Source organism: Ruegeria sp. HKCCD6647-2 (assembly GCF_057221075.1).
Map to the genome: position 1 here is coordinate 395883 of NZ_JBWVBD010000005.1, position 53491 is coordinate 449373.

The 53491-nt window shown below is 55.4% G+C and carries 50 protein-coding genes and 1 tRNA gene (1 of these 51 running past the window's edge); 18 read left to right on the forward strand and 33 right to left on the reverse strand.

Going from position 1 to position 53491, the window contains the following annotated elements:
• Positions 1-360, forward strand: the final stretch of a protein-coding gene (locus tag AC2TDJ_RS15815) for a phosphatase PAP2 family protein (protein WP_480843568.1). The gene continues 426 nt to the left of window position 1, outside the view; only the last 360 of its 786 coding nucleotides appear in the window; its start codon lies off the left edge, out of view; the stop codon is at positions 358-360.
• Positions 361-365: 5 nt separating this feature from the next.
• Here the strand turns inward: AC2TDJ_RS15815 and AC2TDJ_RS15820 are convergent, their stop codons facing one another.
• Positions 366-791: a GlcG/HbpS family heme-binding protein gene (locus tag AC2TDJ_RS15820; protein WP_480843570.1), complete on the reverse strand. Its 426-nt coding sequence runs from the start codon at positions 789-791 to the stop codon at positions 366-368.
• Positions 792-858: 67 nt separating this feature from the next.
• Entirely contained in the window at positions 859-2994 is a 2136-nt protein-coding gene (locus tag AC2TDJ_RS15825) for a malate synthase G (protein WP_480843571.1), read from the reverse strand.
• Between the two features lie 221 nt (positions 2995-3215).
• On the opposite strand from AC2TDJ_RS15825, the gene pepN reads away from it, so the two are divergent.
• The 7 genes from pepN (at position 3216) to AC2TDJ_RS15860 (ending at position 12580) form a co-directional block, all read left to right on the forward strand.
• Positions 3216-5768: an aminopeptidase N gene (gene pepN, locus AC2TDJ_RS15830; protein ID WP_480843573.1), complete on the forward strand. Its 2553-nt coding sequence runs from the start codon at positions 3216-3218 to the stop codon at positions 5766-5768.
• Positions 5765-6205 (forward strand): hypothetical protein, encoded by a 441-nt coding sequence (locus AC2TDJ_RS15835; RefSeq protein ID WP_480843575.1) that lies wholly within the window; start codon positions 5765-5767, stop codon positions 6203-6205. The genes pepN and AC2TDJ_RS15835 overlap by 4 nt, the downstream gene beginning before the upstream one ends.
• A 121-nt stretch (positions 6206-6326) precedes the next feature.
• The gene (locus tag AC2TDJ_RS15840) at positions 6327-7574 is read left to right on the forward strand and encodes a hypothetical protein (RefSeq protein WP_480843576.1); all 1248 of its coding nucleotides are present in this window, start codon (positions 6327-6329) and stop codon (positions 7572-7574) included.
• A gap of 113 nt (positions 7575-7687) precedes the next feature.
• Positions 7688-9199 carry an Asp-tRNA(Asn)/Glu-tRNA(Gln) amidotransferase subunit GatB gene (gatB, locus tag AC2TDJ_RS15845; protein ID WP_480843578.1) on the forward strand — a complete coding sequence of 504 codons (1512 nt, stop codon included), beginning with the start codon at positions 7688-7690 and terminating at the stop codon, positions 9197-9199.
• 95 nt (positions 9200-9294) lie between these two features.
• Positions 9295-10551 (forward strand): peptidase T, encoded by a 1257-nt coding sequence (gene pepT, locus AC2TDJ_RS15850; RefSeq protein WP_480843580.1) that lies wholly within the window; start codon positions 9295-9297, stop codon positions 10549-10551.
• Between the two features lie 80 nt (positions 10552-10631).
• Positions 10632-11087 (forward strand): DUF4177 domain-containing protein, encoded by a 456-nt coding sequence (locus AC2TDJ_RS15855; protein ID WP_480843582.1) that lies wholly within the window; start codon positions 10632-10634, stop codon positions 11085-11087.
• 125 nt (positions 11088-11212) lie between these two features.
• Positions 11213-12580 (forward strand): DUF3179 domain-containing protein, encoded by a 1368-nt coding sequence (locus AC2TDJ_RS15860; RefSeq protein WP_480843584.1) that lies wholly within the window; start codon positions 11213-11215, stop codon positions 12578-12580.
• Here AC2TDJ_RS15860 and AC2TDJ_RS15865 read toward each other — a convergent pair whose 3' ends face one another.
• The 25 genes from AC2TDJ_RS15865 to AC2TDJ_RS15985 all read right to left on the reverse strand — a co-directional run bounded on the left by AC2TDJ_RS15865 (position 12581) and on the right by AC2TDJ_RS15985 (position 38682).
• Positions 12581-14266 (reverse strand): chloride channel protein, encoded by a 1686-nt coding sequence (locus tag AC2TDJ_RS15865; protein WP_480843585.1) that lies wholly within the window; start codon positions 14264-14266, stop codon positions 12581-12583. It lies immediately after the preceding gene.
• A gap of 89 nt (positions 14267-14355) precedes the next feature.
• Entirely contained in the window at positions 14356-16005 is a 1650-nt protein-coding gene (recN, locus tag AC2TDJ_RS15870) for a DNA repair protein RecN (protein ID WP_480843587.1), read from the reverse strand.
• Between the two features lie 36 nt (positions 16006-16041).
• A complete protein-coding gene (locus AC2TDJ_RS15875) occupies positions 16042-16905 on the reverse strand; it encodes an outer membrane protein assembly factor BamD (protein WP_480843589.1) in 864 nt (287 codons plus the stop codon).
• Between the two features lie 126 nt (positions 16906-17031).
• A complete protein-coding gene (lpxC, locus tag AC2TDJ_RS15880; protein ID WP_480843591.1) occupies positions 17032-17952 on the reverse strand; it encodes a UDP-3-O-acyl-N-acetylglucosamine deacetylase in 921 nt (306 codons plus the stop codon).
• Positions 17953-18165: 213 nt separating this feature from the next.
• Positions 18166-19782, reverse strand: coding sequence for a cell division protein FtsZ (gene ftsZ, locus AC2TDJ_RS15885; protein WP_480843593.1), 1617 nt, complete (start codon positions 19780-19782; stop codon positions 18166-18168).
• 347 nt (positions 19783-20129) lie between these two features.
• Positions 20130-20549: a hypothetical protein gene (locus tag AC2TDJ_RS15890; RefSeq protein ID WP_480843594.1), complete on the reverse strand. Its 420-nt coding sequence runs from the start codon at positions 20547-20549 to the stop codon at positions 20130-20132.
• The gene (gene ftsA / locus AC2TDJ_RS15895) at positions 20536-21870 is read right to left on the reverse strand and encodes a cell division protein FtsA (RefSeq protein ID WP_480843596.1); all 1335 of its coding nucleotides are present in this window, start codon (positions 21868-21870) and stop codon (positions 20536-20538) included. The genes AC2TDJ_RS15890 and ftsA overlap by 14 nt, the downstream gene beginning before the upstream one ends.
• 8 nt (positions 21871-21878) lie before the next feature.
• Positions 21879-22886 (reverse strand): cell division protein FtsQ/DivIB, encoded by a 1008-nt coding sequence (locus AC2TDJ_RS15900; RefSeq protein ID WP_480843597.1) that lies wholly within the window; start codon positions 22884-22886, stop codon positions 21879-21881.
• A complete protein-coding gene (locus tag AC2TDJ_RS15905; protein WP_480843599.1) occupies positions 22874-23797 on the reverse strand; it encodes a D-alanine--D-alanine ligase in 924 nt (307 codons plus the stop codon). Before AC2TDJ_RS15905 ends, AC2TDJ_RS15900 begins: the two co-directional genes overlap by 13 nt.
• 104 nt (positions 23798-23901) lie before the next feature.
• Positions 23902-24828: a UDP-N-acetylmuramate dehydrogenase gene (gene murB, locus AC2TDJ_RS15910; RefSeq protein ID WP_480843601.1), complete on the reverse strand. Its 927-nt coding sequence runs from the start codon at positions 24826-24828 to the stop codon at positions 23902-23904.
• The gene (locus AC2TDJ_RS15915; protein WP_480843602.1) at positions 24825-25118 is read right to left on the reverse strand and encodes a hypothetical protein; all 294 of its coding nucleotides are present in this window, start codon (positions 25116-25118) and stop codon (positions 24825-24827) included. The genes murB and AC2TDJ_RS15915 overlap by 4 nt, the downstream gene beginning before the upstream one ends.
• Positions 25119-25142: 24 nt before the next feature.
• On the reverse strand, positions 25143-25409 hold the full coding sequence (locus AC2TDJ_RS15920) for a DUF2484 family protein (protein WP_480843604.1): 267 nt from the start codon (positions 25407-25409) through the stop codon (positions 25143-25145).
• Complete coding sequence (locus tag AC2TDJ_RS15925; protein WP_480843606.1) at positions 25406-25654, reverse strand: DUF2484 family protein; 249 nt, start codon at positions 25652-25654, stop codon at positions 25406-25408. Before AC2TDJ_RS15925 ends, AC2TDJ_RS15920 begins: the two co-directional genes overlap by 4 nt.
• Positions 25655-25995: 341 nt before the next feature.
• Entirely contained in the window at positions 25996-27393 is a 1398-nt protein-coding gene (gene murC, locus AC2TDJ_RS15930; protein ID WP_480843608.1) for a UDP-N-acetylmuramate--L-alanine ligase, read from the reverse strand.
• Complete coding sequence (locus AC2TDJ_RS15935) at positions 27390-28487, reverse strand: UDP-N-acetylglucosamine--N-acetylmuramyl-(pentapeptide) pyrophosphoryl-undecaprenol N-acetylglucosamine transferase (RefSeq protein ID WP_480843610.1); 1098 nt, start codon at positions 28485-28487, stop codon at positions 27390-27392. The genes murC and AC2TDJ_RS15935 overlap by 4 nt, the downstream gene beginning before the upstream one ends.
• Positions 28487-29650: a putative lipid II flippase FtsW gene (ftsW, locus tag AC2TDJ_RS15940; protein ID WP_480843612.1), complete on the reverse strand. Its 1164-nt coding sequence runs from the start codon at positions 29648-29650 to the stop codon at positions 28487-28489. Before ftsW ends, AC2TDJ_RS15935 begins: the two co-directional genes overlap by 1 nt.
• A gap of 216 nt (positions 29651-29866) precedes the next feature.
• Entirely contained in the window at positions 29867-30964 is a 1098-nt protein-coding gene (locus AC2TDJ_RS15945) for a M56 family metallopeptidase (protein WP_480843614.1), read from the reverse strand.
• Positions 30951-31346, reverse strand: coding sequence for a BlaI/MecI/CopY family transcriptional regulator (locus tag AC2TDJ_RS15950; protein ID WP_480843616.1), 396 nt, complete (start codon positions 31344-31346; stop codon positions 30951-30953). The genes AC2TDJ_RS15945 and AC2TDJ_RS15950 overlap by 14 nt, the downstream gene beginning before the upstream one ends.
• Before the next feature lie 65 nt (positions 31347-31411).
• On the reverse strand, positions 31412-31681 hold the full coding sequence (locus AC2TDJ_RS15955) for a DUF2160 domain-containing protein (protein ID WP_480843674.1): 270 nt from the start codon (positions 31679-31681) through the stop codon (positions 31412-31414).
• A 143-nt stretch (positions 31682-31824) separates the two neighbouring features.
• Entirely contained in the window at positions 31825-32622 is a 798-nt protein-coding gene (locus tag AC2TDJ_RS15960) for a carbohydrate ABC transporter permease (protein WP_480843618.1), read from the reverse strand.
• A complete protein-coding gene (locus AC2TDJ_RS15965; protein WP_480843620.1) occupies positions 32619-33482 on the reverse strand; it encodes a carbohydrate ABC transporter permease in 864 nt (287 codons plus the stop codon). Before AC2TDJ_RS15965 ends, AC2TDJ_RS15960 begins: the two co-directional genes overlap by 4 nt.
• Positions 33479-34555, reverse strand: coding sequence for an ABC transporter ATP-binding protein (locus AC2TDJ_RS15970; protein WP_480843621.1), 1077 nt, complete (start codon positions 34553-34555; stop codon positions 33479-33481). The genes AC2TDJ_RS15965 and AC2TDJ_RS15970 overlap by 4 nt, the downstream gene beginning before the upstream one ends.
• Position 34556: 1 nt before the next feature.
• Positions 34557-35606 carry an ABC transporter ATP-binding protein gene (locus AC2TDJ_RS15975; protein WP_480843623.1) on the reverse strand — a complete coding sequence of 350 codons (1050 nt, stop codon included), beginning with the start codon at positions 35604-35606 and terminating at the stop codon, positions 34557-34559.
• Between the two features lie 83 nt (positions 35607-35689).
• Complete coding sequence (locus tag AC2TDJ_RS15980; protein ID WP_480843625.1) at positions 35690-37429, reverse strand: ABC transporter substrate-binding protein; 1740 nt, start codon at positions 37427-37429, stop codon at positions 35690-35692.
• 377 nt (positions 37430-37806) lie between these two features.
• Positions 37807-38682 carry a hypothetical protein gene (locus AC2TDJ_RS15985; protein WP_480843627.1) on the reverse strand — a complete coding sequence of 292 codons (876 nt, stop codon included), beginning with the start codon at positions 38680-38682 and terminating at the stop codon, positions 37807-37809.
• 178 nt (positions 38683-38860) lie between these two features.
• Here AC2TDJ_RS15985 and AC2TDJ_RS15990 point away from each other — a divergent pair.
• Positions 38861-38936 (forward strand) — tRNA-Thr (locus AC2TDJ_RS15990).
• A gap of 595 nt (positions 38937-39531) precedes the next feature.
• On the opposite strand, the gene AC2TDJ_RS15995 is transcribed toward AC2TDJ_RS15990, so the two are convergent.
• The gene (locus tag AC2TDJ_RS15995; protein WP_480843629.1) at positions 39532-39690 is read right to left on the reverse strand and encodes a hypothetical protein; all 159 of its coding nucleotides are present in this window, start codon (positions 39688-39690) and stop codon (positions 39532-39534) included.
• A gap of 654 nt (positions 39691-40344) precedes the next feature.
• On the opposite strand from AC2TDJ_RS15995, the gene AC2TDJ_RS16000 reads away from it, so the two are divergent.
• The 7 genes from AC2TDJ_RS16000 to AC2TDJ_RS16030 all read left to right on the forward strand — a co-directional run bounded on the left by AC2TDJ_RS16000 (position 40345) and on the right by AC2TDJ_RS16030 (position 45426).
• The gene (locus AC2TDJ_RS16000) at positions 40345-40938 is read left to right on the forward strand and encodes a hypothetical protein (RefSeq protein WP_480843631.1); all 594 of its coding nucleotides are present in this window, start codon (positions 40345-40347) and stop codon (positions 40936-40938) included.
• 145 nt (positions 40939-41083) lie between these two features.
• A complete protein-coding gene (locus tag AC2TDJ_RS16005; protein ID WP_480843633.1) occupies positions 41084-41896 on the forward strand; it encodes a ParA family protein in 813 nt (270 codons plus the stop codon).
• Positions 41893-42276: a hypothetical protein gene (locus tag AC2TDJ_RS16010; protein WP_480843635.1), complete on the forward strand. Its 384-nt coding sequence runs from the start codon at positions 41893-41895 to the stop codon at positions 42274-42276. Before AC2TDJ_RS16005 ends, AC2TDJ_RS16010 begins: the two co-directional genes overlap by 4 nt.
• A gap of 2 nt (positions 42277-42278) precedes the next feature.
• Positions 42279-43010 (forward strand): hypothetical protein, encoded by a 732-nt coding sequence (locus AC2TDJ_RS16015; protein WP_480843636.1) that lies wholly within the window; start codon positions 42279-42281, stop codon positions 43008-43010.
• 166 nt (positions 43011-43176) lie between these two features.
• Positions 43177-44085 carry an Abi-alpha family protein gene (locus AC2TDJ_RS16020; RefSeq protein ID WP_480843638.1) on the forward strand — a complete coding sequence of 303 codons (909 nt, stop codon included), beginning with the start codon at positions 43177-43179 and terminating at the stop codon, positions 44083-44085.
• Positions 44086-44113: 28 nt separating this feature from the next.
• Positions 44114-44263, forward strand: a complete 150-nt coding sequence (locus tag AC2TDJ_RS16025; RefSeq protein WP_480843640.1) for a hypothetical protein — start codon at positions 44114-44116, stop codon at positions 44261-44263.
• A 143-nt stretch (positions 44264-44406) separates the two neighbouring features.
• A complete protein-coding gene (locus AC2TDJ_RS16030) occupies positions 44407-45426 on the forward strand; it encodes a hypothetical protein (protein ID WP_480843642.1) in 1020 nt (339 codons plus the stop codon).
• 66 nt (positions 45427-45492) lie between these two features.
• On the opposite strand, the gene AC2TDJ_RS16035 is transcribed toward AC2TDJ_RS16030, so the two are convergent.
• Positions 45493-46089, reverse strand: a complete 597-nt coding sequence (locus AC2TDJ_RS16035; protein WP_480843644.1) for a tyrosine-type recombinase/integrase — start codon at positions 46087-46089, stop codon at positions 45493-45495.
• A gap of 207 nt (positions 46090-46296) precedes the next feature.
• Between AC2TDJ_RS16035 and AC2TDJ_RS16040 the strand changes: the two genes are divergently transcribed.
• The gene (locus AC2TDJ_RS16040; RefSeq protein WP_480843646.1) at positions 46297-46845 is read left to right on the forward strand and encodes a hypothetical protein; all 549 of its coding nucleotides are present in this window, start codon (positions 46297-46299) and stop codon (positions 46843-46845) included.
• A gap of 70 nt (positions 46846-46915) precedes the next feature.
• Here AC2TDJ_RS16040 and AC2TDJ_RS16045 read toward each other — a convergent pair whose 3' ends face one another.
• Together AC2TDJ_RS16045 and AC2TDJ_RS16050 are read right to left on the reverse strand one after the other, a co-directional pair.
• Positions 46916-48034, reverse strand: a complete 1119-nt coding sequence (locus AC2TDJ_RS16045; RefSeq protein WP_480843648.1) for an SH3 domain-containing protein — start codon at positions 48032-48034, stop codon at positions 46916-46918.
• A 299-nt stretch (positions 48035-48333) separates the two neighbouring features.
• A complete protein-coding gene (locus tag AC2TDJ_RS16050) occupies positions 48334-49017 on the reverse strand; it encodes a DUF7424 family protein (RefSeq protein ID WP_480843650.1) in 684 nt (227 codons plus the stop codon).
• A gap of 273 nt (positions 49018-49290) precedes the next feature.
• Here AC2TDJ_RS16050 and AC2TDJ_RS16055 point away from each other — a divergent pair, with 273 nt between their 5' ends.
• On the forward strand, positions 49291-49638 hold the full coding sequence (locus AC2TDJ_RS16055; RefSeq protein ID WP_480843652.1) for a helix-turn-helix domain-containing protein: 348 nt from the start codon (positions 49291-49293) through the stop codon (positions 49636-49638).
• A gap of 173 nt (positions 49639-49811) precedes the next feature.
• On the opposite strand, the gene AC2TDJ_RS16060 is transcribed toward AC2TDJ_RS16055, so the two are convergent.
• Positions 49812-51557, reverse strand: a complete 1746-nt coding sequence (locus AC2TDJ_RS16060) for an AAA family ATPase (protein ID WP_480843654.1) — start codon at positions 51555-51557, stop codon at positions 49812-49814.
• A 444-nt stretch (positions 51558-52001) separates the two neighbouring features.
• A complete protein-coding gene (locus AC2TDJ_RS16065; protein WP_480843656.1) occupies positions 52002-53210 on the reverse strand; it encodes an integrase in 1209 nt (402 codons plus the stop codon).
• Positions 53211-53491: the final 281 nt, after the last annotated feature.

Genomic DNA, 53491 nt, shown 5'->3' on the forward strand with positions numbered 1-53491 from the left:
TTCTACTCCCTGCCGGCGGGGCTTGAGGATTCCATTCGCCTGGTTACCAACAGCGCTTATGCCTCAACTTTGCGTATGCTGGCCGATCAGGGGCTTACTGTGATTTCGCCTTCGGATATCGTCGGTACCATTGCCTTCCCGTCCTATCATACGGTGATGGCGTTGTTGGTCGTCTGGTATCTGCGCGGCACGGTATTGTTCTTGCCGGCACTCGCCCTGAATGTCGTCATGATCCCGGCAATTCTGTCGCATGGCGGCCATCACCTGACGGACATGGCTGGCGGTGTTGCGGTGTTCGCTGTTTCGTCATGGATTGCGGCGCGCCCGTGGTTTGACCGCCCCGCAGATAAGCACCAATAAGACCCTCAGACCTCGCCTGTCAGCCCTGCGGCCTCGATCCCTGCCATAGCTGCGGCGGCATCATTGTCCGAAGTGTCTCCGGTCACACCTACGGCTCCGATTACGGCGCCTTTGCGGTCATGCAGCAACACTCCACCCGGAACCGGGATGACCTGCCCGCCGTAAACGCCATTCAACGCCGCCATGAAATAGGCCTGACCCTCTGCCCGCTGCATTTGCGCCGTACCGGCCATACCCAGCATGACCGAACCATAGGCTTTGCCGTGCGCAATCGAGAACCGGCCAGGTGCGGCACCGTCTTCACGCTCGAAAGCGATGACATGACCACCTGCATCCAGCACGACGACCGACAGGGGTTTCAGTTCCATCTCACGCCCCTTTTCAAGGGTTTTGCGGATGATCGTCCGGGCCTTGCGCAGTGAAACCGCCATGTCGTGTCCTTTTGCGTTTGCATTATCGAATTGGGGCGGAGGGCATGCACCCTCCGCCTTTGGTGTTCTACGTCCGACTTGCCTTGAATTCCAACCGTCGCTCATGCAGGATCGGTTCGGTGTAACCCGAAGGCTGCACCCGCCCCTTGAAGACCAGATCGCATGCCGCCTGAAAGGCAACTCCATTGAAATCAGGCGACATCGGAACATAAGCCGGATCGCTTGCATTCTGATGGTCGACGACAGCAGCCATCTTCCTTAACGCTGCCATTACCTGTGCTTCATCGACCACATCGTGGTGCAGCCAGTTGGCCAGTGCCTGTGACGAAATCCGGCAGGTCGCGCGATCCTCCATCAGGCCGATATCATTGATGTCGGGCACTTTCGAGCATCCGACGCCCTGATCGACCCAGCGTACCACGTAACCCAAAATGCCCTGTGCGTTGTTTTCAACCTCGCGTGTGATTTCCTCGGCACGAAGATTGCGACCGCCCAGCAGCGGGATGGTCAGCAGATCATCCAGCGTGCCGCGTGCACCACCAGCAGCGATTTCGTCCTGCCGCGCTAGGACGTCAACCTTGTGGTAATGCGTCGCGTGCAGTGTCGCGGCTGTTGGCGACGGCACCCAAGCGCAGGTTGCGCCCGACAATGGGTGGCCAATTTTGACCTCCAGCATTTCACCCATCCGGTCCGGCATCGCCCACATGCCCTTGCCGATCTGCGCCTTGCCTTTCAGACCGCAGGCCAGACCGATATCGACGTTGCGATCCTCGTAGGATGTAATCCAGGGCGTGTCCTTGATGTCGCCCTTGGGCAGCATTGGCCCGGCTTCCATCGAGGTATGGATTTCATCCCCCGTCCGGTCAAGGAACCCGGTGTTGATGAAGGCCACGCGCGACTTTGCGGCACGAATGCATTCCTTGAGGTTCACCGAGGTCCGGCGCTCCTCATCCATGATGCCCAGCTTCACGGTATTGCGCGGCAGGCCAAGAATGTCTTCGACCATGTCGAATACCTCGACCGAGAACGCGACTTCCTCGGGCCCATGCATCTTGGGTTTCACGACATAGACCGATCCTGCGACCGAGTTGCCGCCGTCCCGCTTCAGGTCATGCATGGCGATCAGGGTGGTGCACAGCGCATCCATCAGCCCCTCGCCGATCTCATTGCCCTTGGCATCCAGAACCGCGGGATTGGTCATCAGATGGCCCACATTCCGCACCAGCATCAGCGACCGGCCTTTGAGCGTGGCGGTTTCTCCCTCGGCGGATGTGTAGCTCAGATCATCCGACAGTCTGCGGGTGAAGGTCGTTCCATTCTTGGTCACTTCCTCGGTCAGATCGCCCTTCATCAACCCCAGCCAATTGGCATAGGCCACGACTTTGTCGGCGGCATCGACACAGGCGACGGAGTCTTCGCAATCCATGATCGTGGACAACGCCGCCTCCAGTCGTACATCCGCAATGCCCGCCGGGTCGGACGCCCCGATTCTGCTGGACGGATCCAGTATGATCTGAATGTGCAGGCCGTTATTCCGGAGCAGCACGAAGTCCGGCGTTTCGGCTTTGCCACCGAATCCAACGAACTTGCCGGTATCTGCCAAGGCGGGTGTTAAGACACCATCCCTGACAGTCAAACCTGTTACGTCAGCCCACGAGCCTTCAGCCAATGGAACCGCTTCATCGAGAAAGGACTTGGCCCATGCAACAACGCGGGCACCGCGTATCTCATCGTAGCCCTCGCCAGAAGGCAGATCGCCCATCGCATCCGTGCCATAAAGCGCATCGTACAGGCTGCCCCAACGGGCATTGGCTGCATTCAGGGCAAAGCGCGCGTTGGTGATCGGCACGACCAGTTGCGGACCGGGGGTCAGGGCAATCTCGGGATCGACATTAGCGGTTTCAATTTGAAAGTCCGCTCCTTCCTCGACCAGATACCCAATGTCGCGCAAAAAAGCCTCGTAAGCGGACGCATCGTGCGCTTGTCCTTTGCGCGCGAGGTGCCAGCCGTCGATACGGCCCTGAATATCGGCCCGCTTCGCCAGCAATTCCCGGTTCTTCGGCCCAAGCTCTTCAACCATGCGGGCCAGACCGCTCCAGAATGCTTCGGTCGGTATACCCGTACCCGGCAAGGCCCGGCTTTCGATGAAATCCGCCAGTTCCCAGGCAATCTGCAGCCCGTTCCGGGTTTCTCTGCCGCTCATGTTCGCCCTCTCCCGCGATTGTGTGCCACTGTATGCTGACCTGAATTAGGATGAAAGTTTCCAATAGACAACTCGGCATGCGCCGGTTCGCAGGAAATCCGTTAGGTCAATCCGCGATACGAACGTCCCCAAAACAAAACATCGCACCTCTGATGCACGGCTTGCAGCCCCGGATCAGAGCCCATAACGTCGCGCCAGCAACAACCGATGCGAGGCCCCTGATGCGCGACGCTGCCCCCACCACCATTTACCTCAAGGACTACACGCCTTTCGGCTATGTGGTCGACAGCGTGCATCTGACGTTTGACCTTGCACCAAACGCGACTCGGGTAACGTCGCGCATCGCATTCCGCCCAAATCCCGAAGCCACGGACAAGACGTTTTTCCTGCACGGCGAAGACCTGAAACTGATCCGGGCATCAATCAACGGGATCGAGGTTGCCCCCGAGGTCACCGACAAGGGGTTGACGGTCGCAGCGCCGGATGGCCCGTTTGTCTGGGAGGCCGAGGTCGAGATTGACCCCGGGAACAATACCGCGCTCGAAGGTCTATACATGTCGAACGGTATGTATTGCACGCAGTGCGAAGCGGAAGGCTTCCGCAAGATCACATACTATCCCGACCGGCCCGATGTTATGTCCACCTTTGCAGTTCGCATCAACGGGGATCTGCCGGTTCTGCTCTCGAACGGCAACCCGACCGGCAGCGGCGACGGCTGGGCCGAATGGAGCGATCCATGGCCAAAGCCCGCCTATCTGTTTGCGCTGGTCGCCGGTGAGCTTGTCGCACACTCGGACCGGTTCACGACACGATCGGGTCGTGAAATCGAACTGAATCTCTGGGTTCGCCCCGGTGACGAAGGCAAATGCGCCTTCGGTATGGAGGCGCTGAAGAAGTCGATGAAATGGGACGAGGACGTCTATGGCCGCGAGTATGATCTGGACGTTTTCAATATTGTCGCCGTGGATGACTTCAACATGGGGGCCATGGAGAACAAGGGTTTGAATATCTTCAACTCTTCCGCGGTTCTGGCCAGCCCTGAAACCTCGACCGATGCGAATTTCGAAAGGATCGAGGCGATCATCGCGCATGAATATTTCCACAACTGGACCGGCAACCGCATCACTTGCCGCGACTGGTTCCAGCTGTGCCTGAAAGAAGGGCTGACAGTGTACCGCGACGCCCAGTTCACCTCGGACATGCGCTCGGCACCGGTCAAACGCATTCACGACGTGATCGACCTGCGGGCGCGCCAGTTCCCCGAGGATAACGGCCCCTTGTCGCACCCGGTCCGGCCCGAGAGCTTTCAGGAAATCAACAACTTCTACACTTCGACCGTTTATGAAAAAGGTGCCGAAGTTATCGGCATGCTCAAGCGGTTGGTAGGCGATGACGCGTATGCGCGCGCGCTGGATCTCTATTTCGACCGGCATGACGGGCAGGCTTGTACCATCGAAGACTGGCTGAAGGTGTTCGAGGACACGACTGGGCGTGACCTGAGCCAGTTCAAACGCTGGTACAGCCAGTCCGGAACACCGCGGATCTCCGTGGCCGACAACTGGGACGACGGGACGTATACGCTGACCCTAAGCCAGAAAACGCTGCCGACACCGGGACAGCCGAACAAGCTGCCTCAGGTCATTCCCGTGGCGGTTGGATTGCTGGGCGCAAACGGCAATGAAGTGCGCGAGACCGAGATTCTGGAACTGACGGAGGACAAACAGAGTTTCACCTTCACCGGCCTCGCAGCCAAACCTGTGCCGTCGATCCTGCGGGAATTCTCGGCGCCTGTGATAGTTGAACAGGATCAGTCCAGCGCAGAGCGCGCGTTTCTGCTGGCACATGACACCGATCCGTTTAATCGCTGGCAGGCGGGGCGCTCGCTGGCTCAGGATGCGTTGATTGGCATGATTCTGAACGACACCGCGCCAAATGCTGATTATCTGGACGGGCTTCTGGCCGTGCTGCGCGATGACAGCCACGACCCGGCTTATCGCGCATTGATGCTGGGCCTTCCGACGCAATCTGAGCTGGCCGCCGAGTTGCATCAGCAAGGCAAAATACCAGACCCGATGGCAATCTGGACCGCGGTCGAGACATTACGGCAGGCCACGGCGCAGCATATTCAGGACCTGTTGCCGCGACTGCACGGAGAGACAGTCGTGGATGCCCCATACAGCCCCGACGCCGAACAGTCGGGCAAGCGTGCTCTGGGCAGCGCCGCATTAGCGCTGACGACGCGGCTGGATGGCGGTGTAAAGGCGGCCGAGGGCTTTGCCACAGCGGACAACATGACCTTGCAGCTGACCTCCCTGTCCTGCCTGTTGCGCGCGGGCAAGGGCGAAACGGAACTGGCCGCGTTCTATGACCAATGGCAGCATGACCGGCTGGTGGTGGACAAGTGGTTTGCCCTGCAGGTGTCTATGGCTCAACCTGACGCCGCAGTTGAAATTGCACGCGAGCTGACCACTCATGCGGACTTCAATTGGAAGAACCCAAATCGTTTTCGGGCGCTGATGGGATCGCTGGCGATGAACCACGCCGGATTCCACCGCAGCGACGGTGCCGGTTATACGCTGCTGACGGATTGGCTGATCCGACTGGACCCGGTGAACCCGCAGACCACCGCCCGGATGTGCAGCGCGTTCCAGACGTGGAAACGATATGACGCAGACAGGCAGGCGCTGATGCGCGAACACCTGACCCGCATTGCGGAAACACCAAATTTGTCGCGGGATACAACCGAAATGGTATCGCGCATTCTGGACGCATGACCGACGATTTGACCACTTTCACCTATATCCGCCGGAACCGCTCATCACAAACGGTTGTAATCCTGATCTGCGTATACGCGGTGTTGATTGGCATGGTGATCCTGCTGGATGCCGCCTGGTGGCTGATGGCGCTGCTTGCACTGCCGACTCTTCCCGCCGTTTTGGACGTTATGCGAGACACCAGCGCCGGCCTTTCAATGGGCCCCAAGACCATTCACTGGTACACGGGCAGTCGGCAGGGGGAGCTCGAATTCGAGGAGATCGAGCGGTTCAGGTTCGATACCCGCTGGGATTTTTCGGTCCGTGTCTCGGCCATCCTTCGGTCCGGCAAACGTGTGAGATTGCCGGACGAGTCGCTGCCACCACACAGACAGTTTGAGGACATCCTGCAGCAAGCAGGTTTCGCTGTGGAGCGTCACCATTTCCGGGTTTTTTGAAACGATCAGCCATAAATGCACCAGTTTGTTCTCAAGTCAGAAGGAATTCGCAGCATTTCTTGAATTTTCCACGAATTCTTACCAAGCTCGACCCGTTGTAATTTTTTGTTCGAGTATCGCCATGTTCAGGTCATTCAAGGCATTGTCCGCCCGCATTTCAGGTTCAGTTTCTTCCGAAACGCCTCAGACGATGATGCCGGATGAAACCACCCCTCTTTATGAAAAGCTGAACATTCCGGTTGCGAAACCGGGAACTGACGAAGTGGTCGGCCGTCAGGCGATTGAACGTGGTCGCCACCTGGCCCGCCAGGACATGTGGACCGAGTTGTCACAGGAAATGCGCGCCGCAGATCAGATGCGCAAAGTCGCGCCCTGCGGACAACCTATCGCCGACCTGCTGGCTTATGGTGCCCGCGCTGACGTCGTGACGGCGGTTGAACATGCGTTATCCCAAGGTACGGCCATCGCCGATTATGATCTGCTGTGCGGAATCTCGGAGCTTGAGACCGAATTGAAGGATCACGCAGGTGATCCGATGATTGGTGTTGTCGTCGCCCTGGCGCATATCGATTTGGCCTGGGCATGGCGCGGGACAACGCGAGACACGTCGTTGCACCCGCAGCACTGGTCGCGCTGCGCCGCTCATTTTGACCGGGCTGCTGCCCTTTTGCCCGCTTGCCGTGCGTCAGCACCGGACAGCCCGTTGGTTGCAGCAGCAGAATGTGCCTTGCTTGCGGGCCAGAGCCGGGCTCAGACCCGTGTGGCCGACAAGTTCGAGGAACTGATCGCACTGGATCCGAACAATTACCGACACATGCGCGCCATGGGCAGCCATCTTCTGCCCAGCCTGTTCGGCACCTATCAGGAACTGGAGGTTCAGGCCCTGCGGAACGCTGCACGCACGCAGGATGTCTGGGGCGCCGGTGGTTACACCTGGGTTCAGTTCGACGCGATTGCATTGGATCCGGTGGCCTGCGCGCGCGTAGATGTCGAGTATTTCATTGAGGGTCTGCACGACATCGTCGCGCGGCGATCGGATCAGCAGATGATCAATCTGCTGGCTGCCTATTGTGCAATCACCCTGCAAAAAGGTAAGGGCCTGAACGATCAGGCTGACCTTGCCCGGTCGCAGATCCGTGAAGCTGCCGACTGGCTGATCCGGGATCATATGACCGAGCTGCACCCGCTGATCTGGGCCCACGCGGCGGATGGGTTCAACAACAGCATCCGCATCCAATCGCCCGAGCGTTTCGCGGCGCGTGGACACCGTGACGCCCTGCAGGCAATTGCAGATCTGTTCCGCGATGAGCTGCGCAGCGGCAAAAGCGTTACCTTCACGCCCTCTGGGCTGCATTTTTCCAGCAATTAAGCGCACCCGCCCTCGGCACCCGGATTTCCATTATTTGCGCCCATTCCCCCTTGCCCCTTTGGGCAGGCGGGCCTAATACGCAGGCTTAGACTTCTGCGGATAAGAGGCGCGCCATGCTCGACCTGACCTACGAAATGCCCAAACCGAAAACCATCGCCGGGGCCAAGCACGATTGGGAACTGGTGATCGGGATGGAAGTACATGCGCAGGTCTCATCCAATGCCAAGCTGTTCTCGGGCGCGTCGACCCAATTCGGGGCCGAGCCGAACGCGAACGTGGCCTTCGTGGATGCCGCAATGCCGGGTATGTTGCCGGTGATCAACGAATTTTGTGTCGAACAGGCTGTGCGCACAGGGCTGGGCCTGAAAGCGGATATCAACCTGAAATCGGCCTTCGACCGCAAGAACTACTTCTACCCTGACCTGCCGCAGGGTTACCAGATCTCGCAGCTCTACCACCCGATTGTGGGTGAAGGAGAAGTATTGGTTGAATTGGGCGACGGCACCGCGCGTATGGTGCGGATCGAACGCATCCACATGGAGCAGGACGCGGGTAAATCGATCCACGACATGGACCCGCATATGTCCTTCGTCGATTTGAACCGGACCGGTGTCTGCCTGATGGAGATCGTCTCGCGCCCCGACATCCGCGGCCCCGAAGAGGCCGCCGCCTATATCGCCAAGCTGCGCCAGATCATGCGCTATCTGGGCACCTGCGACGGCAACATGCAAAATGGTAACCTGCGGGCGGACGTGAACGTCTCGATCTGTCTGCCGGGTGCGTATGAGAAGTATCAGGAAACGCAGGACTTCTCGCATCTGGGCACCCGCTGCGAGATCAAGAACATGAACTCGATGCGGTTCATCCAGCAAGCAATCGAGGTCGAAGCCCGCCGCCAGATCGCCATCGTTGAAGCCGGTGGCGAGGTCGAGCAGGAAACCCGCCTGTACGACCCGGACAAGGGCGAGACCCGCTCGATGCGATCCAAGGAAGAGGCGCATGATTACCGCTATTTCCCCGACCCCGACCTGCTGCCACTGGAGATCGAGCAGGCATGGGTCGACGACATCGCTGCACGGTTGCCCGAACTACCGGACGAAAAAAAAGCGCGTTTCATCACCGAGTTTGGCCTGACCGACTATGACGCTTCGGTTCTGACCGCCGAAGTGGAATCGGCTGCCTATTTCGAAGAAGTCGCCAAGAACCGTAACGGTAAGCTGGCTGCGAACTGGGTGATCAACGAACTGTTTGGGCGTCTGAAAAAAGAAGACCACGACATCACCGAGTCCCCCGTGTCTCCGGCACAGTTGGGTGGGATCATCGACTTGATCGCCTCGGACGCAATTTCGGGAAAAATCGCCAAGGACCTGTTCGAGATCGTCTATACCGAAGGCGGCGACCCGGCGCAGATCGTTGAAGAACGCGGCATGAAACAGGTGACCGACACCGGTGCCATCGAGGCTGCACTGGACGAGATCATCGCGGCAAATCCGGCGCAGGTCGAAAAGGCCAAGGTGAACCCGAAGCTGGCAGGCTGGTTCGTGGGTCAGGTGATGAAAGCAACCGGCGGCAAGGCCAACCCCAAGGCCGTGAACGAGTTGGTGAGCAAAAAACTGGGATCGTAATACCTGCGCTCTTGCAGAATTTGACGGAGTCAGGCCATCGGCTTGACTCCGTTTCTGTTTGCGCTCTTTCTTCGGCACCAGAGAGGTAAGGTATCATGCAGAACAGATTTGATCGGGAACTCGAAGATCGGCTTGTCCGTTACGCAGCCATCGACAGTCAAAGCGCGGAGACGTCCCCAACGACACCCAGCACCGAGATCCAGTTCGACATGTTGAATCTGTTGAAACAGGAACTGACCGAGATCGGCGCGCAGGATGTGGAACTGACAGGGGATAGCGTCGTTGTGGCCACGATTCCCGGCACGGCCTCCGGCCCGACCATCGGGTTTCTGGCGCATGTGGATACTGCGCCCCAGTTCAACGCGACGGGCGTCAAGCCGCGCGTCATCAAAGGCTACAACGGCGGTGACATCACCTTTCCCGACGACCCGGAACTGGTTCTGTCACCCGACGAACACCCCTATCTGGCGCAGAAGATCGGGCACAACCTGATCACCGCTTCGGGCACGACCCTTTTGGGTGCTGATGACAAAGCGGGCGTGTCGATCCTGATGACCATGGCACGGCACCTGATCGAGAACAAGGACGTCGCACACGGCCCAATCCGCATCGCTTTCACACCCGACGAAGAAATCGGGCGCGGCGTGACCAAGCAACTGCCCAAGGATTTGAAGGCCGATTTTGCTTATACGCTGGACGGCCAGGAAGTCGGCGAAATCGAGTACGAAAGCTTCTCGGCCGACCGGGCGGTGATCAGAATCCAAGGTGTCTCGATCCACCCCGGACTGGCCAATGGAAAGATGGTCAATGCTGCTCATCTGGCCGCCAAGATCGTGCAAACCCTGCCGCAGGCGACGATGACGCCCGAAACCACCGACGGGCGCGAAGGCTTCATCCACATCACCGACATGAACGGCGGGTCTTCCGAGATGGAGATCAAGCTGATCTTGCGCGATTTCGAGCTGGACGCGCTAAAGGCGCAGGGCGATCTGGTGCGGCAAGTCTGCGCCGCTGTACAGGCCACGGAACCGCGCGCCGTGATCACCTGCGAGATTAACCACCAGTACCGCAACATGCGCTATTGGTTGGAGAAGGACATGACACCTGTCGATCTGGCCCGCGAGGCCTGCCGCGACTTGGGGGTCGAGCCTATCTCGGTTCCGATCCGGGGCGGCACGGATGGGTCTCGCCTGACCGAGTTTGGCACGCCCTGCCCCAATATCTTCACGGGCATGCAATGCATTCACGGGCCGATGGAATGGATTTCCGTGCAGGACATGGCGCTGGCCACCGAGCTTTGTCTGTCTCTGGTCGGCAAGGCAGCGCAGGGTTCCGGCAACAGTGCGGGCTGAATTTCGCCGGTGCGCGAAGTTCGCTTTTACCTGCGCGCCAAAATGTTAACGTGCCGGGACATGGCAATCAGGACCGATTGATGCAGCGTTACGAATACAAAGTTGTTCCTGCCCCTCAAAAGGGCACCAAAGCCAAGGGCGTAAAGACACCTGAAGGGCGCTTTGCCACCTCGATCGAGCAATTGCTGAACCAGTTGGGCAAGGACGGTTGGGAGTATCAGCGGGCCGAGTTGCTGCCCAGCGAAGAACGCACTGGGCTGACCGGATCAACAGTGAACTGGCGCAACGTGCTGGTGTTCCGCCGGGCTTTGGAACCCGTTCTTGCCGAACCGATGCCTGCGGACGATCAGGCCGACGAAGAGGAAACACCGCAAGTCCGCCCTGTTCCCGGGCCGGAGGAAACCTTGGGCGTCAAAGACGCATCAGTGTCCGCCCCTGCCCCTATTGCTGCCGAGGTTAAAGACCCGCCGCTGACGCTGAAATCATCCGACGAAGACCACGCGAAGGATGATGAGGACACTGTTCTGAAAACCTGACGGCTCTGTTCCGCAGAATATTTTTCGATCTGACGCAGAGTTTGCGTCGCCTCGGTCACGCGGGTGTGGAGTGAACGTGATCTCAAAAAGGTCCAAGCTGAACATGGACTCTTTGGGAGGTTGCAATGTCTGTCACACGTCGCGGTTTCGCCGGTCTATTGGGAGCCAGCCTCGTCGCCCCCGACATCCTCTGGGCACAGGAAGACCCGGTGCTCATGGCGGTTCGGTCTACTTTGTTCGGAGGCCGGACTGATTTCGAAGCGGGAATGGTATTTCTGACCCAACGTGGCAACCCGGACGTGGTGCCCGCCCTGCTGACCGCGATGCGTTATGGCAGGCGGCGCGAACGCGACATTGCCGAAGTGATGGAGGCGCTGACCGGCCAGAAACTGGGGACCGACTGGTTCGAATGGATGCTTTGGCAGGAAAGAAACCCGCAGATCGCCCCTCACCCGTCGCTGATCCCGTTCAAACGAGAGGTTCTGTTGGGCATAGATCAGAATTTCGACCTGTTTCTGCGGCCGGAGTATCTTCAACGCGACAAGATGAAAATCCGCCTGGAAGAGGTAACATGGGGCGGGGTCACCAAGGATGGAATTCCGTCGCTGGACAATCCGAAGCTGATCTCTGCCCAATCCGCCGATTACCTGAGGGGCGATGATCTGGTTTTTGGTGTGGCAATCAACGGAGACGTACGGGCCTATCCGCTGCGGATCATGGGTTGGCACGAGATGTTCAATGAGGTGATCGGAGGTGTTCCCGTTGCGCTGGCTTATTGCACACTGTGCGGATCGGGCATTCTGTTCGAAACAAAAGTGGCCGGACAGAGACGGCCTTTTGTCTTCGGCTCATCAGGGTTCCTTTATCGATCCAACAAGCTGATGTTCGACCGCCAGACGCATTCCCTGTGGAATCAATATACAGGCAAGCCTGTGGTTGGCCCACTTGCCGACAGCAGCATCGAGCTGAAACAGCGCCCGGTGGTTATTGCCGACTGGGACAGTTGGAAAACGTCTCACCCCGACTCGAAAGTCCTGTCACTAAAGACGGGGCATCGTCGCAATTATGGATCTGGCGTCGTCTACCGGGACTATTTCGCCTCAAGCGAGCTGATGTTCCCGGCGCTGGTCGATCAGTCACAGCACAGGCAGAAGGATTATGTGTTCACCGTTCGACAATTCGGAGCCGCGCGCGCCTGGCCGTTGGACGCATTCAAGGGAAAGCCAGTGATTAACGACGCGACAGGAAACCGGCCACTGGTGTTGATCGGCGATCCATCCAGGCGCAGTGTCCGGGCATATGAACGCGTTTCGCATCAGTTCACCGCCACGGCTGGTGGATTGCAGGACAAGTCTGACCAGATCTGGACCATCACCGAAGAAGCCTTGATTAGCCCGGATGGCACACGTCTGCCTCGGGTGGCGGGTCATATCTCGTACTGGTTTGCCTGGGACAATTACCTGGAAGACGCCGCAAGCGTTTATGGCGGGTGATTACGAGTGCTCTTCGGCCGCTGTGGCCGCAAGCGCCCGGTTATAGGCCTTGAGCGCGTCAACGTGATAAAGCGCGCCCACGGGCTCTTCGGCATCTTCCGCGTCTCTGACAACAACTGGGATGCATGGAATGTCAGCGCGATCGAAATAGGGCATGGCGGCCTCCAACGTGGCACTGGCTTGGACACATAAGCCTTGTTCCATCAGCGCCAGCGCCTCCTCCCTTGTGATCGAACGCGGATCGCCTATTGGCCGCATCACGGCCCCCGCGCGTAACATCGCCAGCAGATAGGCCTGCGGTCCTGCCGCAAGGTGCACGTTGCGGCGCTCCAGTTGGGTCAGGAAGAAGGAACGGTCCACAAGACGCGAGGCCAGCGCGGTGGACATCGAGACCGAAACCATCACGGCCAGACCGATCTGCCAGTCTCCGGTCAGTTCGAACACGATCAGCGTGGTCGAGATCGGCGCCCCGAGCACCGCCGCCGCAACGGCACCCATTCCGGCGAAGGCATAGAGCGTGTGCGTACCCGATACGTCAGGCAGCAGACCGGTTGCAATCAAACCAAAGGCCAACCCGGTCAGAGCACCGATCATCAGCGACGGCGAAAATACCCCGCCGCCCATACGCCCGCCCATGGTTATGGCTACAGCCACAGTTTTGATCACTGCAAACAGAATGGCAGTTGTCAGCACCAGATCTCCGGCCAGCGCGCGGATCGTGGTTTCGTAACCGACACCAATGATATGCGGAAACCAGATCGCCAGAAGGCCCAGCATCGCCCCCGACACCGCCGGACGCAGCCAACGCGGCAAAGACAGACGGTTCTGGACATGGGTGCCGAAATCCTCGGCAAAAAAGATCGACCGCATCAGCAGCAGCGACACCAGCCCGCAGATCAGGCCAAGGATCAGAAAGGCCGGTAGTTCCACGTAGAATTGCAGCGATCCCGGCGTTTCCAGTCGGAATTCAGTTACGTCGCCATATTCCAACCGGTTGATCACTGTCCCTGCAACCGACGCAATGACGATCGGCGCAAAGGCGTGCACCGCGAAATGGCGCAGAACCACCTCCAGCGCAAAAAGCGCTCCGGCAATGGGCGCGTTAAAGCTGGCCGAGACGGCCGCAGCGACGGCACACCCCAACAGATCGCGCCCAGTAATACCATCGGCGTGGATGCGATTGCTGACCCAGGTCGAGATCACACCTGCAGCATGCACGACCGGTCCTTCCCGTCCCGTGGAGCCACCGGAACTGAGGGTTATGAGCGAGGCAAGAAACGAGGCGACACCTGCCTTGGTTTCGACACGGCCATCGGTGAGGGCTGAACCTTCGATCACATCCGCAACGGATCGCACACGGCCGTCATCGGTGAACTTATGCAGGATGATGCCTACGATCAGGCCACCGACGATGGGTGTGATCAGGATCAGAATCCAGGGTAGTTTCTCGGCGTGACTGTGCAGCAGAAGGATATCTTCTGTGTCGTAGATATAAGCCTGCAGCGCCCGGATGCCCTTTCGGAACCCCAGTGCCATGAAGCCTGCCGCAATTCCGATGGCCAGCGCGATGAACCAGAATTGAACCTGACTGGGACCACGGTGGCGCAATACCCGCCACGCGTCTTTGAGCGCCGCAATGGCCTGGTTCAACTGGTTACGCAAAACAGTGCGGGTGGACTGGGTCATCTGCGCCCTTTGGACATCTCGTACTCCTTACTAAGCCACGCGAGGGGCGTAGAAAAGTCGGATCACACGCTTTTGCAACAGGTGTGGTTTCAGGCGTCCAGAAGCGCCCGCGCGGCCGCGCGGGCCTGATCGGTAATCGTGTCGCCCGCCACCATTCTGGCGATTTCGTCCACGCGATCTGAGTCGGATAGAGGCAGAACGGTCGACAGGGTCTGGCCATTCGCCACTTGTTTCTGCACCCGCCAGTGATGTGCTGCGCGCGCGGCGACCTGCGGTGAGTGTGTTACCACCAGTACCTGCCCGCCCTGCGCCAGCGACGCAAGACGCCGCCCAACCGCATCCGCTGTGGCACCGCCAACCCCGCGGTCGATCTCATCAAAGATCATCGTGCGCGCACTGTCTGCGCCGGTCAGGCAGACTTTGAGCGCCAAAAGAAAGCGGCTCAGCTCACCGCCCGATGCGATCTTGTTTAGCGGTCCAGCAGGGGCACCCGGATTGGTCGCGACCGTAAAGGCCACTGCATCAGCGCCCTCCGGGCCGGGATCGGCGGGCGTGATTCCCGTTTGGAACACCGCGCGCTCCATCTTCAGCGGTGCAAGTTCTGCCATGACCGCCGCATCCAGTTGCCCGGCTGCCCTTCGTCGTACCGCGCTGAGGTTTGCGGCCGCAGTTTCGTATGACGCTTCCGCCGCGTCGACAGCAGCCCGTTTGTCGGCCAGATCTGCGTCTCCGGCCTCCAGCCTGTTCAGCCTGTCCCGCAAGGTGTCGGCGAATGGACCCAATTCGTCTGGCGCCACTTCGTGCTTCCGCGCCAGGGCCCGGATTGCGAACAGGCGCTCCTCGGTGCTTTCCAGCTCTGCCGGGTTGAAATCCAGCGCTTGAAGGCAGTTGTTCACACCGTCCTGCGCCTCGCCCAGTTCGATCATTGCGCGACCCAGCGCTGCAATTGGCTCCTCAAGCTGGCCACCGGCGTTATCCGAGACACCTTCGAGCCAGCGCATGGCATCCGCCATGGCCCCTTCGGCGCCTTCACTGCTCAGAAGTGAGTAGGCACGGGCAACGTCATCGCGGATGCGTTCCGCGCCTTGCATCATGCGGCGGCGCGCGTCGAGATCCGCATCCTCACCCGGCTGCGGGTCAAGCTGATCCAATTCAGCGACTGCATGGCGCAGAAACTCTTCTTCGCTGCGCACGGCGGCAAGCGCAGCTTCGGTCTCGGCCAGCGCTTTACGACTGCGGGACATTTCATTCCAGGCTATGCGCACGGCGGACAGTTGATCATCTGCCCCGGCATAGGCATCCAGCATCGCGCGATGGCCGCGCGGATTCAGCAGTCCACGATCATCATGCTGGCCATGCAATTCGATCAGAGTTTCCGACAGCGCCCGCAGCACCTCGCCCGAGCAACGGCGGTCGTTGACCCAGGCGGTCTTACGCCCCTCTGCCGTGTTGACGCGACGCAGGATCAGTTCCTCGCCATCCGGCAGGCCTGCTTCGGCCAGCACAGCATGGGCGGGGTGGTCGTCTGACAGTTCGAATTCGGCCACGACTTCACCCTGCGCCGCACCTTGGCGCACCAACTCGGCGCGGCCACGCCAACCCAAAACAAACCCCAGAGAATCCAGCAGGATCGATTTCCCTGCGCCCGTCTCGCCAGTCAACGCGTTCAGACCCGGCTGAAACGTCAGTTCCAACCGGTCGATGATCAGCATGTCGCGTATATCAAGGGCGCGCAGCATCGGGTCTTCAGCGTCCCAAGCCAGAAGCCATGGCGATTACAACCACTCACCTTTGATCGTCTGGCGGTAAATCTGGCTGAGCCAGTTGTTGCCGCGGCTCTTGGCGTCCAGCCCGCGCGAGGTCAGCAGCTTGTAACCTGCCTCATACCACTCAGAGGACTGGTAGTTGTAACCCAGAATTGCGCCAGCCGACTGCGCCTCGTCCACCAGACCCAGCGACAGGTACGCCTCGATCAGACGGTAAAGCGCTTCGGCCGTGTGGGACGTGGTCTGGAAATCCTCCACCACAACACGGAACCGGTTAATGGCGGCCGTATAGTGATCCTGACGCAGGTAATAACGCCCGATCTCCATCTCCTTGCCGGCCAGATGGTCGAAGGCGAGGTCGAATTTAAGAACCGCCGATGTCGCGTATTCGCTGTCCGGGTAAACCTCGATCACTGTGCGCAGGGCCTGAAGGGCCTGGAACGTCAGCCCCTGATCGCGGCCAACTTCGTCAATCTGGTCATAGTAGCTGAGCGCCAGAAGGTATTGTGCGTATGCAGCGTCTTCATCTGCGGGATAAAAGTCGATGTAGCGCTGCGCCGCTGCGCGGCTTTCAGCATAATTGCCGTCCGAGTGGAACGAGAAAGCCTGCATGATCAACGCACGTTTTGCCCAGTCTGAATAGGGGTACAGGCGTTCGACCTCGGAAAAATACCATGCCGCATCGTCCGAGCGATTCTGCGACAGTTCGTATTCACCGCGTGTATAAATCTGTTCGGGGGTGAACCCTTCGAGGTTCTGAGTGCGATCGGCACCTCTGTTGCCGAACAGGCCTCCGGCATTGCCGCATGCCGTCAAAGTTGCTGCCAGAAGAACCGCGCCCGCGAATCTGACTGCCGCTTTGGTGCCAACCATTCCGCCCATCCTTGTCGTCTTGCTTATCGGGGTTCGCCCCGGATCGGGCCTTGGTCTAGCACATAAAATTCCGGTGCAAAACGCCTTATGCGCGCAGTGACGCAAATGTCGTCCGAGTTGATCAGATCACGCAACCTGTGGAATTTCGCTGCGAACAAGCCCTTGCCCAGGCAAACGCGCTGCCTGTTCAGGAGTACACAGAACCGGACGCACAGCCCCGGGGGTTTCGAACAGCTTGCGCAGCAGCGTATTCGTCATCGAATGGCCGGACTTTTCGCCCGTGAACCGTCCCAGAATCGGACCGCCCGCCAGATACAAATCACCCAGAGCGTCCAGCATCTTGTGGCGCACGGCCTCATCGTCGTGGCGGAAGCCGCCGGGGGTCAGAACCTCGTCACCCTGTACAACGACAGCGTTTTCCAGTGTGCCACCCAAGGCCAGCCCATTTTCCCGCATGGCTTCGACATCGGTACGGCGGCAGAAGGTGCGGCTGTCGCACAGTTCACGCGCGAACGTTCCGTTGCGCATGTCCAGCGTCTTGGTCTGGTTGCCGATTGCATCATCTTCGAAGTCGATGTGGAATTCGATCTCAAGCCCGTCAGCCGGAGCAATCGAGGCCCGCGCCCCTTCCCGTTCCACCGTTACCGGCTTGAGCACTTCGTAGGCCAGAACCGGGCTGGCCTGGCGGCGCACGCCCTTGGCCATGATGCCGTGCACGAACTCGACCGACGATCCGTCCATGATCGGAACCTCAGGCCCGTCAATCTCGATCAGCGCGTTGTGAATGCCGCATCCCGCCAACGCGGCCATGATATGCTCAACAGTCGACACCGAAACGCCCGCATCGTTTACCAGACGGGTACAAAGCGGCGTGCGCTCGACCACATCATAGATCGCGGGGATCAGCGCATTGCCCAGCTCTATGTCAGTCCGTTTGAACCAGATTCCGTGACCGGCGGCGGCCGGTTTCAGAACCATGGTTGCAGGCTTGCCACCGTGCAGCCCGACGCCTTTGAACGTGACTGAGGATTTGAGCGTATGTTGCAATGTGAACCTCGGCGAGTGGTGTCCAGCCTTTATCTGGCTGTGTTGCACCCCAACTAAGGAAGGCGCGGCAAAGGCTCAACTCACTCTTTGCAACCGAATGAAACATGTATGTGACAGATCGGCAAAACCCTGCTCACACCGTGTTAGGATATTGTTTTTACAATAAAAAGGGCCGCCAAATGGCGGCCCTTAGAATAGATTTTGTGACCGGTATCAGTTGGCCTGACGGCGCAAAAACGCGGGAATCTCGATGCGTTCCTGGTCCGGATCGGCTTCTTCCCGAGCAGGTGCCGTAGCGTCAGCTTGGCGGAAAGAGGGCTGCTGCCGCACTGGCTGAGCCGGAGTGTCCGCCGCGTGACCCGTCATACGGTCGATCAATCGATTGAACCCAAAACGGGGGCGTTCCTCTGCCGCCTGCTCGGGTTGTGGCGTCGGTTCCTGCGGCCGCTCAGCTGCCATCCGCGCCCGTGCAGCCGGGACGTTCTTGACCGCCGCCTGCAAGCGTTGGATCGCTTCGGGCGACGGCGTTCCCGGCAAATGGCCGCGTTGCGCATCATAGCTTTCCGGCGCCGGTTCTTCGACTTCCGGTTGCGGTTCGAACTGCGCCGCTGCGGGCTGGTAAGCCGGTGGAGGCAGGCCATCATCATCCCGCGCGGCAGAAGCGGGCTGTTCCTCGTGCCAACCGGGCTTGAACTCGACATCCTCGATCGATTCAAACAACGAAGGCGCGATGTTACCATTTTCTTCGGAGGCCGCCACTTCGGCAGCCGGGGCTTCTTCACGCGCGGCTTCTTCCGCCGAAACGGTCCGGGTCAGCGGTGCCGACATCGAACGGCGTGCGACCGGTACATCCTCGGACTTTTCGCTGGCATCGATGCCGGTGGCGACAACCGACACGCGCATACCGCCTTCCATCGCGGTGTCGAGGGTCGAACCGACGATGATGTTCGCCTCCGGGTCCACTTCTTCGCGGATACGGTTGGCAGCTTCGTCCAATTCGAACAGGGTCAGGTCGTGCGAGCCAGTGATGTTGATCAGCACACCTTTCGCACCCTTCAGGCTGATTTCGTCCAGCAGCGGGTTGGCGATGGCCTTTTCTGCCGCCTGAATTGCGCGGTCTTCGCCGGTCGCTTCGCCGGTGCCCATCATCGCCTTGCCCATCTCGTCCATCACGGCGCGAACGTCAGCAAAGTCGAGGTTGATCAGGCCGGGGCGAACCATCAGGTCGGTCACGCCCTTGACACCCTGATACAAAACGTCGTCGGCCATCGAGAAAGCCTCGGTAAACGTGGTCTTTTCGTTGGCCAGGCGGAACAGGTTCTGGTTCGGGATGATGATCAGCGTATCGACGACCTTTTGCAGCGATTCAACGCCGTCCTCTGCCTGGCGCATCCGCTTGGCCCCTTCAAACTGGAAGGGTTTGGTCACAACGCCAACAGTCAGTACACCCAGTTCACGCGCTGCCTGCGCGATGATCGGGGCCGCACCGGTACCCGTACCGCCACCCATGCCTGCGGTGATAAAGCACATATGCGCGCCAGCCAGGTGATCGACGATCTGCTCGATGCTTTCTTCAGCAGCTGCTGCGCCGACCGTGGGACGAGCGCCTGCACCCAGACCTTCGGTGACTTTCACGCCCAGTTGCACCCGTGCGGAAGATTGACTTTGCTGCAGGGCCTGCGCATCCGTGTTGGCGACCACGAAGTCGACGCCATCCAGCTGCTTTTCAATCATGTTGTTGACAGCGTTGCCGCCGGCACCGCCAACGCCGAAAACTGTAATCCGTGGCTTCAATTCATCTTGCCCGGGCATCGAAAGATTCAATGTCATGCTCTGTCCGCCTGTATTATTGACCCGCCAAAGCGGTGTTTTTCTGACCTATCCGAGCTCGAGTCTACATTTCGAATCCCCAAACGTCACGCCAAAAATCGCGAAAAACCACAAAATATGGAGGAATTAAGGCGGCAAACAGCGGCATTTCGCTTTCATCGCCAGATGTTGCGGCACAACACTAAACCACCACAACACACGCCACCACTCGCATTGCATTTCAGGCAATGCGTCGCACGATGCAGTTCGTCATCTATCCGGCAAAACTGCTCAATGTCCTGCCACAGACCTCTGTCGGGCCTTGTGGATATCTTGAGGGATAAATTACCTGTCTGCAACCCGTTTCTTCAACTAATTGGGGTACTTGGGCAGGACAGACCTTTTTCGGAGACGCCGCGAACTTCCTGAATCTCTGCGCCTGAAAAAGTGGCCAGCCGCACCATCAGACGATCCTGATGCAGAAACGGCCACCAACAAACAGGAATACCATCCGAGTCATTGTCGTAGAGAAAACAGATCTGCCCATTTGGTGTCGTGATCTGACCATAGACGCACGCGTCTCCCTGCCCCCTCCAGACCGAGAGCGAATGGCTGATAAACTGCTCGGTCCCGACGAGATCTCCGCTGCGAATTTCATAAAAATCGACCGTCTTGCCCTGCACGGCGTTCAGAAAAGCCTCAGGCGTGATCCGAGATTGAGCCGTTGAAATGTGGGGGGTCAGTGCAAGCCCAACCACGGCCCCAATTAATGTTCTACCAATTGTCACGGAACCACCGCACTGCGCGTTTGAAAGGGCGCGCCGCGTAGGTGTCGACCGGAATTTCAAAGTCCCACCATTCATCTTGCGGATGTGCGGCAAACAGGCTCAGCCCCACCACCGACGAAAAGCTTGGCCCGGTGGCTGACTGAGGCAGTCCGTGAACGCGCAGAGGACGCCCCAGACGCACGCGCTGGCCGAGAATGCGGCTGGCCAATCCATCGAGACCCATGATCTGACTGCCGCCTCCAGTCAAAACGATCTGCTGACTAGGCATGTGGTCAAACCCGGCAGCGTCCAGGCGGATACGGACCTCTTCCAGGATTTCCTCGACACGGGGGCGCATGATGCCGATCAGCTCGGCGCGGCTGACGGTGCGCCGGTCGTGCTCCCAGTCGCCGGTATCGCCCCCGATATCAATCAGGTCGCGATCATCCGCGCCGGTCGCATGAACGCCGCCATTGAAGGTCTTGATCCGCTCAGCCACAGCCGCCGGGACACCCAGCCCCATGGAGATGTCCGAAGTCACGTGATCGCCGCCCATACGCACACAGTCGGCATAAATCATGTGCTTTTTCATAAAGATCGACACGCTGGTCGTGCCGCCGCCCATGTCGATACAGGCCGCGCCCAGTTCCTGTTCGTCTTCGACCAAAGCGGAAATCCCGGAGACATAAGCCGAATTGGCAATTCCCGCTAGTTCCAGATCGCAACGCTTGATGCACCGCACAATGTTCTGGATGGCCACCGCATCGACGGTCAGCATGTGCATGTCCACAGCCAGAGTCTGCCCCAGTTGGCCTCGTGGGTCCGTCAGGCCCGAGCGATTATCCAGCGCGAAATTCACCGGTTGGGCGTGGAGCACTTCGCGCCCTGCCCCGTAGTCCGGCACGTCGCAGGCGTTCAGAACACGGCCAACCTCGGCTTCGGTCACCAGTTGTCCTTCCAGATCGACCTGGGCATCCAAGCCATACGAGCGCGGGTTTGCACCCGAGAAACAGGCGATGACGTGATCGACGCGGATGTCGGCCATCTTCTGCGCCGCTTGCACCGCCGTGCGGATGGCGCGTTCGGTCTCCTGCATCGCGGTGACCTCACCGAACTGCACCCCGCGCGAGCGAGTTGTGGCGGCACCGATGACGCGAAACCCGGTCTGTCCCGCCATCGAGCCAATACCGGTGTCCTCGTTCAATCGACCTGTACCGTCAAAACGCAGTACGAGGCAGGCGATCTTAGAGCTACCGACGTCCAGAATGGCAACGACACCTCGTTGCATCGCCTGCCGGCGCATCTGACGCATTGCCCGTTGGGACTGATACAGATCGGTCATCATTGTCGTTATTGCCCGTTACCCACTGCCACTTTTGTATTCCACCAAGCTTCGCTGGCGTTTTTGTTCATTCTTATGGTCGGTCTCTGACCCAGCCGCATGTCAACCACGGCCACGTCACGTTCCAGAAGATCCTGTACCTCATTCACAGCCAGCACGCGTTCCAATGCGCGTACCGGTCGGTCCACCGGCAGCATGATACGCTGACCACGGTCCAGAACCAGATCCCAGCGCCGCTCACCTATGCGCACAAGGCCGCGGACGCGGTTGCCCAGACTGCGGGCCGTCGTCAGGATCTCAAGCGCCTGGGGCACATGTTGGTCTGCTCCTTTGCCCGCCATCAGGGGCAGAGCACCATGGTCCGTCCGGGATGCGACACGTTTGACGTGAGCACCGGTTTCATCCAGCAACTCGATCCCGTCGCGGGTGCGCCAGACGACGACCGGTTGCCGCTCGACAACGTCGACCTGAAGGATACCGCCCGGGCGAATGCGCACCGTCGCTGATTTCACAGGGTCCAATCCGGTGATCGTATCGCGGATCTGCTCGACATCCAGATCCCAGGAACTGATCGGGAAATCCAGCGGGACGACCTCGCGGATGTCCTCGGACAGTCCGGTGCCCGCCCCGTCGATCGCCATGAGGTTAACCATGAACTCGGGGCGCTCCTGGATCGAGGTCTTGATGTCGGCAATGTAAGCCCCCACTGCATCACGCCGTTCTTCAGATGCCAGATAGAATCCAATCGCCGATGCTATGGCCAGGACCGGAAGTCCAAATTTCATGCCTCGACGAATACCGGGCGTCAGCATCCAGCGCTGAAGGCGATAGCTGAGACGCGACGGCGCCGGGTCCGACTGCCGCGTGGCGCGGCCAAAGAGTTTCGCGCCGCGCAGACGCAGCTTTGGTTGCGCTTCGGTCTCGGTCCCCGGGGCCGACCGGAATTTGGCATCAGGCCCGGCCAGAGGCTTGGTTCGGAGGATGACAGGCGCACGGGTGGCAGTCAGCGGTCGCATGAGGCGTCCTCCACCATCCAGGCGCAGAGCTGACCGAATGTCATGCCCAAATGCTCGGCCTGTTCCGGCACCAGCGAAGTGGGCGTCATCCCCGGCTGCGTGTTGGTTTCCAGCAGGAAAAGGCCGTCTGCGCCCATGCTTTCGTCCCACCGGTAGTCGGTGCGGCTGACGCCCTTGCATCCCAACGCATCATGGGCCCGTACAGCGTAGTCCATGCACCGGTCGAAGATATCCTGAGGGATCTCCGCCGGCAGCACATGCCACGATCCGCCGGGCTTGTACTTGGCATCGTAGTCGTACCAGCCACCATTTGTCATGATTTCGGTCACTGTAAGCGGTCGGTCGCCCATGACGGTCGCGGTCAATTCGCGGCCAGCGACGTATTTTTCGGCCATCACATGTTCGGGCATGTCGTCAGACAGCTGCGGCGGGCCGTTGGCGCTTTCATGCACGATATAGATGCCGACGCTGGAACCTTCGTTGTTGGGCTTGACCACGTAGGGAGGTTGCATCACGTGCGCTTCGATGACCTCGACCTTGGGCACGATCACGCTTGGGACAATCGGCAGACCTTTGGTTTGGTACACCTCTTTGCTGCGCTGCTTGTCCATGGCCAAAGCCGAGGCCAATACGCCGGAATGCGTGTAGGGAATTCGCATCCATTCCAGCAGCCCCTGCACACAGCCATCCTCGCCCCAACGGCCATGCAGGGCGTTGAAAACCACATCCGGCTTGATGTCCAAAAGGCGCGCATAGAGGTCAGGACCCGCGTCCAGTTCGACCACTTCAAAGCCTTCTCCCACTAGGGCGGCTGCGCATTCGCGCCCGCTGCTGAGAGACACCTCGCGCTCAGCCGAGGGGCCGCCCATCAATACCGCCACTTTGGGGTTTGTCCTGCTCGACAGTCCCACTTCGTGCGCCTCAATGTCCCCGGACCTTATGTGGTGGCCCGTACTGCGTTTATGCCTTTGATCCGTCGCCTGAATTTGCCTGTTTTGGTCTGACGGTCGGGGCTTTAATCTGTCAGCGGATCACCGACCCGCATGATTTCCCACTCTAGCGTGATGCCGCTTGTTTCGTAAACCTTTTTTCGCACTTCTTCTCCCAGCCCTTCAAGGTCAGCGGCCGACGCGTCACCCGTATTGATCAGGAAATTCGAGTGCTTTTCGCTCATCTGCGCACCGCCCCGGATCGCGCCGCGCATTCCGGCATCGTCGATCACTTTCCACGCCTTGAGGTCATGGACATCGTCGGCCCGCCCCGTGGACGAAAACCCGGCCGGATTGCGAAAAGTAGACCCGGCGCTGCGATCCTTGGTCGGCTGAGTCTCATCCCGCTTTTTCAACTGCGCTTCCATGCGGGCGTGCAACTCATCCGGTTTGCCTGTGGGGCCTTGAAACGTAGCCGAAACCAGAACCGCACCTTCGGGCAGGTCGGACTGACGATAGCGAAAGTTCAGGTCTTCGGGCGTGAGGTCCACGACCTCTCCTTGCCGGGTGACAATGGTCGCCTTGCGCAGCACGTCTGCCGTATAACTGCCATAGCATCCCGCGTTCATTCGCACCGCCCCACCGATGGAACCGGGAATGGTGCGGAGGAATGTCAGGTCAACACCCGCGTCCGCCGCCCTGCGTGCCACATGCGCATCCAGAGCCGCAGCACCAGCAGTGACTGTATTGCCGTCGACCGAGATATCATTGAACCCGCGGCCCAATCGGATCACCACGGCACGCAGCCCGCCATCACGAACGATCAGGTTCGAGCCGACTCCCATTGGAAAGACCGGAGTTCCGCCCGGCAAGTCCCGCAGAAAGTTCTGCAAGTCTTCGATATCCGCCGGCTGGAACAGAAAATCCGCCGGACCGCCAACCCGCAGCCAGGTGAAATCTGACAGCTTGCGCGCCTGCGACAGGCGCCCGCGTGTGGCCGGCATCGAGTTCATGTGTTTGCCCGAGCCGCCAGACTACGCCCGCCAACACCGCCCATAATCGCGGCAAACAAGAAGGGCAGAACACCCGCCGTGAGCCAAACCAGTGGGCCAAAGGCTTTTTCCTCTTCACCGGTTCCGATGCTTGCCAGTATGACGATCAGCACCAGCCCGACTGCTGATGTCAGGCCGATCAGCCACAACAGGCCAGGCAGACCGATCCAACGCCCGGCGACGAAACCAGCGACCGCGCCGAGGACAAAGGTCATAAGCGGTAAATAGGCAAGAGTGGCGGCGTTCACCATGGCAGATCTCCTGAAGCTGGCCAGTTATTTGTCAGCCGCCTTCATGCCCTGCATTTTCGACTTTGTCCAACGGGTCAGGTAAATCACCGGCCAGCGCAGCACGGACATGCCCGCGGCGAGTACGACCAAACCGACCAAGGGGCCGTTTTCATAGGTGACAAAGCCCAGAATTGGGACCCCGACGGCAATCAGGAAATAGGCGCGGGTCCAGTGGTTGTCCTTGCTGGGGATCATCGCCAGAACATTTGCTGTCAAACCCCAGAGCCCGGCAAGTGCGATTGACCAGCTCATTTCTGCGCCTCCCGCCCCGTCCATTTACGCCAATAGTAGCGCAGAGGATAACGGAACATCGAAGTGAAGGCCGCCAAAGCCAGCACCGAGATGAACCAGCCAAAATCATATCCCAGCCAGATGATCAGAAACGGCGCGCAGATCAGCAACACGATGCCCGGAGGAAACTGCATCCGCATTGGCAGCATGGCCACGATAGTGGCGCAGATCACCCAAAGGGCGGAAAAGATCATCGAATAGTCCATCAGTCCCCTCCCGAGGGCACACGTTGATAGCGGACAGGATATCACATCTATGGGTTGTGCAGTGCAACTCGGGCACGTCAATTTTTCAATTACTTGTTACGTGAACGTGGCCCCCTTGCCCATCGCCCGAGAAAAAACCCAACTAACAATACAGGCAATGAATAGACAAGCAAAAGGGAGGAAAACCTGAGCGTTGTCGCCTCGATTGAAGAAGAAGCGATGAAATACTCATAACCTAGCCAACCAAGGAACAGCAGGGTCAGGGAACCGAACAACCAGTTTGGCAAAACACCAAAGCAAGCCCCGATAAGTGGCAAGACAATAAGAACAAGAAACGACACTTAACCGCGCAATCTTTCAGGCAATCCGTTTGCCCAGGCGCTGATCGTACCCGCGCCCAAACAGACGACCATATCTCCAGGGCGGGCCTGTTCGCGCACGAGGCGCTCCAGATCGTCCTCGTTGAGAATCGCACGGGCATGACGGTGACCGTGACGGATCAACCCCTCGACAAGGTCGTCACGGCTGGCGCCTTCGATCGGATCTTCTCCGGCAGCAAAAACCTCTGCAATTGCAACAACATCGGCATCATTGAAGCAGGTGCAGAAATCGTCAAACAGGTTCGACAGCCGCGAAAATCGGTGCGGTTGGTGCACGGCGATAACACGGCCTTCAGTCGCCTGACGCGCCGCTTTAAGAACCGCCGCGATTTCGACCGGGTGGTGGCCGTAGTCGTCGATGACAGTCACGCCGCCGATCTCTCCCACCTTGGTAAAACGGCGATTGACGCCGCCGAAATTGGCCAGCGCATCGCGTATTTCCGAAGCTTTCATGCCCAGATGACGGGCAACCGCCGCCGCCGACAGCGCGTTCGAAACGTTGTGGTCCCCCGGCATCGGCAGGGTGCAGCCCTCGATCACCGTGTCTTCGTACTGAAGGTGGATGTCGAAATGCGCGATGCCACCCTTGTAGGTCAGGTTTACCGCGCGCACATCCGCCTGTGCGTTGAACCCGTAGGTGCGCACCCGGCGGTCGGTGATGCGGCCCACCAGCGTCTGAACCTCGGCGTGGTCCGTGCAACAGACTGCGAGGCCGTAGAACGGGAGGTTCGAGACAAACTCGTAGAAGCCGTCGCGCAGAGTGTCGAAGTCACCCCAATGCTCCATATGCTCGGGGTCAATATTGGTGACGATAGCAATCGTTGCAGGCAGTCGATTGAACGAGCCATCGGATTCGTCGGCCTCGACCACCATCCATTCGCCCTGCCCCATCCGGGCGTTCGACCCGTAAGCATGAATGATACCGCCATTGATCACGGTTGGGTCAAAATCGCCCGCCACCATCAGTTCGGCCATCATCGTGGTCGTGGTCGTCTTGCCGTGCGTTCCTGCGATGGCAACGTTGGACCGCAGGCGCATCAGCTCGGCCAGCATGTCGGCGCGGCGGACGACGGGCAGACCCTGAGCCCGCGCCTCATCCAGTTCGGGGTTGCCCGGTTTGATGGCGGTCGACACGACGACCACGGCGGCGTTTTTCAGGTTCTCGGCACGCTGGCCCAAAAATATCTCGGCACCCAACGCGGCCAGACGGTCGGTGATCTTTGACGTCTTGAGGTCGGAACCCTGCACCCGATAGCCCAGATTCAGCAGCACCTCGGCAATTCCTGACATCCCGATCCCGCCGATCCCAACAAAGTGAATCGGTCCTACGTCCTGCGGCAATTTGGTGGCTGGATTCATGTGGTCTCCTTCTGCGCCAGTTGTTCGACGAGGGCGACCAGACGCTCGGTGGCGTCAGGCGCCCCGACCGACAAGGCGGCATGGGCCATTTTCTGTGCGGCTTCGGGGTTGGTCAGAACTGCGGTGATTTGCTCTGTCAGCGCGGAAACGTCAAGCGCATTTTCAGGGATCATGATCGCCCCGCCTGCCTGAACCAGCCCACGTGCATTTGCTGTCTGGTGATCGCCAGCGGCAGCAGCGAAGGGGATCAGGATCGACGGGCGACCAATGACCGAGATGTCGGCGACGCTGGACGCTCCGGACCGAGAGATAACCAGCTGCGCTTCGGTCATGCGACGCGGGACGTCCTGAAAGAATGGCTTCACCTCGGCCACAATACCGTGATCGGCGTAGAAAGCGGTGACACGTTCCGCGTCCTCGTCGCGGGCCTGATGCGCCACGCGGATGTGGCCGCGCAATTCGTCGGGCAGCGCGGCGATGGCATCGGGCACCACGTCACTCAGGATACGGGCCCCCTGCGAGCCGCCCATCACGAGGATCGACATCGGGTAGTCGCCCGGAGAAATGTAAGCGGCTGCGGCACGGTCCAGAACGGCGGCGCGCACCGGGTTACCGGTGTGGACACCGTTCGCGCCGTCGGGCAAGTCGGTTGGCCAAACACCGCAGGCCACGTTGGCCACACGCGTGGCGAATAGCTGGTTCACGCGCCCCAGAACACCGTTCTGTTCATGGATCATACGCGGGATCTTCAACATGGTCGCTGCACCCAGCGCGGGGATCGACGGATAACCGCCGAATCCTACGACAACATCCGGTCGATCTCGCATCATCTGAAGCGCCATGCTGGTGACGCCACCTGCGATTTTGGGCCCGGCCATTGCCTTGGCGGCCAGCCCGCCGCGGGCGAAGGTGGCAGATGACGCCTCGGTGATTTCGGTCGAATGGGGAAAGCCCCCGGTATACCTCGCGCCGCGCGCGTCGGTGGACAGACGCACGCGCCATCCTTTGTGCAGCATCGCCTCGGCCAGCGCCTGCGCGGGGAACATGTGGCCCCCGGTGCCGCCAGCCGCAATCAGAAGGTAGGGTTTGCTCATCAACCTCGCCCGCGTAGAATTTCGCCAAGCTCACCCTGTGGGCGCGTTCGCGTGAAGGCCAGCAGCATGCCCACCGCGATGCCGCCCGCGATCAGCGACGAGCCACCATAGCTAACGAACGGTAACGTCATGCCCTTTGCTGGCAAAAGGCGCACGGCAACGCCCATATTGATCATCGCCTGAACACCGAACATGCATGCCAGACCTGTGCCCGCGAGACGAATGAACATATCCCGTTCCCGCATCAGCCGCAGCAATGAGCGAACAACGATAATCGAATACAGCGCGATGATGATCAGCACCAGGATCAGACCGTATTCTTCAGCGGCAACGGCTATGATGAAATCCGTATGGGCATCGGGCAGCGACCATTTCACCTGCCCCTCTCCCACGCCAACTCCAAACAGGCCACCTTCGCGGATGGCGTTGGTGGCATAGCCAAGCTGGGTGGTCGGATCGACCTCTTGGTTCAAAAATCCGTCGATGCGGCGGGCGAAATGCTCGGAATTCGAATAGGCAAACATGCCGCCCAGAACGACAAATCCTGCCATACCGACCAACAACAGCATGGGTGCCCCTGCCACGAAATACATTACGCCCCAACCAAAGAGGATCAGACAGGCCTGACCAAAATCGGGCTGCATTACCAGCATACCCACAATGGCCATGCACAGCGCAAAGGACCACAAGCGTCCCGGTGGGCCGTTAATCTCTTGCGAAGCGGCCAGTAACCACGCCGCGACCACGACAAAACCGGGCTTCAGGAACTCCGAAGGTTGCAGTGCAGCAAAGCCAAGTGAATACCAACGCACCGCCCCTTTCCCAAAATCGGTGCCAAACACCGGAAGGAAGACCAGAGCCACGAAAGCGGCCAGAAAACCCAGCACAGCCAGACGCCGCACCAAGGTTGGCGACATCATCGACGTCAATAGCATGGCAATCAGCGCCAAACCCCCGAACAGGGCCTGGCGCTCGACATAGTGGAACGGATCGAACCCGTTTCGCCCGGCAAGGGGCGGCGACGAGGCCAACCCAAGCAACAACCCAATCACAAACAGGATCAGAACACAGGACATTGTCCAGCGATCAATCGTTCGCCACCATTTTGGTAGAATCGGTTCGCCGCGCTGGTTCTGGACCGCGCCATACACCATCTCAGTCATGAGATACCGCCACTATCTGCCTCGTTAACGTCCCGTTTTCGGGATCTGATTGAGAGTCTACAGTGAAACTTTCGTTCAGGCCAGCGTCTTGAATGGGCGGTCCGGCAAAAACAGGCCTATCGAAAGTGCCCTTGTCAGATCATTGCGACCTGATCGCAAACCAGCGCAGAGCTTACACTTGGCAGACCTTCACGTTTCCCGGGCAAGATATGTGAATCAGTCGCCGCCGTTCCTTACGGCCAACCGTTCGAGGTTGATGACGGTTGAAAGCATGATCCGATCATGGCTCCAGTCATCCGACTGCTGCATCGAAGCCGATCCAAAGGCAAGCAATGCGGCAAAGACCAGCGTGAACCCCAGAACCAATACTTGCAGGTTTTGCTGCCGCATCGGTGCATCGGCCAAGGCCAGCACGCGCTGCCGCAGCACCCGTTTGGCGCGTCCACCGTCCACGAAGGCCACGTTAAGAACATTGGGTCGTTCCTTGCCGAACGTTCGTGCACAGTAATCCAGAAGGCAGTTCGCGTAATCGGCTGCATCCAGACGGCGACGCGCGACAATGGATTGGTCACAACCCAATTCCCTGAGCCGTTCGAACTGATATTTCAGAAGTGGATACGCCGGGTTCCAGAAAAACAAGGGGCGCAGGCATTCCAGAATAAGCTCCCATTCCACGTCCCCCGCCCGCACGTGTTGGAATTCATGCGCGATGGCAAAGCGCAATTCCCTGGGTTTGTCGATCAGGTGGCTTGGCAGAACAACATGACGGCGGCGCAGACCGCGCACGGCAAACGGAACAAGGATGCGGTCAGAAAGTCTTACATCAACTTTGGCAGATTGCCGCCATAGAAAGCTTGAGTTGATCGTTTCGCGAATGCGCATAGCGGCAACCACGACGCGGATGGTTAAGATCACTGCACCGATTGCCATCGCCGCCAGCAAAGCGGTTGCGGCAAAAGAGCTGCCGTTAAGAAGCCCATCAATCCAACGTTCGCGCGTGTTTAAAAGTACCTCGAACTGCGTGGCCGGCAACGCAATCTCTCCTCGCAGATAAGCCGCCACGGCAAGGTCGCCCAGCGCCACAGCCCGACCCGGCCAGAAAAACTCGACAAGGACCGAGCAACCCAAAGCCAGAACAGGACTGAGCAGAATACAGGCCAGAAGCACCTTCAGGACACGAAGCTGACCGAAATAAGCGTACCTCATAGAGGTGCGCGCAAAAACAAATCGAGCCGCGAACCAGATCAGCAAAGACAAAACCAGAACCAGATTCAGCTCCAGATAAAGATCGAGAACCGGTTTAACCGCCGTCATTTTGCAGTCTCCTTTCTACCAGTGCTCGAATTTCCTCCAGATCAGCTTCACTCAGACCCGCGTCGTCGACCAGCCGCGCGACCAACGTCGCGGGTGTGTCGTCAAACAGTGTTCGCGAGAGGTTCTGCAGCGACCGCGTCTGGTACCTGTCCTTTTCCAGAAGCGGTTTGTAAATCAGCGACTTGCCGTCCTTGTGGCTTTCGACAAATCCTTTCTCGTCGAGAATGCGCAAGATCGTTGCGCCGGATGTATAGGCCAGATTTCGTTCGGGCGGCAGGCGATCCAAGACATCGCGGACCGAACCCTGACCCAGAGCCCAAAGCTCATTCATGAACTCAAGCTCGACTTCGGTCAGAAGGTTCGTTGTCTTTTTCTTTCGCATCGGTCCAGGTGTCGCCATTTTTGGTATGCCCGCCAGAGAAGCATTCTTTCGCCCATTCTCAAAGCCTAAACTTTCCAGAACACAAAAATACCCCAACCGATCGACAGGAACAGCGGTGTCCAGACCGGCTGCCCCACCAATCCAAGCCATGCCAGGAAAATGTAGGCCGAGCCCAGAAGCGTTATGAACAGTCGATCCCCCAGAGTGGTCGTCAGGCCCAGTACACCGCGCCGTTCGATCCCATCGCGGAATTTGAGGACCTCCAGAACGCCGATCAGGGCTATGGCTGAAAATATGCCTATGAACACAGCCAGCGTTGCGGGCGTCCATGCCATCCAAAAGTCTGGCCACAGCGGATCGGTCCAGGAAAACCCTTTTTCCTCCTGTTGGCCGACATTGCCCCATCCGGCCTGCGCCTGGGCAAAGGCCGTTTTTGGCAGGAAGGGGAGGATGAGAAGAAGTTTACGCATATCGAACCTCACACACGTCCCATCGCGAAACCGCGCGCGATGTAGTTGCGGACAAACCAGATGACGATGGCGCCGGGGATGATGGTCAGCGTTCCCGCAGCGGCCAGCAAGCCCAGCTCATACCCTGCGCTGGATGCCGTCCGGGTCATCACGGCGGCGATGGGTTTGGCCTCGACCGCTGTCAGGGTCTTGGCCAGCAGCATTTCCACCCAAGAGAACATGAAACAGAAGAACGCCGCGACACCCACGCCCGCCTTGATGTTGGGCAGGAAGATCGTCACGAAGAAACGTGGGAAAGAATAGCCGTCGACATAGGCCGTTTCGTCCAGTTCTTTCGGGATGCCGCGCATGAAGCCTTCCAAAATCCACACCGCCAGAGGCACGTTGAACAGCGTATGCGCCAGAGCTACCGCCAGATACGTGTCGAAGAGGTGGATCGAGGAATAAAGCTGGAAGAACGGCAGCGCGAACACCGCCGCCGGGGCCATCCGGTTGGTCAGCAGCCAGAAGAACAGCTGCTTGTCACCCAGGAACCGATAACGCGAGAACGCATAGGCCGCTGGCAGCGCAACACAGACCGAAAGCACGGTGTTGATCGTCACATAGATGATCGAGTTGAGGTAGCCCCAATACCACGTCGGATCGGTGAAGATAGTGATGTAATTCTCCAGCGTAAAGGTTTGGGGAAACAGGGAAAAGCCCGACAGTATCTCGTTCGTGGTCTTGAAGGACATCGCCACCAGCCAATAGATCGGCAGCATCAGGAACGCGATATAGAGGATCGGGATCAGGGACCGCTTCTTCATTGCGCGTCATCCTTTGTCATCAGAGTGTAGAAGACCCAAGAGACCAGCAGCGTGATGGCGAAGTAGATCAGGCTCATCGCGGCCGCCGGGCCAAGGTCGAACTGTCCCAGCGCGATCTTCACAAGGTCGATCGATAGCAGGGTGGTTGAGTTGCCGGGGCCGCCGCCGGTCAGAACGAAAGGCTCGGTGTAGATGTTGAAACTGTCCATGAACCGCAGCAGAACGGCGATGGTCAGGACCGTTTTCATCTTCGGCAGTTGGATATAGCGGAACACCGACCACGGGCTGGCACCGTCGATCTTGGCAGCCTGATAATAGGCATCCGGGATCGACACGAGACCGGCGTAGCACAGCAGCACGACCAGCGACGTCCAGTGCCAGACATCCATGACGACGACGGTGATCCAGGCCGAGATCGGCTGTTGCGTCATGTCATAGTTGATGCCCAGAACGTCATTCAGGAAGTATCCCAGCAGGCCGATCTGAGGCAGGGTGAAGATGTTCCACATCGACCCGACCACGTTCCACGGGATCAGCATTGGCAGAGCCATCAGTACCAGACAGACCGGCACCCAGAAGCCTTTGCGCGGCATGGATAGGGCGACGATGATACCCAGTGGAACTTCGATGATGAGGATCAGGAAGGTGAACAGGAACTGCCGTCCCAGCGCGGCCTGGAAGCGATCCGAACGCAGGATTTGCTCGAACCAGCCAAGCCCTTCCCAGAAGAACTGATTGTTGCCGAAGGTTTCCTGAACCGAGTAGTTGACCACCGTCATCATCGGCACCAGCGCGTTGAACGCAACCAGCGCCAACACCGGCAGGACAAAGAACCATGCTCTTTGGTTTTCCGTTCTCATAGCGCCCGCTCCTCGGTTGCGATCCAGCCGTCGCGGTAGACGCGGGATTGTTCAGGTTTGAATTTCAGGAAAACTTGTGAGCCCGGCTCGGGGACACTGTGTTCCGTGACGGCCTTGAGGGCCGTGTTGCCGACCATTGCGCTGACCACATAGTGGCGGCCGATGTCCGACACCTTGGTGACATGCGCCGGGATGCCGGTGTCGCCAAAGCCCACATATTCCGGGCGGATACCCAGATCGGTGCGGCCTCCGTCGCCATGGGTCGGGCCTTCCAGCATCACCTCGTGACCTTCGAACATCGCACGGTCGCCTTTGGCCTCGCAGGGCAGAACGTTCATGCCAGGCGAGCCGATGAAGTGGCCCACGAATGTGTGCTGGGGACGCTCGAACAACTCGACCGGTGTGCCGATCTGAACCACTTCGCCTTCCTGCATCACCACGACTTCGTCAGCGAAGGTCAGCGCTTCGGTTTGGTCATGCGTCACATAGATCATCGTGGCTTTGACGCGCTGGTGCAGTTCTTTCAACTTCGACCGCAGTTTCCATTTTAGGTGTGGGTCGATCACGGTCAGCGGCTCATCAAACATCACCGCGTTCACGTCATCTCGGACCAGACCACGACCCATCGATATCTTCTGCTTGTTGTCCGGGCTGAGGCCGCTGGCGCGGGTGTTGAGCATATCCGTGACGTCCAGCATTTCGGCTATCTCCGAAACACGGCGTTCGATCGTTGCAGCATCGACGCCCCGGTTTTTCAACGGAAACGCAAGGTTCTCGCCCACGGTCATCGTGTCGTAGATCACCGGGAACTGAAACACTTGTGCGATGTTGCGCTGATCGGGTGGCAGGGCCGTAACGTCACGGTCGCCGAACAGAATCTGCCCATCGGACGGCGTCAAAAGCCCCGAGATGATGTTCAGCAGCGTGGACTTACCACAGCCCGACGGGCCGAGCAGCGCATAGGCACCGCCATCACGCCACGTCACGTCGATTTCCTTCAGCGCATAGTCTTCCGGGCCTTTCGGCGTTGGCATGTAGCTGTGTCGCAGGTTTGAAAGCTTGATCTGTGCCATGTCAGGCCACCCTTTTGCCGTCTTGGCCGAAATACCGGCAATGCGCCGGGTTCATGTAGAAACTATGGTCCTCACCGACCTGATAGGGATGAACGCCAGCGGCGAGCGAGACCCAAGCGTCATCCCCATGCTGGAAATGAGCGCTGGAATCCGAGCCGGACAGTTCGGTCACAATCACGCGGCCAGTAAGTTCCACATCATCATCGGATGAACGGAACGGCGTTACCCGATGGGGTCGTACGGCGACCATATAATCTCCGTCGGCCATGTCGGTAACCGGCCAGCCACCTCCGCCAGCCAGTTGCGCCTGAGCGCCGGAAACAGTGATGCGGGCGACGTTGATTGGCGGGTCAGAAAACACCCGCGCGGCCGCGATGTTTTCTGGGTTGCGATAAATGTCGGCTGTTGGTCCGAACTGGGTGACGCGGCCATCTTCCATCAGGGCGGTATGTCCACCCAGCAGCAAAGCCTCTTCGGGCTCCGAGGTGGCGTAGACCACAACCGCCCCACGTCCGGCGAAAAGGTCGGGCAGCTGCTCGCGCAATTCTTCGCGCAGTTTATAGTCGAGGTTCGCCAGCGGCTCGTCCAGGAACACCGCGCGGCTTTCCTTTGCGATGGCGCGAGCCAAAGCGGTCCGCTGCTGCTGCCCGCCTGACAACTCGTGCGGGCGGCGGTACAGCATCGGGCGCAGTTGCAGCAGGTCGGCGGCTTCTTCGACGCGGCCTTCAACTTCGCTCTGTGCCATGCCTGCCACGCGCAGCGGCGAGGCGATGTTGTCGAATACAGTCATATGCGGGTAGTTCACGAAAAACTGGTGCACCAGGCTGATCTGCCGTTTTTGCGTGTTCAGCCGTGTCACATCCTGTCCATCCATCAGGACTTTGCCCGAGGCGATCGGGTCCAGCCCGGCCATCATCTTGATCAGAGAGGTCTTGCCCGATCCTGTCGCACCGAGCAGCACGTTGAAATGGCCTGTGTGCAAAGTCAGGGACGTGGGTTTGATATGGATGACGTTGCCGACCCTTTTGGTCGCGTCTTGAAGTTCGATCATGTCCGTGGGTTCCGGTCCTTCAGTGCGCGGCACTGGTCTTGAGGTGGGGATGCCTGAGACGGCACCCCCGGGGTTGCAGGGGCTTACTGAGACTGCCAGCGCTGAACCAGTTCGTCATAGTTGACGGTCTGACCTTGCGGCTTTTCGTTCTCCAGCTTGGCCTTGGGCGAGCCGGCTTTTTCCAGCCAGAAGGCAGGATCCTGCGGGTCGTTCAGGCGTGGGCCGCAGCCACCGTAGACACCGGCGCTTTCATCCGCGGCCTGCATACGGGCCATGGTGATGTCCATCTCTTCGGCCAGACGATCCATCGCCTCTTGCGGCGTGAAGGCACCCGAGTTCACGTCACCGATCTGCTGCCACCAGATCTGCGCCAGCTTCGGATAGTCCGGAACGTTGATGCCGGTCGGCGACCATGCCACACGATCAGGGGAGCGGTAGAACTCGACCAGACCACCCAGCTTGGGCGCGCGTTCGGTGAACGACTCGTGGTTGACCGAGCTGTCGCGAATGAAGGTCAGGCCCACATGGGACTTCTTCACATCGACAGTCTTGGAGGTCACGAACTGAGCGTAGAGCCAGGCTGCCTGAGCACGATCCGCCGGGGTCGATTTCAGGAAGGTCCAAGAGCCCACGTCCTGATAGCCAACTTTCTGGCCGTCTTCCCAATAGGGGCCATGCGGGCTGGGCGCCATCCGCCACAGCGGCGTGCCTTCGTCATCCACGGTGTTGTTGCCTTCGGACTTCGGCTTCACCATGTCGGCGGTAAAGGCGGTGTACCAGAAGATCTGCTGGGCCACGTTGCCCTGGCTGAGTGCCGGCAGAGACTGGTAGAAGTCATAGGACGCCGCACCCGGAGGCGCATAGTTCCGCAGCCACTCATCCCATTTGCGGATTGCGTAGACCGCAGCAGGCCCGTTTGCGGCACCACCGCGCGAGACGGACGCACCAACAGGGTTACAGGTGCCCGCTTCCATGCGGATGCCCCATTCGTCGACGGGTACACCGTTCGGCTCACCCTTGTCTCCGGCGCCTGCCATCGACAGCCAGGCATCGGTCATGCGCCAGCCAAGGTCGGGCGCACGCTTGCCATAGTCCATGTGGCCATAGATCGCCACGCCGTCGATTTCCTTGACGTCTTCGGTGAAGAATTCGGCGATGTCTTCATACGCGGACCAGTTGACCGGAACGCCGAGGTCATAGCCGTATTTCTCTTTGAACGCGGCCTTGTTGTCCTCGTCATCGAACCAGTCCTTGCGGAACCAGTAGAGGTTCGCGAACTGCTGATCGGGTAGCTGATACAGCTTGCCGTCGGGACCGGTGGTGAACTGAATGCCCATGAAGTCATCCAGATCCAGCGTGGGCGAGGTTGTCGCCGCCCAATCGCCTTCCATCATGTCGGTCAGCGGATAGGCCAGTTGCAGGCGCGAATGCGTACCGATCAGGTCACTGTCGTTGACATAACCATCATAGAGGTTCCGGCCCGTCTGCAACTGGGTCTGAACGGCCTGAACCACCTCGCCCTCACCAAGAATCTGGTGATTGACTTTGATACCGGTAATTTCCTCAAACGCCTTTGTCAGAACCTCGGATTCGTACGAGTGCGTGGGGATGCCTTCGGACAGCACATTGATTTCCATGCCGGCATAAGGTTGTGCAGCTTCGATGAACCACTGCATTTCGGCCATCTGTTCGTCTTTCGACAGCGTTGATGGCTGGAATTCGTCGTCGATCCAACGTTGTGCTGCGGCTTCGTCGGCCCAAACGGGACCGTGCCCCGCAATGACGGCAGCCGCCGCCACTGCGGAAAGTAGATGTCTCCGCATCTGTCTCCTCCCAAAAATTTATGGTTCTCCGGTGGGGACCGGATGACCAACAGCATCAGCGATTTTTCGCACATGTGTCAAACTAAATTTTTAGTAATTGCATAGATCATTGTTTTTCAACAACTTTATACTACCCCAATCTATCTAAATCTTGGGAAGTTTCGGCCGACACAAACACATATTGCAGACAGATTCTGATTAACTGCCCTTTACCGGGACAAGAATCCAATCGTCCTGCGCATCCCAGAACTGGTATGCCTTCGCACCCGAATTCATGGAAACCGCGCCAAACAAGCATCCGGTTGCCAGCACGTGCAGAAATCGATTTGCACTTCTCTCGCGCACTCACTTTCGCCAGATCGCAGCGCCCCCGCCCTTCAGGCGCCCAGAAACCGAATGTCAGGCATAGTCCGCAGTCGCGCCAAATCCTGTTCATAAAGCTCGGTGAAGGCCGAAACGACATCTTCGCTCCAGCCTGGTAGGTCCAGCTCTTCTTCAATGGCATCGGGCAGAGCGTGCGCCTGAAAGACGCGCGCCAGCGCGTCGCGAAACTCCTTGCCGCGCAGTGCTGGCTCCTGCTCGATCATGCTTTGTATTTGGTACTTACCGTTATCCGACACCAAGGACGACAGGAAATCATATTCTCCCTTTAGCGGTGCATCCTCCGGCAGTCCCACCATTGCGCGTAGGATATCGCCCCAAATCAAAGGCGAATCTTCGTTGCTCCACAGAGTAATATGAACGTCAGGAGCCAGGTCGCGAATGTCTTCGATCATGGTCAGCCAACTGAGGCAGCTCAGATCGGTCGTACCGAGAATATTGTGACGTTCCGACTCTGGAAGCCACATCAAAACCCTTGGAATGAACGTGCCGGGGTTTCGCAGGCTGATAAAAAGCTCGATGGGAAAGTCACCCAAAAGATGGCTTAAATGGGCGATACGCTGACCGGCGAGCGGATAAAGCTGGCCATCGGCAATTACGGACGCCTGTTCACCTATGAAAGAATCGCAGGATAGAATCGCCCGATCGACCTCCCTGCCCTCAGGTAGCAAAGACAAAAAGCGTGACAGCGTATCGGGCTGGGAATCGCCCCCACCGGGATTACTCAGAACGGGGCGAAAAATTTGCCGGTAACGCCGAGGCCCCCAAAAGACGCCCTTGTTCTGTTCTATCAACGCGGCGTTCGCCTGAAGCAGTTTGATGAGCCGCCCTTCATCGGAAAACAAAACGCCAGCGTGGATAGCCACTTGCATGTAAGATTTTACCCCAAATTCTCGCGCGTCCTCATCCGGGTTACAGGCTGCGAGCAGCGCAGTCAAACCTGCCCAAAAAACCGATTTGGATCCGAGCTATCAGAAAAATCGAGCGAAGCCAGGATTGTCCAAATTCGGGCTTGCAGTCTCTGTGCTGAAACAGTAATGCACGCCCAGCGCCCCTATAGCTCAGCTGGTAGAGCAACTGATTTGTAATCAGTAGGTCCGCGGTTCGAGTCCGTGTGGGGGCACCATTTATATTAAATAAATCAATAGGTTATTGATCAATACAGCTTGCTTTGGTTTGTAAGCCCTAGTTGTAAACACTTATAAACTTCTCCCGACCTTCATCGATTTGAGAATCGCTGCTTCCCAAGTCTTCTCAGCATCGAAGAATTGTGCCACGCCAATCTCAACGCATCGGACTTTTGTGTCTGCATTTGGCGTTCTGAACATCATCATCCATGACTTCTGGTTGATGCTTTTCGATAATTTCGTGCTCATTTTGAGGAGCGGTCTCCGTGCGTCCACGGCGGTAAACGTGTTCGCTTTGCAACCTACTTATGGGGCCTACTACAGAGCTGGTGCGAATACTAAGTCTAAGCTGTTATCTTTAGCGTTCTTCTTGGAAGCCGTCTTCTTCAGACAGGTCCCCATGGAGTGTTAGAGCCCCCCAGCACCAGAAAAAGTATCCTAGCTTTCTTTCTTCTACTAAAAGTTGAAGTCTACACTTTTGGCGGAATTATGAGTTTTACAAACTCTAGTCTTCATTGATAAGAAGAGATGAGGGATAGCGAACTTGCGGCCAAGCTAGATTTCGCTAACCCCCTTGTTGTAAGGCGACTGGTTTTATGGCCAGTCGTCTTCTTTCTTAAAGGCTAGGTAAACTGCTTTACCCGCCCAGTAGATTGCGTTGAGCGCTGCCCAGACAACTGATTGCATCTCTTGCCCTCCTCTTTTTCTTACAGCTTTCACCGCTGCCGGTGCGGCACTGCGAATCAGCGCCATGTTCGTGTCATCCAACGTAACGCTACAAAAAATGCGCAACAACCAACACTTCGAGCTTGACTCGAAAATTTGGCAGTCACCACACTAAATGTAGCTCTGAGTAACAGTGGATTACAAAATGTTGAGTTTTTTTGGAGTGGGAAAGCTTTAGTGCAAACTGTGTGTAACTTACAACAAGTACTGCTCCTTTGATCTTCCAGTCTACTACCAAGTGCTAGGTAGGTGAACCTTGTCGCCAAACGGGGCGAAAGGAGAACGCTTGTTCATCGCAAAAGTAGCTAGATATCCGCCCGGGATCATCAAGAGGAACTAACCAGAACTTCCCGAAACACATTTGGATCCACTTTGGGACACTTGGGGAGTCATTCGAGCTGGGAATCACAATGCAAGTAGACAACTTTGGCGCTCGTCGGGAGACCTTCAGTTTTCCACTAAGCATCTAAAAACTAAAATAATTCGTGTCTTCCGATCAAGATTTTGGACCTTCAAGCATATATAGTTCCAGATGTGATCGTTATTGAGGTCACGTCCGAGTTGGAAGGCGCACTGACGCAACGGGGTTTTTCGTTTCCAAATCCATCGCCATTTGGCCTCAGAGTTTCCCTGAGATGACCGGGGAGGCTATTGATTTTTTTATATAAGAACACAACAACCATGAATACAGATTACCTGATGTCCTCTAAGGGACCCATCGTATCAAGTCTTAAGGATAGCCTCAAAGACCGGATCAGCCGACTTTCTGGCAATCGAAGGAGTGATCGTGTCGCAGGTGTTTATCTTGTGACTACACACTTCAACAACATCAACGACAACGGGACCATTGAAGAAAAGTTGCAGTACGTGATTTCATCTGTGCCCAGAGTCTACAATCACATCCTCAACAAGACTGTTAAGCACCACCACTATAAAAGCAGACGGAAACTGCATCCTTACATGCTGACGTTTGTTGATTACTCCGGTTCAAGATTTCACCAACACAACTTTACGCAACTCCCGCATATCCATTCCATTCTGATCGTTCATCCTGATGTGATGCACAGGTTCCAAGCGCTACGGGAAAGTGGATTCAGACTGAATGATGGGTGTCGCAACACCAGCCGCATTCAAGAGATCGACGTGCGGGATATAGCCTTCACAGACGATGATCTGTCAAACGTGATCAGTTACTCGGCTAAGTCCTACTTCTTGCGCTCCATCCCGTTCGTCTCGGAAGAAACCAAAGCCGATATGTTGGTCATCAATGGATAGAATCGCTAGGCGAATGGGGGCCTGAGCGATCTGTTGTGCCCGCCTCTCTTAGAAACTTCCCCCAGCGTGTCTGCTTTGGGTTGCGGCCTTTCATCAATTGAGCCAAGTTGCTGTGAAATAGAGTTTATCTGCGAGCCTCCACATTATGACAAAAATCGTTGCAATGGTGAATTTGAAGGGTGGAGTGGGTAAGACGGCATTATCAGTCAACTTCGCTGACTACTGTGCTCGAAACGGTCTCAAAACTTTACTCGTTGACCTTGATCCACAAACCAACGCAACGTTTTCCGCTATGGGTGTTGAAGAATGGGACAGTCACAAAGACACAAATGGCACTGTCGCAGACCTTCTCGGAGCACGTGACCACAAGAATGCAGATGGAAATCGAAAAACGTTCCCTGATGTTGTCGTCAAGAACTTGTTAGGTGGTTTCGACCTAATACCCTCGCATCTAGATTTGTTCACAGTGGACTTAGACCTAGCAGGAAAGCCAAATCGGGAAGGTAGGCTGAAAAAGTCGCTGAAGACTGTCTTAGATCAATACGATATTGTGATCTGCGACTGTCCGCCGAACCTTACGATACCCACCCAAAATGCCATCGCAGCAGCGACACATTTTGTGGTGCCAGTATCGCCAGACTTTTTGTCTGCTATCGGGATAGCATTGCTAAAATCACGGATCGTAGACTTTTGCGATGACCTTGACCACGAAATCGAGCTAGGGGGGATTGTTTTGTCTCGTGTTGGTCGACCTGCTCGCAAGAGAACTGAGACAATTGAGTCTATCAGGCAGTCTTTTGATGGTGAAGTTCTTGCTCATCAACTCACTGAAAGGGTAAGGGTGGCGGAAGCCGCAGAAGAGGCGAGGTCTGTCCATAACATGGGAGATCGTGCCGCAAGAGAAGAATTCGACGGTGTCGCAGCAGAGTTGCTTGATCGCATTGGAATTGACACATGAAGACGCATTCACTCGCAAAAGAACTCATTGCTCTGGGTGAAACCCTTCTGAGAGGCCCGAACATTGACACGAAGAAACTGTCAATAGGCGATGTCACTGGTGGGCCGACCGCAACTGAGGCTGAAATGGCTTTTGGGATCACAACGCTTGCTCAGCTATCTAAGCATACCCGCTCAGAATGGGTCGAATTTACAAGAGAGCATTCTTTGCCGATCGAATTTAACCAACGTGACTCAGCACGTAACATCATGGGAAAAATCATGAGTTATTTGGCGAGCAATCAAGATGAGATCGAACGTGTCCGGGAGAACGTTAGTGCGTCATCGGGTTCTTCTAGCCGCCTGAACCAAGCATTGAATACGTTGCTGAAAAGCTCATAGCATTGGAAAATGAAATCGATGCAAACCACTCGGCCTTCGAGCAGAGATGGAAGTCTGAATGGACAGCAACCGAAGAGGCGCTCGGTTCTAACCCAGTATTTAAGTCTGCATTTCGCCGGCTCGTCGCTATGCAAGCTTGGCGTAGTGAGCTTTTGGAAGATCGGCTTTGCCACGGTTCGTTGCAGTTTGTGCTTGAGGGGCAGAATGATCTGTTAATCGCCTATTTGCTGGCTCGAAGCGGCCAGTGGCGGTCTGCATTGCAATCGCAAAGAGCAGCCATCGAGAACTACCTAAATGGATTGTATTTCAAAGACCATGCGGTTGAATTGGCGCTTTGGGAGCGCAACAGATTCAAGACTCAGTTCTCGGAACTTGCTACTTACTTCGCTGATCACCCGCAAAATATCGGTCGTGAGCCTCGCCACTTTGGGTTAGACGTAATTAGGGCAGAGTATGCAACATTGTCCAAGGCAGTTCACGGTTCCGCACAGGCGTTTCGAATGTCTTCGGCTGAGGGACCAAATTTCTTTTCGAACGACTTGCCTTCTCTCAATAAATGGGACCATCGAAACCGGCAAGTTGTGCGGGGGTTGTGCCTGTTGATGATTTCTCTTTTTAATAATGAGCTGTCGGCTACGAGAAAGAGAAACCTGAGGAAGTCGTTGGCACTTGCACTTAGGAACGGCGACAAAGGATGGATCAAGAAGGAGTTCAAAGTAACGATACCCTTCTGAATTCGCAGTTCCCAGATTTTTGCATTTTTCAGGTTGCTTTTACGGCCGGGAAGTTTGTCCTTTTATCGGGCTATACAGGCCCTAGTTGATCTCAACACCTTGCAAATCCTTTGAGTGGTAGCTTTGTTATTGCACAATGATTTGCTTTTGACGTGAGTTTGAGCCGATGAATGAGAACAATTTCAGAATCGAATGGAACGATGAAAACAAGGGGGTAAATGTTCCGGCGAAGGTAACGGACGCCCTAGTTGACCTTGTTTCGCCGTTCACATCCTCATTTAGACAGATTGCCAACCGCATTGATCTTTGGGGCCAGCGACAAAGTATCGAATACATCGCTGAGACTGTCAGACGATCAAAAGAAATCGCTGAGAGTGAAGGTATTCCGATCACGCCAAAACCGCCAAAGCTGATCGCCGAATGGACTAGAAACGTTGCTTTGGAAGACGACGAAATTTTACGAGACAAATGGGCAAGATTGCTGCTCAACAGTGCGGAACAGTTTCGATCCCGAGATGTGATTTTTGCGGGATACTTATCTCGCATTGGTCATGCGGAGGCGCTTGCTCTCGATGACCTATGGCAAAAGACCGTGTGGTCTGAACGTAGCCCTGACATAACACTGCTTCAGGAAATCTCGGGTGTTGGTGTGGGTCACCGAATGCCGCTTCAGAGTTATCTTGCGCTAATAGGTGTCAAACTTCCAAATATTCCGATTGTGCAGCCAGATAGGCAGAAGTGGGATGAAATCGCTACAGAAATTTCTTCCAAGCTGCGGGATCTTGGTGGGTTTCCTTCACGGGTGACAATCAGGAAGTCCGTTGTTCATCAAGTTGATAGTGGAGGATACGGATCACCAGTCGGCCAGTCACTCAGCGAAACCAGCGAACTTCAACTTGCACACGATTTGCAAGCCATTGGTATCTTTGACCGCTTAGAGTTCGTTATCCCGAAACCCTTTGGGGTTAACCCGTTTGAACCAGACGTAGAGGTGACACTTCTTGCACCAAGCCTAATGGGCGTTGAATTTCTTCGGACTGTCTCTGCTCCCATCTCCGAGGCTGCTTGTCTATGACGGAAACTATTGAAGGAGATAGTAACCAATGAGTGATCAAGATCGCAAAAATATTATAGAAGGCAATATTGCTCTATGGGACCGTCTGATAGAAGAGGAGACAGAGGTTTTTGAGCGGCGGCTGAACTCAAGAGATCGAACTTCTGACCCTTTAAAAAAAAACAATATGATCGGCTGATTTGGGAATCTGATGAGGCCTTGCGTCGCCTCAGCGAGCAAAGGCAACTAGCCGAGACACGCCTAATACGCATCTCAAACGGGCACATTGATTAGCATTTTTGGAGATCGGAATTCCACGTCAAATAGCTATTGGAAATCTTTATGGACGTTCAAGAAACTCTAGATTGGTACGAAACTAGAAGAAATGAAATTGAAGCTGAGCGCTCTGCAAATTTTGGAAAGTTGGTGAGGCATGAGTGGTGGAGATTAGAATATTATAACAACCCTTATCTGCTCTTTTGTGATGATGAAGAATTGTCTCAGAGGTTTGTCGATATCTTTGGAAACATCAGCGGATTGAATGAAAAAGGACAAATAACGCCCGAAGTCGACAATGCTCGTGGGGACAAATCATTCTTTCGGATATTCACCCAGATAATAGAAGCCTGTAACTCCCGGGGTGGTCTTCAGGAGAGCCTTTTACATACTGCAAGAGCGGAGATTTTTAAGTATTTTGAGCATGGTACCCCGTTAGGGGTAACGATGTTTGACGGTCTTCCAGTTCGGGAAAACAACACTATCGTGAAGTTCTCCCGGCGTGAGTTTTTGGAGCCGATGCTCAACTATGGTCGTATTAGACTGGCACCTGCTTCCTTCTACTCCAAGGGAAGCCTTCTAAAGTCAATGAAGGACTTAGAGACCGAGAAGGTATTCAGGATACCAGCGATTCAAGAGGCATTGGATGGGAAAAAACACATAGAGTATCACGGACAAAAGATGCCAATAACCGGCGGGGCGATTACGGTTAGTTTAACAGTCCCTGACTACTATCTGTTTTCTAGTTGCCTAGAGTTAGACAGGCGGATGCCAACGGATTTCGAAGCCGACGCTGCTTTGGTCATTCATGACAAGGACCTGTTTGTGAGAAGGGTCAAAAAGTCTATCAAGAAGACAATTGGTCAGGCTGAGATATTTTCAGGTCCGGTCGACTACTTCGATCCCTATAAGTGGGATCGTAAGCCACCAGTGCCAGAGATGATGAAGCATTTTGCCTACGCATATCAAAAGGAGCACAGGATTGCAGCAAGACCTGTTGGGGGCATCTCGTCGGTTGAACCAGTCTTCATCGAAATTGGTTCAATAGAAAGTTTCGCAACCATCGTGCCAAAAAGGCAGGCTTAACCAACAATTTGAGAAATAGAGCAATTTAAGCTGTGACCCTTCGACCGTTGGACCATGATCTTCCGGTTACACCAAATCAACTAGCTTTCGTTGGGCATCTGTGTCCGCCTCTATGTACCTCTGAGTCGTTTGTAGGCTGGAGTGACCTGCAAGCATTTGCACGTCCCGAAGGCTTCCACCGACCGTGGTTGCCTTTTTTGCTGCTGATGTAATGAAAGTTCGTCGACCACTGTGGGACGAACAACCAACGAAACCCAGATCAGAGTACCAGCGACTGAACATATTGACGACCGCTTGAGCAGAAGTGCGGTTCGAACGCTCAGTTTGGATTACACTAGATGAAACAGCAAAATCGTCGCCCTCTTTACTCTGATTCAAGAGTTCTTGCAGCACCGGCTTAAGGTTTTTGTTAAGAGGAATAGTCCGACCGGATCGTCCCTTAGAGGCAGAGTCCGTCAGGCAGATCGCATCAGCGAGAGTTTTATCGGGATTCAGCAGCATTTCCCACTTGAGTTCTGCGATTTCCTTGGCTCGGAGGCCGGATTTTGTCGAGAGTAGAACGATAGCGGAGTTTCTGGTTCCATTTCTTAAACTGGACACATAGTTCAGCAAAAGTTGTGTTTGCCTCGGGCTCAGTATCTTTGCCTGTTTTCGCAGGGCCATTTTAGTGCAACCTTATGACAATTAAATGTATTATGATATTATTATACTCAGAAGGCGGCGGACACATAATTTTTTCAAGAAACAGTTATTCAAAATCAATAGCTTATGAGATTTTGTTACATTTTTTATAAAAGATCATCAGTTTCACATTTTTACTGCCTATATAGTTTTGTATTTGAAGTGAAGGGGCGGTCCCTTCATATATCGATGGAGAATAAATTGTCGAACAAAAGAATAGAAATTGAAAGAAAATCACTTGAGGATGATAAAGAGCATTCATGTGTGGATCACCTTTGGGAATACATGGACTATGAAGGCGCCGTTAAAGACCTTAAGCTTTCTCAGCCCACGACAAATTTTGGGCAACTTGTAGATTTGGTTCGGAGCATGAATCTCGAGCCAGATATCATCGAAAAGCTGTTTTCAATCGTGGAAGAGGTGAATGATGATAGGAGTTTCAGCAAAAATCCATTTATGGTGCTATATTGGGAATGCAGCTCTGCAAGATTCAACATAATGTTTGATGATCATTTGTCGAAAATAGAAGGAGGGTTAAATCGGAAATTAGAAAATAGTGGATGTACAATCGAGGAAAGCGAAGAAATTCAATACATTAGACGACATCTGATAAATGTTAGCGAACAAAAAGGAATCGAATTCTATCTTGCAGATCTTCAGCGAAAATTAATTTCAGAGTATATTGAGCTTCGGTATAGGCAGAAGAATAAATCTTCTCTCTCGGATTCGGTGAATTAGCATAGATTCCAGTGTGAGGTAGGGCATTCAAGCCCTGCCTCATTTTCCGATACAAAGTATCGTAGATACTTTAGTTTGGTTCGCCATAGTGAAATTTCAGATTCTCGATTTGTGAACCTAAATCCAAAATTTCGTAGCAATCTCCGGTCTCAGGCATTTCTCTTATATTGCAATCCTGTGGCCTCACAGAGATAGCATATAAGTCTCTAATGTATTGACACTGACCTTTATAGTCCAGATTGCTAGTGGTTTTTCTGGCACCGCTGGCAATACTAGTCTGGCTTTCAAAGATTCCTGAAAAAGGGTTGATGTAGTGCCCATTAATGCCATGGTCTTCGAGTTTGGCTCCCCGATCATCGAAGGCCGAAGTTTTAATTCTTAAACCGTACATTGTCCCCCAAGTCAGATTTTCGATTTCGTATGAAATCTGGCAGTACGGTGTGTCATCATAAGACTCTTTTTGCTCGAACGAAATTAAGCTGACTCTAATTTTTTTGGCTTGATTTGCTTCGCTGACTTTTTCGTTCGCTACATTTTCGGTAGTTTGTGAAAGAATTTTGGTTGACTGGTTTGCATTATATGCCCGTTGGTTCTGACTTTGACCAACCTGTGCTGTTTCAACTGGTTTATTATCAATTGATGCCGCTGAATCTTTGCTTGTTTCGACGTTTGGGGCTTTCGGCGTTGTTGAATCGGAGGTTTCATTTGCTGCAAGTCCGCTGCGTTCTTGCGTAGGGTTCGTGTCCACGGGATCAGTGGAGGCAGGGTTAGTAGCAGTTCTTGGGACGGATTTAATCGTTTCAAGGAACTTTGCAGAAACCCAGCCATCAACGCCTCCTGGGGTGAAAATTCTGAACCATATTTGGTTTTTTTGGAAGCACAGGGCATCTACGACAGGAGAAAGCTCAGTGCGCCCTTCGTTCACCTGCTGGCAGAGGGCCCGACAAGTTTCGTTCTTGAAGAAAACTTCGCCCCCAAAAATCGCCCCAGCTTCATTTGGCAGTAGCTCGGTGACAACCGGGTTCCTTGTGGTCGGTCCACTGCGGACGTTGAGCGTGTCATCGCTTTGAACCCCTATGACTGTGAAGACCGATGTAGGCGCAGGATTGCAGGTATCAGCAACTGAAATACTAGGAAGTGAAACCGTTGCCAAAAGCCCTGCCTTGGCCAAAACATGAAGAGTTTTCAATCGAGGCTCCTTTCGCTCGGAAAAATACTCTGAGGTAGGTGATAAATTTGATTGTCGGGTTGCATCGTCGCCTGCCGCCTCAGAACGGTTCACGCTGGTTCGGTCATGACTATTCGCATATTGAAGCCACGCTCAGGCTCCGAAGCTTTTAGGTTTTTTGATTGAATTCTAAAGTGATTATTTAACATGCGGTAGGCCTGAATCTTGTAGTGTGTACTCTGTAGGATTGCTTTCCAGCCGATGGAAGAATGCCCAGCTAAATTGAAAACCGAATTGCTTTGAGAGGGAAGGAAAGCCGCCTACCTTTGTATCGTCATGAGCCAAACAAAGTCGTTTGCGGACAGAAATCCGACTGCGACATCTGAAGCTCGCCAATCCACTCTGTCTCTGGGATCTAGCTGAATTGACGGTCCGAAGTATGGGACTTCATTGATCCAAGACGCCGGTCCAACCACTTTGTAAGGTTGTCTCTCGTCGTTTGTTAGCGTTACCTGCACATTCCCAACCTCAAGTGTTAGTGAAGAATTCAGCTGCTTAAATCGCTCCTCCATGGCACTAAACCTGGAAGGCGAAACTAGTCCCCAGACTTCAATCGAATTGTTGCCTGGGTCTTTTAGCCCTAGTGCGGTGGGAGCGCCGTTTGGTATTTTGAAGCCGGATTGGTTTGGCATCATCATCACAGGAACGAGAACGCCGAAAGCCATGAACGTATCGAAGCCTTCGGTTTGGCAAACCGGGCCATCATTGATTGGATAGAAGTCGGAAAGGATGGCTCTTACTTGCTCTTTGTTCTCTTCACAGTCGGACGGTGACGTGGCCTCAATTTTGATCCTTGTGGCGGTTGTAAGATCGTTCTTTCCCTCAGTAACCAAAAAAACATCCGAGACGAACAGATCAAATTCACTATCTACCCGACACCCTGAAAGTGCGACGGCTGCTGCGAGTAGCGCCAATCTCGTTTTGGTTTTCCATGTTGACGTCATATTTCGGTTCCTGGCTTTCTTTTCACGTAGACAAACGAGCAAGTGGCCCCTAGCGAGCGTACACACTATTTTACTGTGTTGATCTGCCTCCTGATCATGCGTTACCCAGTGAGGATTACGCTTACCAATCTGGCCTTGATTGATTATGGCGTGCTTCAAAATCCACCTATTTGTATCTCTTTTTTGGCCCTTGTTATCCTTATATACCAATTTCAGTAAAAGTTAATACGATTAGATATGTTGGGTTAACAAAATTCATACCAACAGAGGGGTATGACACCCAAAGAACATGCCCTTCTAGCCTCTGCCAACTTCCCCAAGCGCCTAAAGGCCGCAAGAAAGAACTTTGGTCTGACCCAAGATCAATTGGCCGAACGAGCCGATTGTTCGGTTGTTACGCTTAGTAAGTTTGAAACCGGTGTTAACAAACCCTCTTTCGAGATGCTTGTTGCATTGGCCGCCGCTCTGGAGATCTCAGTTGATCGTCTCATCAGCAAAAAAGGTTCTGCAAGTCATGATGCCGCCAAAGCCGAAGCTATCGCTCGTCTGGAGATTGCCGCTGACTCTCTGCCAACCGAATGGGTAGAAACTCTAGCGAATGTCGCTTCGCTAGCAAAGTGAGGTGATCAACGGCACATGGGTAAACTACCGACAGGAACATTAGCCGTTGCCACTGCCTCGTATCTTGAGCAGGGCAACGTGCAACTAAGAAGCGAAAATGCGTCAATCTTTCAAAGAGATCAATCTCGATGTGCGAGTTAATTGTGCTTTCTATATAGCCTCCACTAAAAAGCCTACGCTCCACTTATTTTCAAAATTTTTTCAACAAGAGGGTGAAACAGATCGAAGTCTTGAGCTTGGTTTCTACCGACAACGAATGTCTCAAAATCAATCTTTCTTTTTTCATCAAAAACTTCCTCGATGACTTTTCCATGCGAGTCGGTCACAGTTTTTTTGAAACCGTCAAAAAGAGACTCCGGGAATAGGTTTTCAACACCCTTCTTCGCTATTTGGTTTGTTAAATTCCGCTCAAATACGAAGGGATATGTATTATTTTCCTCGGCAAGTGATCTGTACTCATTGGCATCTGGGTCCCAGACCACCAATACCTTTGTTTCGTGTGGCACCTTTGCAAAAAAGTCGAACATGGACTTCAATTGTGTCTTTCCTGATCGATCAGCTAATCCTTGAAGGATATCAACTCCGGAGATCTTCTGTTTTGCGAGCAACACTCTCAAATAAGCTGCGTTCCTACCCTCTGTGAGCACCACAAGATTGGAGCGGGAGACTTGATCAAACAGCTTCACACCTTCGTCAAGGGTTGCATAGCCTTCAGTTAATACGCTCAAGGCGTCCTTCCTACTTTTCTTGACAATTCGATTCATTCCGCTTGGGTTCATGACAAACACTGACTCTTCGGGCGCTATCGCTATCGTTGTGGGAGAATGAGAGACTAGGACAATAGATAGTCCACGATGCAGAAACGTGTTCTCAATTACGTCCAATAAGTTTTGTATCATCGACGGATGAAGTGATGCATCTATTTCATCCAACAATAAAACGTCAGGCCAGTCCTCGATCGAAGTAGATGCATACACAGTTGCCACTAGTGCAAAGAGTATCTTTTCCCCGGACGAAAGATGCTCAAACATTGGCTTCACGTCAGGTTTTGACTGATGTTGAAGCTCCGCTACAAATTCATCGTTTCTGTCAAGTCCTTCCGGCGTGCTAACCCTGTAAGGCAGCGTGCCAAATCGCTCTAAAATCTCGTTTATGACGTCCCAAGGTTTTGGGCCGTGTCTTTCAACAAACTCCGCTTCGCTAAGAACCTCCAAGGTTCCTCCAAACTCCGAATTTCGGTATGCTCGGTATCGGTTGGCATCCAGTTTGGAGTAGTAATCGGAAAAAACCTTTCCTAATTGATTGGGTAAGACACTTTCGCTGGTGGTTAAATCGAGGAACTCTACAAAATCACTTTCGCAAAGTTCGTGAAGTCCTGTTTTAATTTTTTGAGCCAGGCTTATTATCGCATTTTTATGAGGCTCGTTTCCTAGTTGCCGATTTGATCGAATTTTACTTTCAACGTTCCTCTTGAAAGTTGTCAACTTGTCGAATGCTCCTATGTCACCTACATCTTCGGAAGTAAGAGCAAGTAGGGGTTTGTTTAGATCCAGCGCAATCTGTTTCATTCCCTCATATAAACCGTCACCTAGGGATGCTTCGGATTCTTGCCTGAGAACTTCACACAGGCTGGCCTGTCGGTTACTCGTCTTAACGAAAGATCTCCATACGCTCTTTCTGTCGGTCTCCATTTGAAGGACAGAAACCCTGCTTTCGTTCTGAAGTCTGAAATTCAAGAAGTTGAACAGCACCACCTTCGCATTTGGTCGATCAGAGATCTCAACCGCCCTATTGACAATTGCTTCAAGCAGGTGGCTCTTGCCGGCCCCATTGACGCCCGTTACCACAGCGAAATCCGGCAACTCTATATCATCGAACTCAGTAATCGACAGATAGTCCTTCACATAACGCAGCTTCACGTCTCAAGCTCCTGAATATCTGTCTCAGTCTTTGCACAGGGCTGCAGTTACGATCTTTGGGGCGCTTGCATCCCGAAATGCTGACTGCACCAAATCAACAAGCCTCCGTTGAGCATCCGTGTCAACCTCAATGTAATTTTGCAGCGTTAGTAAGTGCTTGATAGAACGTGAACAAGATTGAAAAATTCACTTAACCTACTTTGCTCGAAAGTCTTAAGTACACCAGCCAACGTATTTCCCGTTAGAGATTGACACCAAACCTTTGGAGTATTTAGGATCAGTGTCAGCTGCATTGCCAGTGGTCAGCCATGTCAAAATGACTTCCATGGCCTCGGTTGTAGCTTCTTCACATTTGGAATATCTGACATGTGTGGCGGGAGTTTTTCCGCTCGAAACTAGGGTTGTGGAGCTCTCAGAGTCACAAACTTCACTCTTTTTTCACATTCATTCACCGAAGCTTTGTAGATTTAGTGCCAGCTCTCTCGAAGCCGGTAGATACTTAGTGTAGAAGCGTTCGATCTGGTCCACGGAGGTACCCGCTGTCGTGGCCAAATTGTAAATATTCACTTTTCCCTTGCTATTTACGATCCTCATGCAAATTGCCGTATGCCTGAGTGAGTATAATGAAAAGTTCTTTCCGGTGTTTTCATCCACGATAAGGTCAGCTCGCTTGAGAAGCTCTGCGAACTGTCGTTTTACTACGTCCCTTGCAGTAGTTCGGTTGGTGTATTTGGGGAAGAACAAGAAATCTTCCGGCGATGCCTCTGGGTTTCTCTCACAGATCCGCTCGTATACAGAGACGGCGGCTTCCATCGTGTTGGAGGAGCGGTATCCCGTCTTGCCGTTTCTGATAGTCAGAATCAATCTCCGTGGCTCGTCGTCACCAACCATAACGGTTGAGTGTTTCAGGGCGTACAATTCTGTCGTCGTTGGACGGACGAATGAATGCACAACAAACAAGATCAGATCGTATAGTTCCTCGGTCACAATTGTTCCTCGTACCACGATCTTTTCTTCCGCCATTTTCTTAGCGGTGCGCAAGAGCTTTTGGTATGCATCCTCTTTCTTAGGAACTAGAGGATAAAACCTGAAGAACGGCCTCGGATTGTCTTTCATTTTTGTTCGACTGGTTTGCGGGAGATTGCCGATGACACCCTCTTCTCGAGCGATCTTCAGGACATTACGGAACGTGGCTGTAAGGGTGTTTTTTGTAGAGGCGGAGAGATTTGATCGCCTTTTTTCGACCCACATCAGATATTGTTGCCAATGATACGTCCTCAACTCTCGAACGTCCTCATCCTTGAAGTACTCATAGAGTCCCCAATCCTGGTTGGTGACTGCCCAATGCATCGTTTTGACGTAGTTAGCGCTGAGTTCTTTTGCCTTCGCCTGAATGCGAGATTTGTGAAGGAACTTTTTGGCAAACGTTTCAAATCGGTATTCGCTGTCTACCACCGGCTCAGACTTGAAGATGCTAATAGCCAGCTCTTGTGCCATCGCCTTCGCTTCAACAGCTGATGTTTCTCCGGTTGATCTGGTTCTGTACTTCTTCTTTCGTCGGTCCCAGACCCTTACCATCCAATACGGCGAGTTCTTCACCTTGTAGATGGAGACGCCTTTCGAAACTTTCTTTGCAGATGGCAGTTTGGGCACTATAGTTTCAGCCAGTTTGTATGTGTCTCTGGGCTATCGTCGTTCTAGCTCGTTGAAAAATAACCCAATTGTTTGCCAATTGACATACTAAGGCGCCCGAAAATTATAAACATCAGTAATAAACTAACCCATAAACCTTTAACTATAAACAAAGCATAATAAATTTGTAATCAGTAGGTCCGCGGTTCGAGTCCGTGTGGGGGCACCACATCTTCTGAAAAAAAATCTGGCTTTCCTCGTGGTTGGTCATCGCAAACGATACGTTGGTCAAGCGGTCAAAG

Bases quoted from the DNA above. Each gene is read 5' to 3' on its own strand.
- AC2TDJ_RS15820 (WP_480843570.1), bottom strand. From the start codon at position 791: ATGGCGGTTTCACTGCGCAAGGCCCGGACGATCATCCGCAAAACCCTT.
- AC2TDJ_RS15825 (WP_480843571.1), bottom strand. From the start codon at position 2,994: ATGAGCGGCAGAGAAACCCGGAACGGGCTGCAGATTGCCTGGGAACTG.
- pepN (WP_480843573.1), top strand. From the start codon at position 3,216: ATGCGCGACGCTGCCCCCACCACCATTTACCTCAAGGACTACACGCCT.
- AC2TDJ_RS15835 (WP_480843575.1), top strand. From the start codon at position 5,765: ATGACCGACGATTTGACCACTTTCACCTATATCCGCCGGAACCGCTCA.
- AC2TDJ_RS15840 (WP_480843576.1), top strand. From the start codon at position 6,327: ATGTTCAGGTCATTCAAGGCATTGTCCGCCCGCATTTCAGGTTCAGTT.
- gatB (WP_480843578.1), top strand. From the start codon at position 7,688: ATGCTCGACCTGACCTACGAAATGCCCAAACCGAAAACCATCGCCGGG.
- pepT (WP_480843580.1), top strand. From the start codon at position 9,295: ATGCAGAACAGATTTGATCGGGAACTCGAAGATCGGCTTGTCCGTTAC.
- AC2TDJ_RS15855 (WP_480843582.1), top strand. From the start codon at position 10,632: ATGCAGCGTTACGAATACAAAGTTGTTCCTGCCCCTCAAAAGGGCACC.
- AC2TDJ_RS15860 (WP_480843584.1), top strand. From the start codon at position 11,213: ATGTCTGTCACACGTCGCGGTTTCGCCGGTCTATTGGGAGCCAGCCTC.
- AC2TDJ_RS15865 (WP_480843585.1), bottom strand. From the start codon at position 14,266: ATGACCCAGTCCACCCGCACTGTTTTGCGTAACCAGTTGAACCAGGCC.
- recN (WP_480843587.1), bottom strand. From the start codon at position 16,005: ATGCTGCGCGCCCTTGATATACGCGACATGCTGATCATCGACCGGTTG.
- AC2TDJ_RS15875 (WP_480843589.1), bottom strand. From the start codon at position 16,905: ATGGTTGGCACCAAAGCGGCAGTCAGATTCGCGGGCGCGGTTCTTCTG.
- ftsZ (WP_480843593.1), bottom strand. From the start codon at position 19,782: ATGACATTGAATCTTTCGATGCCCGGGCAAGATGAATTGAAGCCACGG.
- ftsA (WP_480843596.1), bottom strand. From the start codon at position 21,870: ATGACCGATCTGTATCAGTCCCAACGGGCAATGCGTCAGATGCGCCGG.
- AC2TDJ_RS15900 (WP_480843597.1), bottom strand. From the start codon at position 22,886: ATGCGACCGCTGACTGCCACCCGTGCGCCTGTCATCCTCCGAACCAAG.
- murB (WP_480843601.1), bottom strand. From the start codon at position 24,828: ATGAACTCGATGCCGGCCACACGCGGGCGCCTGTCGCAGGCGCGCAAG.
- AC2TDJ_RS15915 (WP_480843602.1), bottom strand. From the start codon at position 25,118: ATGGTGAACGCCGCCACTCTTGCCTATTTACCGCTTATGACCTTTGTC.
- AC2TDJ_RS15920 (WP_480843604.1), bottom strand. From the start codon at position 25,409: ATGAGCTGGTCAATCGCACTTGCCGGGCTCTGGGGTTTGACAGCAAAT.
- AC2TDJ_RS15925 (WP_480843606.1), bottom strand. From the start codon at position 25,654: ATGGACTATTCGATGATCTTTTCCGCCCTTTGGGTGATCTGCGCCACT.
- murC (WP_480843608.1), bottom strand. From the start codon at position 27,393: ATGAATCCAGCCACCAAATTGCCGCAGGACGTAGGACCGATTCACTTT.
- AC2TDJ_RS15935 (WP_480843610.1), bottom strand. From the start codon at position 28,487: ATGAGCAAACCCTACCTTCTGATTGCGGCTGGCGGCACCGGGGGCCAC.
- ftsW (WP_480843612.1), bottom strand. From the start codon at position 29,650: ATGACTGAGATGGTGTATGGCGCGGTCCAGAACCAGCGCGGCGAACCG.
- AC2TDJ_RS15945 (WP_480843614.1), bottom strand. From the start codon at position 30,964: ATGACGGCGGTTAAACCGGTTCTCGATCTTTATCTGGAGCTGAATCTG.
- AC2TDJ_RS15950 (WP_480843616.1), bottom strand. From the start codon at position 31,346: ATGCGAAAGAAAAAGACAACGAACCTTCTGACCGAAGTCGAGCTTGAG.
- AC2TDJ_RS15955 (WP_480843674.1), bottom strand. From the start codon at position 31,681: ATGGCATGGACGCCCGCAACGCTGGCTGTGTTCATAGGCATATTTTCA.
- AC2TDJ_RS15960 (WP_480843618.1), bottom strand. From the start codon at position 32,622: ATGAAGAAGCGGTCCCTGATCCCGATCCTCTATATCGCGTTCCTGATG.
- AC2TDJ_RS15965 (WP_480843620.1), bottom strand. From the start codon at position 33,482: ATGAGAACGGAAAACCAAAGAGCATGGTTCTTTGTCCTGCCGGTGTTG.
- AC2TDJ_RS15970 (WP_480843621.1), bottom strand. From the start codon at position 34,555: ATGGCACAGATCAAGCTTTCAAACCTGCGACACAGCTACATGCCAACG.
- AC2TDJ_RS15975 (WP_480843623.1), bottom strand. From the start codon at position 35,606: ATGATCGAACTTCAAGACGCGACCAAAAGGGTCGGCAACGTCATCCAT.
- AC2TDJ_RS15980 (WP_480843625.1), bottom strand. From the start codon at position 37,429: ATGCGGAGACATCTACTTTCCGCAGTGGCGGCGGCTGCCGTCATTGCG.
- AC2TDJ_RS15985 (WP_480843627.1), bottom strand. From the start codon at position 38,682: ATGCAAGTGGCTATCCACGCTGGCGTTTTGTTTTCCGATGAAGGGCGG.
- AC2TDJ_RS15995 (WP_480843629.1), bottom strand. From the start codon at position 39,690: ATGGCGCTGATTCGCAGTGCCGCACCGGCAGCGGTGAAAGCTGTAAGA.
- AC2TDJ_RS16000 (WP_480843631.1), top strand. From the start codon at position 40,345: ATGAATACAGATTACCTGATGTCCTCTAAGGGACCCATCGTATCAAGT.
- AC2TDJ_RS16005 (WP_480843633.1), top strand. From the start codon at position 41,084: ATGACAAAAATCGTTGCAATGGTGAATTTGAAGGGTGGAGTGGGTAAG.
- AC2TDJ_RS16010 (WP_480843635.1), top strand. From the start codon at position 41,893: ATGAAGACGCATTCACTCGCAAAAGAACTCATTGCTCTGGGTGAAACC.
- AC2TDJ_RS16020 (WP_480843638.1), top strand. From the start codon at position 43,177: ATGAATGAGAACAATTTCAGAATCGAATGGAACGATGAAAACAAGGGG.
- AC2TDJ_RS16025 (WP_480843640.1), top strand. From the start codon at position 44,114: ATGAGTGATCAAGATCGCAAAAATATTATAGAAGGCAATATTGCTCTA.
- AC2TDJ_RS16030 (WP_480843642.1), top strand. From the start codon at position 44,407: ATGGACGTTCAAGAAACTCTAGATTGGTACGAAACTAGAAGAAATGAA.
- AC2TDJ_RS16035 (WP_480843644.1), bottom strand. From the start codon at position 46,089: ATGGCCCTGCGAAAACAGGCAAAGATACTGAGCCCGAGGCAAACACAA.
- AC2TDJ_RS16040 (WP_480843646.1), top strand. From the start codon at position 46,297: ATGGAGAATAAATTGTCGAACAAAAGAATAGAAATTGAAAGAAAATCA.
- AC2TDJ_RS16050 (WP_480843650.1), bottom strand. From the start codon at position 49,017: ATGACGTCAACATGGAAAACCAAAACGAGATTGGCGCTACTCGCAGCA.
- AC2TDJ_RS16055 (WP_480843652.1), top strand. From the start codon at position 49,291: ATGACACCCAAAGAACATGCCCTTCTAGCCTCTGCCAACTTCCCCAAG.